This is a genomic window from Yersinia sp. 22-579, from assembly GCF_030433455.1.
Lineage (GTDB): Bacteria > Pseudomonadota > Gammaproteobacteria > Enterobacterales > Enterobacteriaceae > Yersinia > Yersinia enterocolitica.
This window is the reverse complement of record NZ_JAUJTZ010000001.1, coordinates 1-54,483: the sequence shown is the minus strand read 5'-3', so window position 1 is coordinate 54,483 and position 54,483 is coordinate 1. Positions and strand designations below refer to the sequence as shown.

Below are 54,483 nucleotides of genomic sequence, written 5' to 3'. Positions count from 1 at the left end.
TGCAGCAGCGCGTTGCTTTTCTGCTACGTACGGCAGCATAGCTAAACCATAACGTTCTTGTTCCAATTCGCCGTAAGTGACCATTGTCTGATAGCGATATACCTGACGGTTTTCCCAACCTGGAGTTACTTGGTTCCCGCCCTGTTCACTGTAGTCATCATAGGCCACAACGTCGCCAGATTGCTCAACGCGCTGGATCATTAATGTATCTTGAGCCCACGCGCCTTTTTTCTTCTCGCCCAGAATATCGACAGCCTTTTGCTTGGCGAAGATAGTACGGACGATTTCAGGATCAATGAATGAAGAAACGATTGCCGGAATACCGCCGTTAGGTGGCATACCTGGCTGGACATCAGCATCCATTGCAAATTTAGTTACTGAGGATGGCAAGAAAATGCCACGCGATTCGGCTTCCGCTTTAAAGGCTGCGAAATCGGCCTGAGTCAGTTGAGGCATTATGCTTTGCTCCATGTAGAGATAATCAGTAAATCACCAATAGCGGCAGGGCTGGCGACATACCAGTCGGTTTCTACTGCGCCAGAGATTGTTGCACCAGCCGCGCCAGTTGCCAGCAGACCTGTAGCAAGAACTGCAAACACCTTCTGCCCGACTGTCGCTACAGTTGTAGAGATAGCCCAGAAGTCGCCGCCCACAATTACTGATGCTTCACGGCCTGCTGAAATAGTCATGCTATTGCTTTGCAGATAACCGATAGTGGCATTGGCATTGTTTTGTACGAAACCAACGGGCTTTCCAGTGCCAGTGTTATCCAGTCGTAACGGGTTGGTGGCATTACGCCATGCGAACCGCGCCATGATTAAGCCATTAACACCGGCCTGGAATGCACCAGGGCCACCTGCTGCCGCGATGATTGGAGACGTTGATGCTGGCTGACCTGCCTGCCCAACACCGGAGTAAAGTTCTACTTCCTTTTGAAATGACATATTATTTCCCCTCGAAGAAGTTTTTAACGGTAGTGCGAGAATCGTGACTAATTGGCGCAGAGTCATTTGCCATCGCAGGGCGGGAATAAGCCTTGAATACGGACTGAAGTGCGGCAGATGGCAATGTTGCGTGGTCTGTGCATCCCATTTGCTTCAGAGCTGTACGGTAAACCTCGTCTGCACTGTCGCAGGCCAGATCACCAACAACAGGACGAACATCACGTTCAGCCTGACGCAAGGCTGCAAAACGGGCTTCAACGCGGGTTTCAACGCCTTTAATTGCTGAGTCCATGGCTAATTTACTGTCGTTTGCCATTTTCTCTTTATCGGCCTTATCAGCTTCGTCTTTGGCTAACTTGTCTTTCTCAGCCTGTTCCGCTTCATCCTTCGCAAGCTTTTCCTTTTCTTCTTCCGTCATCTCGTCCTTAGCTGTTTTTGGGTCTTTGTCATCATCTTTAATAATTTCTTCGACCTTTTTTTCAACTTCTTCTGGGTTGGCGTCATTAGCCAGGAAAGGCAAAATCTTCGCCATAAGTTCTTTTGCTTTTGACATCAGTTTGAGTCCTGTAGGTAGTGAGTCATATACAAATACATCCGGGCCAGCCCGGCCACTTGGCACGATTGCCACATGGTTACAAACGATGTCACGCATAACGCCATCGTATGGTTCGCCCTCGTACTCACCCGGCGTCATGTCGAGCCGATAACGGTATGAGGATGAGATTTCACGCTGCTGCTTGTTCTCTACGCCGATAATGGAATTCACATCCCAAATAACGAGAGAGTTTTTCAAATAACCATTTTCGAACACGGCGTTGCTGCCAGTAGCTCCAATGATTGATTCTTTCGGTGGGTTTAATATGGAAACGGCAATATGCGTATTAAGCAGCGGTTTGTTGTTGAACGTTTCAACTGCGAGTTCCAATTCTTTCGGGTCACGCAGCAGGCGATAGGCTTTATCTGGATCTAAGCCATTTTCTTCCCAATTAGGTATCTCTTTGCCGTAGTAGACGCAGACGTTAGCCTTACTGATTGGCGTCAACTCAACATGAAGCATCCCGTCAACGTCATAGCGGCGAACGCTCGCCTTATCGAAGGCAAACTTCACATCTTTCATGTTCTTTCCTGTTTTTCAGGCAATAAAAAAGGCCACCGAAGTGACCTGTTTGTGATTGTTTTTCAGCTACTGAGATGATGCTTTTGCTTCTTGAAGAATAGTTACCGCTCGGGAGCGCCAATCTTCAAAATCAAAATCAGGGTTATTACGTTCAATGGCGGAAAGGAAAAAATCTCCGTTTTGGATCAACTCATCGAGAAGGGTGATCAGCTCATCTTTTGCTTTATCACTCATAATAACCTCGCCTAATAGGCTATTCTATGTGGCTAGTACTTTCTTTAGCATGGAGTTTATGTTTTTTTGATATAGCCTGACCATCTCTTCACCATGATCATCATCTCCAAGCCCATTCTCTTCTAAATACCCCCTAAAATGCGCGAGAGCAACACGAAGTGTAGCAACTTCATGACTTTCTAATTCAATTATCATCCAACCCCCCTAATTACTCTCACCAATTCAGAATGGTAACACAGGCTTCCACGTACACCCGCAATTCGGCTCTTCTCCCGGCAACACATACTGCCCCTTGTCACCGATTGGTAACCCCTTATCGAGGTCGAACTCCTGCCCGTTAGCATGAACGTGCTTCTTGCGAGGTTCGCTACCGCCGCCACTGTGCAACCAGATGCCACGCTTAATCCCTGCCGCTTGTTGCCTTGCGTTGGATAGTGCGCTGGTAGCCTTGCGTACTTGGTCACGCGCAATGAACTCAGCACGCCGCCTAGTGATGCCATGACGCTTCCCGAAGTTAGCCTCAATCTCATCGGCTAAACCTTTGCGGTCACCACCCTTGGCTACCGATCGAAACACCATCGATTCCACCTCAGTGAAATACTTCTCAGGGATGGAGCGGATTAACGCCACATTTTCTGAAATGATAGCCTCTCGCTTTTCGAGCACAGCCTCAGTCCACTGCATGTTAATTGTCAGTGAGTCTTTACGGGCAGCAGCAAGTAATGAGCGGTCAACAGCCTCGCCAGTCTTGTTTGTCACTGATTCGGCAGTAGGTAGCGCCATCTTAATGAAGCGCTCTACCCATTTCTTAGACAGAGCACGCAAAGCACTACGCAATAATTGAACCGGGTTGGCATCCATCGCCAGTGGGTTATCTTCAAATATCGGGACGATTTGCTTCTTAACATCGTCATTCATTTCCCTGATAACAGCCAGTAACTCTCTGCGATACCAAATGATATTACCGGCGTTATAGTTGACCGCCCGAAGGCTTTTACTCTTCTTCGGTTTCCGGTTCATAGTCGCCCTTCAGGTTTTCGAATCCTGCACCTTCAATGCTTTTCAGTGCGTCTCGCGCCTCTTCAGAGTTAATCAGCATGCTATCAGCAGCAGCAACCACTGTGTCAACGCGAGTCTTGTTGGTGTTAGCGCGGTCATCATCACTGATTTCATCAAGCGGTTTAAACTCGAAGTAGATGTCGGGCTTCAGTTCGCCAAACTCTGAAAGCTGAATAATCTTGAAGATGTTCTCAATGGCTCTGCGATAGTCCAATTCTTGCGAGCCGGATATCGTTTCGTGCCATGTTTCAATCTCAGCATCACCACTGGCATTCAAACCTGCTGGGGCGTTACCGAACATCTTCAGGTTTGTCGTGCGAGATGGTATGCAGAGTTGCTCTTGATAGTTCGATAGGATGTTTGACAGCTCACTAAGAGATGTCTGCTGATGGGTTAGCTCTTCAGTTGTGTCGTGCACCCAAAGCCCGAAGTTGTCTTGATACTTTATGAACAGCTTAACGCGCTTATCGAACTCGCCGGGCTCCTGTAGCCGAGCATCCATGTCGGTTTTCAATCCACGCATGCGCAATGTCTTGAGGATTTTAATAACGTTCTTTTTAGCATCACGCCAGTCGACAACGTAATCTTCCATCAACTGCGTTAGAGACAGTCCACCAAAGTTATAGGATGGCTTAAGAATGTCAGGAACCGGGCGGCTAACGATATCGATGAACCGAGACTCATGCACTGTATCGCCCATTACGAACCATGCTTGAGGTTTGTAGAAATCCGGTCTCAGCGGCTTGCTTGAGTTGTACATCGCCGGATAAACCCAGTTTGGGTCTATACACCGGAATCCTTTCAGTGATCCCTTGGTTATCTTGCGCGGGTCAAGAAATAGCGGTTTCGCATTCTCTATATCGTCAGCGCCAACATCGATAAAGATGTGTGCTACACCATATTCGGAATCCTGCCTTACTGCTTCGTGAATCAAGCGCTTGATGTCGTATTTAGTCAGGGCCTGATCCATCAGGTCGATATCAGGGTCGCCCTCTTTAGTGCTCTTCACCTCAATCCAGTTACGCGTCATCTCATCAGCCATGATGGTATGCATATTCGCATACTCAACCTGCTGAGACATTGCCGCCAAAATCGGGTAGCCACGAAAACCAGAATATTCACCACCAATCGACATGCTGTTGATGACATCGTAAGGCGTGGAGTCCATCGCTAGAGCAGATTCTTTTTTGCCTTCTGGAATAACACCTGGTAGCGGTTCGTAACGCTTAAACTGAGCAAATGGATTCTCGTCATTCGCAGCGGACGCAGCATCAAGATGCGCATTTGTAATCTTCGTCAGTTCCCGCCGAGGTGCTTGCACGGCCTGAGCTGTTCGCACAGCCTTCTTTCTTGTCATTGCAGTATCTCGTCAGGAATGATGAATGGTTTGTGTGTTGGGGCGAATGCCATGATCAGCGAGTCAGCCATGTTGGGAGACGGTATGCCGCGCTTCTTCATGTCCTTTTTGCTCTCAACCTTCACGCGTCCGTTGTTGTCGTAGTCAACCCATGGGCGGGACAGCTCAGCCTTGAGGTACTCAAGCTGTTTAATGCTGGAACTTAGGCTGATTAGTTGGTCATCTGAGAATTGTTTAATGAATTCTTTGTCGTTCGGGTTGGCTTGCAGATGCTTAACTACTCGCCATGTATTGAAGAAGCGATCGCGCACCCCCCACCACGCCTGAGCCTTGATGTTGGAAAACATGTCTTTGTTCGTCTTTCCATCAGCATATTTTGTGTCCGGCTTGAACACAGCAGCACCGGCATTGAATCCGCTGGACGGTATCGCACAGACGCGCTTCAGGTGAGCTTTCACACCCGCACCCACACCAATAGAGTCATAGACAATTTCGCTTGCTGAGATGCTTTCTGCGTAGTTCTTGACACGGTCAGACGAGGTGATCACGTCGCCTTTGTGCCATTGCTGGCAATCCAGTACTACAGAGCCATGAGCCAGCGTTGTTGCATTACTGTCTTCACCCTCATCAGCAACGTCGAACCCGACGCGCTTCCGGCCTGATGCTGTGAACCCGATGAGCTTGTGAGCGTCTACAGCGGCAGCAATCCACGATGGCTTAATGATTGCCATGTCGCTATCCGCAACCGGCTCGCCTTCCCATATATGCAGGTAAAGGTCGTAGTCCTTACGCTTGCATTCCTCCATCTCTAAGCGGAGGACTTCAGGAAAGTGTGGGTTATCGCTGTGGTTGACTGTCAGCAGGCATATGTCATCAGGTGGTGAAATAACGAAGCGCTGATGCGTATCGTCAAGAATGTTCTTTGGGTTATAGCTCACCCATATTTCAGATCCTGGTTTGCGAATGGTGGGAATAAGTACGTCCCATGAACCTTTTGATACTGCCTCTGCCTCTTCAATCCAACAGATATCCACCCCCTCAAGGGATTTAATCTTAGTCGGGTTGTTTTTGATGCCGTAGAACATGAACTCACTATTAGTAATCAGGTGCCGGATGCTATTTCTCTGCACCTCGAACTCCCCCTGATACCCTTCCCTGTTGATGGTGTCATCCAACAAACGGAGTACAGAGTCACTGATACTGTTTTGTAGTTCGCGGGCGCAGAGAAAGCGATAGCAGCCCCGACGAGATATCTCTACGAGTAATCGTGCAATCGTCCAGCTTTTCCCTGACCCGCGCCCGCCTTTGCCACTTTGTACCGTGACGGCTTCACGAACGGTTTAAATATTGGATTAATCGCTGTCATCGTCGAATAGCTCAGTGAGGGATTTATTCAGGTTGAGGCCAATCATGCCAGCATGCTCAGTTTTCACATTTACTTTAAATGCCTGCACAGATATATGTTCGCCTACCAATTTTAATGCAGCCGCCGCGCCCTTGGCGTCAAAGCCGAAAATGGTTTTTCCATCTTCGTCGGTTATCTCTTCGCCACGACGGTCAGTAATTGGCTCTACTTCTTGCATGCAGCGTTCGTGAAGTTTTACCGCTTGTCTCAGGACGTAGTCGGCATCAATTCCCACTCGGCTATTTCTTTCCGCTGCTAATTCGCTCACTCGCTGTTGAACCATAACATTTGATAACAGGCGACTTGATTGCACCTGAGCGGTCTTTTCGCTGTAACCCGCCCTGATTGCTGCCTGTGTGGCATTGAGGTCTTTCAGGTACTCACGGGCAAACAGCTCTTGTTTGTCGGTGAGCTTTGCCATTGTTATTCCTTAGCTTGTAATCTCAACTTCAATTAGCTCTTTGGTTCGGCTTAACACCTCGGAAATGAATACAGCTTTTGTATCTTCATTTATTGGATCTCCAGCCATTTCGCGCTCTACTTGCAAGGCAATATCCAGCATTTGGTCTTTAGTTGGAGCTATCATCCTTACGTTTACAGTTAAATTATCCATTTTCAGCACATCCCACTTTTCACTCTCGGAGGATTTCTAACCCGACGAGATATTGTTCTTTAAACGATAATGCCAGCAGCACGTAATGACGTTAGCAATGCATTAAGTTGAGTGCCTGCGCTTGTGCCGTCTGCGGCTACTGTGCAGTTGGCTACCGTTGCGGCTTTCTTTACACCGCCAAGCACTGTTGCTGTGGCGGCTGGGAGGACATAAGAATCGCCTGAAGTGGCTACTTGCACAGTCTTTCCAGATTGGTGAATCACATTAGTCGTCATGGGGATTCCTTTATGGTGTTTTATGTCTGTAATGATTGAGAGCCGTTGTGAAAGTGGCTCTCAATTTGTCTTTATTATCAACGGGCTCATTTTTGAGCCGGTCATGCGGCCTGATTATTCAACTGCCACGATGCCCACAGGCCAGCGATCCACTGAATACCCTTCGGTGTGAATTTAGCCTGGGTAAATGCATGCCCGTTGTTAAGGTTCTCACCTGTCTTGACCGTGAATCGGCCTGCATCAATATGCGGAGCGCGAGGCGTCATCTTCCCACCAAGAACGTACATAACATTTTGGGCTATCAGGAAAGATCTGAACTCTGGCTCTTTCGCCTTCAGTAGCTTGCAAGCCTCACGGAAGCCAAATGAACCGGATGCATTGACGTAGTTATCAACGAAATCAATCTTTGGAGCGGCAATAGCCAATTTGTTTTCTAATTGAGCTTTCTGTTCGGCGAGGTCAGCAGCTAAGCGCAATGCCTCAGGAAGTGTTTGAGGTATTGATGGGCTATGCATCACGTTTAACTTTGCCAGCACAGAACGACGAACCGCCTTAGACTCGCGCATGCCAACTAGCATCATTTGATCCATGCTCAGCGTGGTGTAGTAGGTCTTGTGCCCAGTCTTACCAACTACGAAATTTTCGTAGTTTAATTCTTCGTCGATTTCGTCATTTACCCTGGCGTGGAAGTCAACTGGCCGAACTGGGTTTTCCCCGGCTTCCCATCGAGATGGATTGATGATGTTGTTCAAAAAATCCAAACTGCTCATGGCTGGGGATTTGTTCGAAGAAAATACGGTTAATGAGGTTTTCATTTCGCTGATACCTTTTGGTGATAGAGCCTGTTCTCGTAGATATGGGCAGCCCAAGAGGGGTCAGCGAAAACCACTGTCCTATCTCAAGCTCTACCCCGAAAGGCTCTTGGTTGATTTGCGCACGAGAATGCGCGGAGATTTACTGCCAATAAAAAAGGCCCAGTCGTTAAACTGATCCTTCATGTTCTTTGTTCGCGGCTTTGCCACGTCTTCACAGAGTTGCTGCACCACTTACGGCTTACCCGTCAGCAAGAATGGCCCAGTGAAACAGGCGATCACCTCCATCGAGAGAAGCTATCTATTCCTTGTCGGGGGGAATTCTTTCTTTAGTTTGGAATAAGCTGACTCAAATCCTATCTGCTCACGCCAGTATCTGAATCTCTGCCAATTGATATGCCAAGCTGGATACCAGGACATTATTTGCTCTCAATGTGTGATTGCTCGATTTGCCGAATGCTCGCCTTATCTGCGTTGCACTGATCTATCACCGTCAACAAGGTGTCATTCAGCAATAGGCTGTTACCCCAAGTTAATATCTCGGGTATCTCTGGGGGTATGCAGTCAGAAAGTAAGCTTGTTGGTATCGGTACCTGTGGCACCCGAACGTATTTGATTTGCGTGTTTCCGCAGGAGGTCAGCAGCGGCAGCAGGAACAGGCTTATTAGTACAATCGTCGCCTTTAATCGCTTCTCGAATGTAAACAACACGAGCCTCACCCGCCTGAGCAATTTTCTGTTTGTCATTCTCGTTGGCCTTGGCGATATCGTTGATGATGTTAACCATGCGTACCTGGTTATTGAGAATGAACCTGGCCTCGTCGCGTTCTTTGGCTATTGCGTCAGCCTTGTCGTGCCACTCGTCAGCTTCGTTGTAGAAGTGAAGCGACAAGCCAGCCAGAATGATGAGCAGTAGCGCCGGTAGATAGGTGAATATGTTCTTTATCCCGCTAAACATAATTCCCTCTCAATCTCGCGTCGGTTCTGTAATCCCTTCCACGGCTTGCCACCGGCATATGTCCAGCGGCGTAACTCATCGCAAGCGCCTTTGATGTTGCCTGTATTGAGCTTTTTAAGCAGAGTGGATTTAGTGAATGCGCCCTGACCGACGTTATAGGCAAATGAATATAAGGCGGCTTTCTGATATTTGCTCAGGGGGACTTTTACTGCTGTATCGACAGTGCGCTGTACTGGTGCCAGGTCTTTCTGCAATAAAGAATCGCACTCAGCATCTGAATATTTTTTGTTGGGGATGATGTCTTTACCAGTGTGACCATCGCAGACCGTCAGCACGCCAACAACATCGTGGTAAGCCACATACTTGCGGCCCTCTAACCCATCGTCACCACCAAGCAATGCCCCAGCAATTGCCAATGCCCCGGCAGCAGATGCGCCAATTATCTTATTCCTCAGCGCTGGTGACATTTTCAGCTCCAGACTTAGGGTTAAACCTCAACTTGAATTCCTTGTCCTTGTAGTACCAGTTCAGAGCGAACGTACCTACAGCACAAGCCATACCAATAAGAACAGCCCAGTCATTTAAGGACATCGCTCCAAACCCCATCAAAAGCCCACCGAAGAATTTCGCGATACCGCTTGAGTATTTTTCCATTTTCATAACCCACCCCCATTTGGGGAATTATCTTCCCGCCGTTGGTCGGGTTCGTATGCTGTTGTGTAGGGAATAGCTCCCGTCGTAGTCATTCGAAAGTGTGAGGGTGTTTTCAGTGATTGACTGTTTTGACGGGAGCTAAATAAAAAAGGCCACCAAATTGGCAGCCTTAAAAGTTGGTGTGTGGAGCTGAGGGTATTAGCCTCGCACGTTTCGTCCTGTAACTTTTCAGAGTTCCACATTCGGCTGGATACTGTTTCACAACGATTGGATTAACCAATCCAGTACCCATGCGAATGTAGAAATGAAAAAGCCCCGGCGATTAACAGGGGCTTTTTTGTACTTGCGGCACCAACTTAAGACAGATACGGCACCTTACCCTTTAATAGTGGCTCATTGGCTCACTGATGTCAACACGTTCTATGCTACTTTCTTTATTTTACCGACACGTTTGCGACTGATGAAGGCATGTTGCATTGGTTGGTATAGCATCCACACCGCCGCAGCCAATATTTCATCCACTTCACGGCGGCACGTTATCAGTGACGGTTTTTTCATCCGATCCCCACCTCTCGTTGACATCTTGCGGGGTTTTGCAGTCTCGAAGTAGTACGATGCAATTGCTCGCTTGGATGCCCCATGAGAGTAATAACTTATCAGAATGCCAAGGGCCTTTGTGTCAATGCGCATAACGGAATCTACGACCTGAGAAATCAACATTCCGTCATCGTCATTGCACATCGGCCTTGATGGGCTGCCCTGCGGTTCTACTGTCGCCATGTACTGCGCTATAACGCTGCTCATGCGCTTCTCTAACCTTCCTGAGTAAACCCATGCGCCCCACAGTTCAAGCCAGCCATTAATCCAGTCATGCTGTTCTTTGGTTAGTTTTAACTGAGTTACATTCATGCTGACTCCAGTTCAGTAATGGATATTGATAGCCTTCCACCCTTTTCAATCGGCTGCCGCCTAACCCTGAAATCATCTATCTGCTCGTCGTCCTGCATAAATTCTGCATGCACCAGCGAATCAAAGACGGCCTTTTGCAGGTTGTCTAAGTCACGGCGGCGGCGGTCTGGTACGTGTGCTGATATTGATATTTTGAGTCGTGCGGAGGTGTTGATATCGAGGTTTAGCTGTTTGATGGTATCGATTACTGCTTGTCGGTATTTGGTGCCTTTCTCGCTGATGTAGTGCCTTCCCCTCGAGTGTCGCCAGTAGGTGTTAATACTGGGCGGCCAGGGTAGGTCTATGTGATATTCGGTCATATCTTCACCTTATTCTCCGACAGCAGAATTGCCTGCGTTCTCACCATTCCCTCCAGGTGAGCCAAGTGTGCACTCTCGACATCCATGATGTGTGTGCGACGGTCTATTTCGTCATGACACGCAGAGCAGCACCATGCGCCGAACAGGTCAGGCGGCTTGATTCCGGTACCGCATATTCCCGATAGCCGGTAGTGGGCCAGCACCACAGTTTCGTTATTACCGTTGCAGATACCAGGCAGCCTAACTTGGCACTCGCGGCCTTTAGCCTCTTTGCGTAAGTTCGCCATCTCTTTTCTCCTTCGCTGCTTTATCAATGCATTTCTGATGAGCGTAGGTTTCACCCTTGTTAAGCATCAGGAAGCAGAAGATACATATTGATTGGGGGAGTTCAGGCATGGCTATTCCCCCTGAATTTGGATCATCGTCAGCTCACGCCCAGCCCCAAACACTGCACCAGTGTCGATGTAGAGTTGGTTTTTAAACTGGCTGGCTTTATTCATTGGCGTGTGGCCGAATATGAATTGCTTGGCCCCGGCGATTTCCTCCCCCTCACCATCAATTGCGTAACTCACGCGCTCACGGTTCCAAATAACATGCTGTTCACTGACTGGCTTGCCGAAGTGGTAACTATCAGATGGGTAATCAGCGTGGGCTATTACGTATTTTCCAGAGTCTGTGGTGACTTCGATAATTAACGGGAGATTGGCGGCCTGCTTAATCAGACTGGTGGCCAGTAGTTTTTCGTCAGTATCGAGCTGGAAGTACCAAATACCGCCGTTTGCCAGCCAGTGTGAGTATTCTTCGCTGGCCAGTGCATCAATCGCCATCTGCTCATGGTTGCCACGAACGGCACGAAACCAAGGCTGTGTTATCAGGTCGAGGCATTCGACGTTCTGCTCACCGCGGTCAATCAGGTCACCTACGGATATCAGTAAGTCTTTGCTTTCATCGAAATCAACTGAGAGTAATTTTTCATTGAGCATGTCCAGGCAGCCGTGAATATCACCAACGACAAATATTCGTCGGTAGTCGGCACCGTTAATCTTTTGGTAAATATCAGGCATTCTTTCTACTCCTGAGTCTTAGCCAGCGTTTAGCTAATAACGGATAGATAGCGTCATATGTGGGTATTTCGCTGGCGGGGATTGGGGGTTTAGGCTTGGTTCGAGAGGTCTTGCGGAATATCAGGTTATCTATGGCTATCTGGGTTGGGCTTCGTTGTCGGCTCATTCATGTCGCCTTCCTGATTTGCACAGGAAAATCCAATAGGGCCATGTGATGCCAATGCAAAATGCCCTTACATACCCCGAAACTGTTTCTTTACTGCCTTGAATGTCATGAGCCCATTCAGATACAACGCCAGCCATCCAGAAATAAGTTGCGACTAATATCAGAGTAATCATGCTGCCCTCCCGAAATAATCATTGGCGTAGCGAACCTCACGCAGCTTCACGCCACTTCCGACCGCCCACGCTGTGCTGTACTCAATCAGGCTAGTCATGCGCTTAATGCCCATCTTGGCGGTTGATTCTCTAATGTTGCAGAATTCACCTTCAAGACCAGGTACCACTTCCGCGCCCATGCCGGTTGCCATTGCGTGGCCCGACACGAATAACGTTTTCCACTGAACCAGATTGCGCTCTTTCTCCATCCACAAAGCCTGTTTAGCAACGTCGCCACACAGAGCGTGGAACATGCTGTTTTGTAGTAGGGAGCGGTCAAAGTCGGTGATGCGGATTGTTATGGGGTGGTGGTCATCAAGGGGGAGTTGGTTTATTGCTGCTATCAGGTTTCGTCTTACTTGCTCGTTTCGTAGAAAGAATATTTGTTTATCCACTTGTCACCTCTTGATTAAACTATGACTCCTCGCTCCATCAAGGCGATGTCATAGTCATCGACTATAGATGCGAACCTTTCCGCAGAGCCTTCTGTTGCGCACACTGATGTGTAATTCCCCCGACCGGTAGCTCTGGCCCTGGCAACCTGCAACATCATTTTCTTTCTGCGAGCCTCAAGAGATTCTCGGCGTGCTTGTAGCTCACTCGTTGCCAGGTATCCATACTTTTTGCACAACATAACAACCTGTGGGCTTGCTTCATCGGCTCTAGGAACAACATGCTTAGCGACTCCATCACCAACTGCTTGGGATGCACTATTTTCTTTTTTCCTCGCAAATAACCAAATGCTGTGTCCAAGGGTATTTCCTGAAACCTCGTAATAATTATTGCCAGTTATGTGATTTACCTTTTCTTCAATGAGCCCATATTGAAGAAATGAAGATGTATTCTCACTGCAAAACAAAGATGTCAATACTTCAACTCCACGGCTGTTTGTGTAGGCATCGATTATTTTCATCCCATTCCCAATGTCGTGCATTCCGTTTTCGAAAAGACCATAAATAAATTTCCGTAGAATGGAATCTGGAATTGATTTCAAATCACCGGCATACATTTCGTCTTTTCTTAGATTAGAGATAATGTTGTCCATCATTCACTCTCCGGCGCGGCGGCTAGCTGCCTGATTATTAATTTAATATCCTCAATCCTGTCATCATCAGCTGAGTCAATCGTGTCAATTCTGTCCAGCATCACCAATGCTGCATTGGCAGGGTCGCTGCTTGTCCAACCTTCCGGCATCTCCAGAGAGTTCAACTGTGGGGCGAGATAGACAGGGATATCACCTGCACCGCCCTCAGGCCAAATATCAGCATCAGAACCGGAGCGAAGATAATCCAAATGGTTTTGCTCCAAATAACCAACAGGCTCAGCCCTCTTTGCAGCTAACGCGATTCGGGCTAGGGAAAGTAATACTCGAGGGCTTACAGGAAACTCATCGCTGGTTGGCGTGTTGTGAATCTCCTGCTGGCAGGTACTTATAATTTCTTCAATCTCTTCTACAGTGAAACTATCTAAATCTTTATTCATCACGCAATTCCCCCAATCATTTTTGCAAGCTCAAATGCCTTTGGCCCTGTGGCGATGAATTTCCCAACTTCTACCATGCTGTCGCAAATCATATCTACGCCATGAGCGGATAGGGCTGGTTTTATTGCCTTGAATTTTTCGAAGTCACCAGGGTTAATTATGAAGGCATCCGCCACGTCTTTTGGCATATACATCATTTTTTCTCTCATTCACTCTCTCCCTTGATTCGAATACCGGCAGTGCGGAGGCGGCTAGCTAACGCTTTAACTCCGTCATCAAATCCCCCGTAATATGGCAAGTCATCATCTTGGATAAGCCCGGTTCCACATATATTCTTCGGCAGCTCCACTTCGATGCTTTCACGGCTGGCTTTCCACCAATGCCACCAACCATTTAACGGGTGCATGATGTTCATGCTGTCGAATGCATGGTCGTAGCCATCGCCTTTTCGAGCTAACTCAATAATTGAGGTTGGAAGACAGAGAGCTTTACCGGCTTCGTATTCAAATTGTTTTCGTGACTCTTCCCGCGATTTAGTCATGTCCATCATGATTTCCTCGCTGCATTCAGTTTTGCTTTGATTTCAGCAATGTGATCCAAAGCTTTTTCGTTGCTAACCGGAATGTGAAGTTTCTGGATTTGCGCTACTGGCGCGAGTATTGGTTCGCCCGCTTCGATTTTTTTCGACATGGTGCTCAGCTCTTTGACACAGCGCTTTCTAAGCTCTAGCTCGCTCAGCCCTAACCCTTTTTGCTCAGAGTTAAGCTTCGTTACCATCCAGTAACATGCTGGAGTGGCCCATGGGTAAGCCTCGGCGCTATCATAGAGATCACGCTTAGCGCTGAACTTCATCACCATGTCGTAAAGCTCATCTTCATCAGGCAGCCCAGCGGCGCGGGTGGCGCCCTGCTTACACCATGCAATGAATTGACCGGGTGACGGGAGGAACGGCGTAGCCTGCTGACGGGCGATCTTCATTCCAGCGTTAACTTGGTCGATACTGGTAATTCCGTTTTCGATAAATGCCAAAACCCACTGGCGGCGAAGCTCATTCAGGTCGCTTTGGTCTTTGATGCTGGTCATCAGCGCTGGAAATGCAGCCTTCAACTGGCGAAATAGCTCGTTGAATATCTGCGCGGCCTGCTCTGGCACCTGCTGCTTTGGCTTATCAGCGGCGTACATCTGCTGCAATGATTGACCATCACGGTTCTGGATGGCTGTGACGACATTTCTCATACCGATACCCCGTTTATCCAGTCAGTGTTATCAAAATCAATAACAGGCTTACCAGTGGCGGTGCCTGATTGCTGCTTCTTGCGCTTGATGTCCAGCTTGTCCCACTTCTCGCGTAGCGTTGACGGGCAAAGCACGTTGCCACACCAGAAGCTATCCTGCGTGGCCCATTTGAAGAGAACACACATGTCTCGGTGATTCCTTCCATCCCGTTCACGCATCAACCGGATGCTATTGGCCCAGCCAGCAAAAGACGGCTTCTTAGCATCGGGGGCAATCATCAGCACGGCGCTGAACATCCACTCAGCCGCTCTAAGGTCATCAGCAGTCCCCCAATTTTTACCGCTTTGGATTGCAGCATCAGGACGAACTACAGGAAGCTTCTTAGGTGGGGTGTCAGGGGATTCGTTAGAATTCTCTGACGTAAAGGGTTTTATATTATTGTTATTACCTTCTTGTTCATGATGTGCGGGTTTAAGTGCGGCGTTATGTGCGGCACCACCCTCTAAAGCCGCGCCGTTACTGGCTTCACCATGTGCGGGTTTAAGTGCGGCGTTATGTGCGGGCAAATTGTCTATTTTTTCGGCATATTCAGCGTAATTTAGGATAGTTATTACCGTCCCTTTTCGCTTCTCACCTCCCGTTGCAATCATCCCTTCTTTGACGAAAAAGGAGAGCATCCTGCCCACCGCATCACGGCTTGTTGGCTTACCTTCCCTGTCGCACAGAGATAGCCCTAAATCAGCCGCTGTCGTGACCAGTTGACCGGCTTGAAGATTCCATTGGTGACCTTTGAAATTCGCCGTGAATGGCTTTCTGGCGGCATCCAGTAAAAGGTTATCCCACAGTGTTCGCAGGAAAACGTCTTTGGCCCAAGGTTTCTTCTTGATGCTTCGGTACAACGGGACATAACCAAGCTTCTGGTTCTCCATCCTGTTGCTCCTGCGCTCACGTTCGGCGCTTAAGTCATAGAATTTGGCCGTATTCATTTGGCCTCCATGCGCTCAAACTCAATTACCCATACCCATGGGTTAGCCTGCCAACTTTTCGGATTATCAGCCCCATAAATAGACTGCCAGAGGGAGCCGAATACATACCTAGCTGGTGAATGCTCATTAGCTGATACACCTTCAGCCAGTGCGTCCTGCTCACTGATATCATTCAACCGCTCAACACGAATGCCGGTGATCAGCAAGTTGATGCGGGATGCCCAGCGCGGCATGTGGATTGATGGACGCCATGAACCCTCATACTTCATGTTTGAGGTGTCAGGCTTCCAATAGGCTGAATCAGGGATTGAATACAGCCCATAATCACCATGTTTTTGCTCGCAACTAGCCTTGTATATGCGAGCGGCCGCTTGCTCATCACCTTTGACCATGTTGTCTTGCCAATCGACACAAACACCATCCTCGTTGCCAAGAAGAGCAAATGTCTCGCGAACCCATAGCTGATCGCCGGGCTTACCGAGTGGGCACGGAAAGTAACTGCTTTCACCTAAATTTCCATACCACTGAAAATTGAAGTCATCGTTATGCCGAACATGGACAGTTTCAAGATCCTGCCCGGCTGGCTGGTTCCCCATAATCCGGCGAGTCTGCGTCTTGCGACCACTGAGAATGGCGTTGACCATCTCCGAGTTGAAAAGTATTGGCTTCTCGTTCATAATTACCCCTGTGAATTGATCCAGTTAAAAGTTCATAGTGATTTGTTCAGAGTCCCCACCTTGCCGTGGGGATTTTTGCTTTTGAGGATTCAGCAACAACCGCATCATTCGAAGTGTCGTTGCTATCTCCCTTGCTTCATTTCCTGCTATTGCCAGAATGTTTTCAGGCTTCTCAATCTCGGCAAACTCCAGCAGCCGGCAGAACTTGCTCAACATGCTGTCCTTGCCTGATATCCAGCGGCTTATCTGGCACCGGTCAACACCTACGTGCTTAGCGGCTTCCAGTTGGCCCTTGCTGCTGATGCCATTCATAACCTGTACTTCCAATTCAATTGCGTTAGTGCGTTTCTGTGCACGTTCCATTGCGTACTCTTCCCTTGTTAGATGTTGTTACGTGACAAAGCTGTGAGCTTGTCACTTTGGTAGCCCCAGACTTTCCGGGGTGAGGTCAGTAGTGTTAAAGAGCGGTAGTGCTTAAGCTGCTTTTTGTGTCTTGGGTGGGAAAACGTCATCCAGCCCTACTGCTGCGCCAGATGAGTTAAGAATCTCAACAAACTGACGGCAAAGATTAATGTCCATTCCTCGGCGACCAGTCTCGTAGTGACCAATTGCTCCAGGTGTGCATCCAGCTAGCTCTGCTAGTTCGGATTGTGTTAATCCAATGCGCTCGCGAAAAATTCGCAGATTATTCATGGGAACCTCCTTTCAAGATAAAAGTATACGTATTGTATTCTTGATAAGCAAGAGATGTATACATATTGTGTCTCGAATAGAGCTATACAGAACGTATAATCAAGGAATGAAAATGAAATGGTTCGATGTTGCAAAAATCCGGATGAAAGAATCTGGAATAACTCAGGAAACTCTCGCTGAACATCTAGGAATAACTAAAGGTGCGGTGAGTCATTGGCTTAATGATCGGCGAAAACCTGACATTGAAGAGATAGCAAAAATAATGGACATTCTTGGGATGACTGAATTTGTCGTTAACCCAGATGGAACTATTTCTGAAAAAGGTGGGGTTACACGTAGCGTTAGCTATGTTGGCAAAAAAGAGGTTAAAGGTAGTTATCCTTTAATTAGCTGGGTTAGTGCTGGGTGTTGGCTAGAAGCGGTTGAGCCTTACAGAAAGGATGATATTGACGTATGGCCTGAGACCACTGTAGATGCAAGTGATTCATCATTCTGGCTCAGGGTCAAGGGTGACTCAATGACTTCACCAAATGGCTTCACCGTGCCAGAGGGGATGATTATCCTGGTTGACCCAGAGAAGGAAGCTATTAGCGGAAAGTTGGTTGTAGCTAAGTTAGAAAATGAGAACGAGGCTACATTCAAACAGTACATGACTGACGCAGGCCGCAAGTATCTGAAGGCATTAAACCCACATCACCCGCCGACCATTATTAATGGGAACTGTAAGATCATTGGCGTTGTGGTTGATATCAAGTGGGAACACATACCCTAACCCACTGCTAGCCCATAAAATGATAGTTATCTCTGCACTCACTTTGGCTTCTAATTATTACGGCTAGATTAAATGATTAACCAATTGAAAACAGACATTAAAATAATAAGGAAAACACATGCCCCAAGAGAAAGAAATTGGGAATATGGAACTAGCATCAAAAGTTACGATGAAACTTTTAATATCTTATTTTGAGAAAACTCAATCTAAAGATCCTGAGTTCCTATGTCCAGTTTGTCAGCATCAGTCCTTTACTATCCCAATATCATCATCAAACGAAGGGTTACCACTTACAGTAACTTTCCCCATTCCCAATTTTGATGGAAAAGGTATATGGAACTACATGATAATATGTGATAAATGTTCACATACAATGTTTTTTAATACATGGAAAGTAGTGCAAGCCCTCAAGGATTCAGGGGAAATATGAATATTGGTTGCTTTGATGATTTTATTTGGGGGAGTGAAGTAACCCCAAAACAACAATCCGTTATCGATCCGCTCCGTGCTATAATTGAGAATCATAATGGCGACCAAATGTTCATTGCAAAGGAGGTTGACATGTCAATTAATACGAGCGCCCCTTTAACTCTGGGCTGGGCTGTAGGATTATGTGTGGCGACTGTAATTTCAGTTCTAGTCGCCGCATGTGGTACATATGCATTTTTACAAAGCGACATTACCTCCCTTAGAACTGAGATAGGAAGCGTAAGAGACTCAGCTGGAGCTGATAATAGTTCGTTAAGATCAGACATGAAGTTAGATTTCAATAGAACAAATGATAAGCTTGATAAAATCAGCGCGACCATTACTGAAGTGCGAGTTAATCAAGCAAAAAAAGATTAAATAAAACCATTTTTACTTATAACCCGGCCCCGCTGCCGGGTTTTTTGTGCCTGTAATCTGACAATCTCACCAGCCTACCCGCTTTAAACACTACACACCTCACACTTTTCACGCCTGATAGCCAGGTGCGAAGGGTCTCGTCTGAATTATTTTTGAATTAAATTACCTTAAAAATCACTACATTATGTATTCACGATGGAAATGGTATACAAAACGTATTGCACCATATGAATACAATATGTATATTTACCCCATCGAAACGAAATCTCGATGCGGCAGACAGGAACTACTCGCCGCGCCAGTCAGGACGACAGGCTGCTCATTAACAAAGCGGGGAACGAAAGCAGAGATGCTCATCAATCCTCGTGACGGATTTCTCCCGGATAGTCTGGGAGACCAAAGAGAAGTTGGCTTTGCACCTTAGTAGCTCAGGAGAGCGAGTAAGACCAGTGAGTCGGCAAGGGAATTCGAACCGCACGTAGAACACGACGTGTATCAGAGATGGCAACAACCACGGCAGATGCATCTCTCGAGTGTCATAGGCAAATAGACTGGGTAAGAGTGCAAGGCTAGTGGACTTACCACTACCCATGAATCCGTGGGTTTTGGCAAGACTACTAATTGAGGGCATTAAAATGACAATGAAATACTCGACAGTAAAATGCACCAAATCCACTAATACGGCTAATTTTGCAGAGGGTAAATCTTATCGTATGTTCCACGCTTCGCACGACGACGTTATAGAAACAACAGACGGTCGAGCATTTGGCATTACCGCTCAGCTTGAACACGCTACATCACACGGAAACTTCCAATTCCAACTGGTTGGAGAATACAACAGAGATGAGTGATTTTACCGTTGCCCTTATACGTGAGGGCTTTGGTAAGACCACCGGAGGTAGTCATGGTAGCGATCACAATCAAGCCAACCAAAGAGAATTCAAAGACACGCAAATTTAAGCGTACAGGTGAATTCTTCGCGGCGAAGGATGCCAACCGAGTGCTGGCAAGCCGAATTGAAGCAGCGTTCACAAAGCTCTCTGAGGGCTGCACATCGAGGGTATACAAAGCAACGATGCCTATTCCAATTCGCAGCACAGAGCGACCAAGCGCGGACAACATATGTTTGCCGGAAGTCGCTAAGTTTGCAGCAGGCTTCCGTAACATTCGTGAAGATTGCTATCACGTTATTAAGTAGGCCCACCACATAGTTAAGGGGTAAGAGAATGGAACTTAATAAATTACTTCAAGAAGTTCAGTCCATAAATCACCGACTAGACCGAGTTAATCATGTCATTAGCCAGCGAGAAAAGTACGGACTTGAATTAGTTATAGCCATAGGAAACAACATTTCAATTAATGCCACGGCAGACATCGACTTTCTTTATGAAGCATTGCTAACTCAGCGTGAAGTTCTAACCGAAAGAAAGGAAAAACTAAGCGAAGCAGTTGAGGTTGCGCAAAAAGTTGTAGCGGGATTATTAGCAGAGTAGCAGTTGGGTCACTTAGGTGGCCTTTTTTATTGGCGGGTAAATTAGGAATGAATGATGAGTAAGACCTGCGAAAACTGCGGTTGTGCCAAGCGAAATGGATTATGTACCAACTGCCAAGAAGAGGCATATATCGCATATTACCAAGCTCCAGAAATGGAGTTTTCCAAAGAGTTTATGGAAAAGGCCAATCAGCAATTGCATGAGCAACCCCAGTGACCTTACCCATGCCCTTCCTGTGAGGGCATCTGCAAGATATCTATCAACAAAACTCTTACCTCACATTTTATCAGCTTAGGCTATGACGGGATGTGAAGGTTATTTGCAAAGCAGAACCTGACTGCGAACGTTAACAGGGGCGCTAGAGGATACGACCATGTGACCGCTACTGAGTGACCTTACCACTGGCTCTTATTTAGGGGCATTTGGCAAGACCACTAGATGAGGTGATGTATGACAGATGAAATTAAAACAGGCGGCCCAGCGTTTCCGCAGTCAGGTGCAATTAGCGGTGCTGGTGATGTATGGATGTCGTCGGAGTTAGGCGGTGCAGGGCTTACAGTGCACGATTACTTTTCAGCTAAAGCGATGGCGGCAATTATATCTAATCCGTCATTAATCGACGACTTAGGCGAGCGAAGTGTTGGCTGGGTTGTTGGTCACTCTAGAGCGGTGGCAGACGCAATGATTAAGGCGAGAGGGTGAGATATGAACGACTCTGGTAGCAAGAGTTATTACGACGATATTCCAGTTACCAAGATTAACCCCAAGCAGAACGGTTAACCCCACCCACACCAATCCCCAGAGTAAATAACTGACCATCGTCGGTGTTTTGCTGTGGGCTAAACATAGGAAATGAGCATGGCAGACGAAAACACCGGCTTGGTGGTAATCGACATTAAGCCAGAGCAGGCACCGACGCTGTATGTAGCTGGCGGCCTTGATAGCTTTCTTGAATACATTCGTGAAATGACGCGTGAAGTGCCAGATGTCACAACAAAGAAGGGCCGCGACCGCATTGGCTCTATAGCCAGAATGATTGGCTCAAGCAAAAAAGCTGTAGAAGAGCCGGGGCGCGATTACCTGCGCAGCTTAAAAGACCCCATAAAACCAGCAGAAAAGGAACTCAAGCGATTTGTTGATGAATGTGATGACATTCGTGATGCATTTCTTAAACCCCGCATTGAGTGGGAAGCTGAACAAGAGAGACTTGCAGCAGAATCGGCCTGTGCAGCCATGTGGCAGGAAGCCCATGAAATGGACGCCAGCATTACAGCAGAGCGATTGGTCAAGAAAGAGTCTGACCACGAAATGGCCCTTCTGATGAATGACGCTTTCGACCGTGACGCCAAAGAGAAAGCTGATGAAGTTGAACGTCTGCGCAAGGCCCATGAAGAATTCATTGCTCAACAGGCAGCAGAGAAAGCAACCCGCGATGCAGAAGAGAAAGCCCGACAGGAGGTTGCGGCAGCGGAACAACGTGAACGTGATGCAAAACTGGCTCAGGAACGAGCTGAACAGACCGCCAAGGATGCCGTAGCCAAAGCCGAACGTGACGCCAAGGAATTAGCTGAACGTGTCGAGCGCGAGAAGCAGGACGCTATCGCAGCCGAGAAACTTAAAGCACAGCAGGAAGCTGAGCGAGTTCAACGTGAAGCCAAGCAGAAAGAAGATGCTCGGCTAGCTGAAGAGAAACGCATTGCTGATGAGGCGGCAAGAAAAGCGGCAGACAAAGCCCACCAAGCCGAAGTTAACAACGCGGCCATTGCCGTACTAACCGACGCCGGAATTGACGCTGAGCACGCAAAGGCGTGCGTTATCGCCATCATCAAGAATCAAGTTGCTCAGTCATTTTTGAATCAGCAACCACCTATCCAAATTAACTACTAATCAAAAGGTATCCCTATGCAATACGCCATTGCAGGGTATCCCGCATCGGGATGCTCTACTAACTATTTGACCAAAATCCAGCATTCACCAGCCTACCGCCTCACATCAGCAAGCTTCACTCCCCCGCCACGGAAAGGTATCTGGGAGAAAATTATTGAAGCGCTAACTCGGAGGATTGAGCCATGACTAAAAGAGAGCTCAAGTGGTGGCATAACCACTGGTTGGTTTGCGCGAAGTCCTGTCGTAAAGCTGGAAGCAGGCGCTCAGCAGCTAATTATCTTACCTGCGCAGCCGCCAAGCGTCGTATTTACCAAATGGATGCGTCGGTATCAATCGAGCTTATGGAGGCGGCATGACAGAAGAACAGTTCAAAGAGCTAATTATCACAAGGCGTGAATCGTTAAAGAGTATGGACACTCTGGCCTTTGTTAAAAATGAATTGGAGTGCGGTCGTGTATCGGCTGAACAACTGGCAATCATTGCACTGGACGCGATGGGGATTAAAGGCGAATTGGTTGATCAAGTAAGGGAATCGGCAGCCAAAAAGCGTAAATCATTTATGGAGGTGATTTGTGGGTACCGCAACATTAATCCTTGGTGAATCTGGTACAGGGAAATCTACCAGCTTGCGCAATCTCAACCCTGATGATTGCCTGCTTATTCAGGTCGTAAGGAAGCGGCTACCGTTCAAATCAACTAACTGGCAGCCATGGGATGGCGCGAAGAAGACAGGGAGTGTTATCCCAACACATGACTGGTCACTGATTAAGGCCGTCATTAATGGTGCGACAAAGTACGGGAAGAAAATAGTCATCATTGATGACTTTCAGTATGTGATGTGCACCGAATTCATGGAGACAGTGAACGATAAGGGATTTGATAAGTTTGCGAAAATGGGACTTCACATGTGGGAAATAATCAAAGCGGCACAGGATGCGCCGGATGATCTGAGAATTTACTTCATGGCTCACACCGAGGAAACAAACCTTGGGCGCGTCAAAATGAAAACCATCGGGAAAATGTTGGATGAGAAAGTAACGGTCGAAGGAATGTTCACCATCGTTCTGAGAACCACCGTTCACGATGGACAATACTTTTTCACCACTCAAAACAACGGTTACGACACCGTTAAATCACCGATGGGCCTCTTCGAAACCAACGAAATTGAAAATGACCTTCTGACTGTAGATCGGGATATTTGCGATTACTACGGCATCAATAATGTTCACCAAATTAAAGGAAACGCGGCATGAGCAATGTAACTTTCGTCTATGACCAGGATTCAGGTTTATCAGCAGGATTAAGCGGTTTCATCAATGAGTCTGGGGCTTATATCTTCACCATCTCAGAAGCTAAATATGTGATCAGTTCTGGCGGTGCTAAATCAATTGAGTTCTCCGTGGAAACTGATGATGGACGCAAGGCCAACTACCTGAATGTTTATACCGTCAAGAAAGACGGAAGCCCCAATACGCATGGCGTAAACATGATAAATGCGATGATGGGTTGCTCTGGCGTTAAGCAACTCACCATCATTAAAAATGAGGCTGGTGTTGATGTAGCCCCTGAGTTTGTAGGCCGCAAATTGGGTTTGGTACTGCAAAAAACGCTGAAAACAAAAGATGATGGCCGTGAGACTTACAACTTTGATATTCGCATTCCGTACTTTGCACAAAGCCAGAGAACGCTGCAAGAGCATGTAACTAACGCCCCAGCCGAAACAATAGCGAAGATGCTCACCACCCTGAAGGACAAGGATGAGCGTAAGCAAGTAAACAGCGCTCCAACTCACTCAGGAAATTATCAGGGTGATGATCAATTCTTTTCCGAAGACCCACGTTTCTAAGTTCGCACCTCCCAACAGGTAACCACCATGCAGCCAGAACAAATACTGGCCTGCCTCCGCGCCCACCCAGATGCATATATAACCTCATTCCACCGGTCAATTGGCAGCGTGGGTGGCGGGAGCTATTTATCTGGTGGTGCCACTGGCGGGTGTACGTTGAATTATAAGGACTCATTCTACAAAGGGTTAGGTGAAGGATTTGAGACAGTATCGATACACATCGGCCTGACGTATGTGAGAAACATGCGTCATTTGCTCACGGAAGAGCGGTGGGAGATTAAAGGGATATCGGCTCAGGGAACGATATACCGACTCAAGCCAGAGTTTATGCCAACCAACCCAATGCCGTTCTGCTCAACTCAGGAAGAGTTGTTAGCGCGGCGCCAGGAATGCCTACGACTGCTTTCGTCAGCCTAATTCCCCACCCCCATTACCGGCAGTCAATCTGCTGAGGAATAGTTATGTCTGAAAATACTGATAAAGAATTAAAGCCATGCCCATTCTGCGGCTCAAAGCAAATTGAGGCCTTCGCTCAATACGAAGAAGACTGCCCCGACCGTTCAGCTATCGTGCGTTGTCACGGATGCGACGCTCAGAGCGCTCAAATGATTGGTAAAGATAAAATTGCCATGGCCTCACGCGCTTGGAATAAGCGCACATCCTGAGAGATGAGTTATATGACGAAAGAATACTTTGTTATAAGCGTGAATCACACCACTCGTCATAACCGCTACATAATTTTGTGGGCAGAAAATGACGCGGGACATTGCGGAAGAATAGAGGCAGCTGGACGCTACTCAGAGGACAGAATTTTATCCCACCTTCGTTATTACAATTCTGGTTGTGACACGGTAGCTGTTCCATGTGAGGTGTTAGAGCGGCTTGCTGAGCCTGTAGAGAAAAAGTTTTTCGATACTGAAGGCGGCAAATGGGTAATTAATTGCCGGAAAAATTGGCTTGAGATTCTAAAGCACACAATCTGCAAACCACAGCATAAACCAGAACCTGAATACAAAGGCTCACGCCGTAAGCAGGAGGCATGATGAATAACATCGAAGAATTGAACATTGAATACTTAAAAATCAATGCTCGATCATTGGCAAATGGAGTGGCTGCGATTAGTTCTAAGTGGGCGGGTGAAACAATATTAGCACTGATAGCCCAACTGGAAGCGGCACAGCTAGATGCAACGCGCTGGAGAGCTTTGTTGAGCAGCCCAGCAATTCGCATTCTTGGTCATGCTGGCTTACAGGACGATAAGCCAATAGACGGACACTACTGTCACTTTGGCATGGAAATTTGGAGCCACCACGAGCCGTATTACGATAACAAAAAGGCTGGAGAACTGATCACCCGTTATGCGGATAACATGATTGCAGCCGGTTTCACGGTCAAGGAGGATGCCACCCCCATCGTTATCGTCCCTGCGCCCGCTGGAGTGATAATGCGCCCTCAGTCTGAGAAGCCGCTAGAACGCTGCGCCGCTGGGCGTGATGGCGAATGTCACCATAAGGACTGTCCTCAACTGAGAGACAACGAGCCAATGGCTACAGGACGTCATTGCCCTATCGATAACTGGGATGATGAGTGATGCAGAAATTCAAATGCCGTCGCTGCCGGAAGACTCACGCTAAAGATGAGTTGGTAGGGAAGCGAAATAAAAGCGGCTGGACTGATAATTGCTGCCCCAATTGTGGTTGCAAAACATTCACGTTGGTAGAGGGGGAGTGATGGCAAAGCGTAACGCATTTGTGCGCGTTCAATTTAGAGGCATATACACGGAAAATCTCGTTCACATATCCAATGATGGCGCAAGGTCTGACTACGCAACCTTGTGCGGATTATCTGGCAACGATGACGAGCAACAAGAACAGCCAGCTAAAAGTGGTGACAAGGTTAACTGTCCGGCATGTTTCGCTATTTGGGAGTGCGTCAGACACTACCGAAAATCTGATTTTTGTAAGCCGTTGGTAGAGGGGAATGCAGATGCTGAGTGAAGAGCCGGTACGAATTCGTCGCGATTGGAATGTTGCAGTCGTGGACTGTTGTGATTTTTGTAGCCATTCGAAAATTACCGTTCCGCACGCTGATGGTGGGCGTATTTGTGCTTCATGTTGTGATTCTGAGTTTTTATCAAGTTGGCAGAACTACGCGAGAAGTCTTGCCACTGAGGTGCTATCACTGCGTGAGCAACTTGCAGAATTGAAAGCGTTGGAGCCGATTGGTCAGATTGTGTTGAGTGATTATGATTCTGACGGAACACGAACGGCGCGAGTGGTTTGCCTACACAACCAAGCTGATTGGGATAACTTTCAAGACGGAACCTTGTTATTCACAGCAGCTAAGCCAGCTTGTAGCCAAATGGCAAAAGGCCGCCTAAGCGACCTTTCTATATAGGGAGGGGGATTCGAACCCCCGAACCGGAAAACCGGTCGTCTCAGTATCAATGAGGTGCCATCAACCACTCGGCCATCCCTCCGTTCCGTCACTGATTTCTCAGGGACTTCAGCATATTAATAATTTTCGCACATGTGTCAATTGCTTTATTTGGATTTCCTATAAACTATCACATAACAAATAGGTAGGAGGAAACCATGAGCTACAATCTCGCTGATATACCGCAAGACGACAAAGACAAGATGGCTGTGGACTTAGCCGCCAGCGGCGTTGCATTCAAAGAGCGCTACAACATGCCGGTTATCCCTGCTCAGATAGAGGAACAGCAGCCAACGCATTTACGTGAGTATTTTCGCGACCGAGTGAAGCACTATAGGGAAGTAGGTAGAACGATGGGTAAAATGGAATATACCCCGCCAGAAAGAAAGTAAGCACACCATCTCAATGAGCCTCGCTAAATGCGGGGTTTTTTATTGCCTAAAAACGGACTCACAGAAACGGATTTCACTATCTGGAGTATCCCCTATGCGAGTAACTATCTCAGCGCCGGACCCCGGCTGCGTTGAATTTGCCACACGCGCATTAAATGCATTTATCAAAGGCCGTGGAAATGGTGAGTTTCCCAATCCGAGCGGCGCAATAAGTAATTCATTCTTTGGCGCTGAATGCACTGAAAAGCCTAACGGTAATTATTCGATTAAATGCTGGCGCATTCCAACAAAGTTAGCGGAGGCCGCGTAATGGACGATATCAGCGAACTAATTCTGACCGTTGCCCGGGCAACGGATGATGGCCGCGACCACAAAGACTGCTACCTGTGGGATATGCGAATAAAGCAGCGGCTACGAACCGGCGATAAATCAAAGAGACCGGTGCCGCAGCAAGTTGTCACCCCAATGCCAGTTAAAACGGTGAAGTCAGTGAAGGCGAAAGTGAAAAAAATAATGGAGGCGGCATGAGTGGATATCAGCTCATCTATTGTGACCCACCCTGGCAATACGGAAACAAGGCCAGCAACGGCGCAGCAGTTAATCACTACCGCACGATGTCACTCACCGATTTAAAACGCCTTCCAGTTTGGTCTCTCGCAGCGCCCGATGCAGTTATCGCCATGTGGTACACCGGCAATTTCAACGACGAAGCAAAGCAACTCGCTGAAGCTTGGGGTTTCCAGGTGCGCACGATGAAGGGTTTCACTTGGGTGAAGCTGAATCAACTGGCAGAGGATCATATCAACAAAGCGCTGGCAGCCGGTGAGGTTAACGACTTTTACGACTTTCTCACCCTACTCAATACCCAATCACGGATGAATGGCGGCAACTACACCAGGGCCAATACGGAGGATGTGCTGATTGCAGTGCGCGGTAATGGCCTTGAGCGGCTTAACGCCAGTATCAAACAAGTTGTGTACTCACCATTGGGCGAGCATAGCGAAAAGCCGTGGGAGGTGCGCCACCGGCTGGAATTACTGTATGGCGATGTGAAACGCATTGAGTTGTTTTCAAGGAAGGATTTGGAGGGGTGGGATACCTGGGGCAATGAGTGCGATCAATCAATCAAATTAATACCTGGCAGTTCGGAGGCAGCATGAAGAGAAAAATATCAGACGGTACCTGGTTCTTTATCGTCATCATCGCATGGGCGGTGCTGGCAACAATTTATACAATTGAGACTGAGGCTGTTAGGGGGATGTTCGGATGATGGCTATGAAAATTGATTTCGCTAAGTGGAAAGTTGAAGAGTTACCGCCAGGGGTTACGTGCTCATTCTGCCAAAAGCCTGAAAGCGAGGTTCGTGTCATCACTGGCCCCGCGGTAAACATCTGTAATGAGTGCGTTAGCCTATGTAATGAGATTCTTGACGAAGAAGAATTAGCCCGCAAGAACGCGGCAATAACTGATATCGTTAGTATTCAATCCGCATTGCCTGATAGCTATCAACCAGAAGATGTTGCCGCTGCTATCTATGATGCTGGGTACCGGAAACCAAAGGAGTGATACGTGACTCCTGAAGAGAGACAGAACGCGCTACAATCCACCGCCAGAATGTGTAACAACGAAATTAAAACCACCCTCGCCGCTCTGCCGGATAACACCAATAAAGACTCCATCACCCGCCCTATCATCCTGCGCCATTACGAGAAGATAAAGCCACTTGGCTACAAGCTGGCTTGGCTTCTTTTCGCTATTGGCGTGCTGAATGGTCAGTTTAAGTGGAATAGGTGATGGGATTGATAAAGAGATAAGAGGCCAGATATGACAATCAATAAAGAGTCACTTAGCCCTGACTCGCTAGTAGACATGAAATTTATTACTGCGGACACCGGTATGACGTCTAAATGGTTTTATGATCTGATTAAGCGAGGGGCATTCCCAAAGCAAATTAAGCTTGGACGAATGTCTCGTTGGAAGTATTCTGATTATCTTGCGTGGAAATCGAACCTGGGAATCGAACCACGGAAAGCAGCATGAAAAACGAATTGGGGGTGTTATTGGGGGTATCCATATAGCACCACAATTAAAAACCCTTTTAAATAGCACCTCTCAGGCGTTTTAGTGAAGTCAGTCGGGGACACCATCATTGCTTCTTACTCCCGCCTTTCTCCTGAAAATTCTTATCCCTCCTGTTGACTTATTTTGCTGAAAGTATACTTTTCAGGACATGAAGAAAATTCTTATTATTGTTCCTGACGGCGGCATGCTGTTCGAGTCTGCCGGTATTGCAGACATTCTGATGCAGGCTAACCAGTTGCATACGGAAGGCCTGGATCGCCCTCGTTATCATGTTGGCATTGCAACAACCCAGCCGCATCAGGTGATCCACGGCCAGTCCGGGTTAAACTTGCTTGCCGATCATCGCCTTCATGAGCTGGATCCCCGTGAGCCGTTCGACACCATACTCATTACTGGCCGCGGTCAGAATGAGCAGGAAGGCACTGCCATTGTCGACTGGCTGCACCTCGCCGCACCGCATGCACGCCGTATTGCCTCCATTTGCGGCGGCGCGATGTTGTTGGCGCAGGCCGGATTACTTAATGGAAGACGAGCAACAACCCACTGGAAATTGCTGGAAACCATGCAATCGGCATTTCCTGAGGTGAAGGTCGAAGGTGGGCCGCTGTATATTCAAGATGGGCCTATCTGGACATCCGGTGGCGTCAGCTCCGGTTTTGATCTGACACTGGCACTGGTTGAGGAAGATTACGGTTTTAGCCTTGCCCGCGATGTCGCACAGGATTTAGTGATGTATCTTCGCCGCCCCGGCGGTCAATTACAGTTTAGTCGCTACGATCTGCGGAAAAACAGCGGTTCTGGCCCGATAAGCGATCTACAGTCATGGATCCTGGAAAACATTACCGCCGACCTCTGCGTTGAAAATCTGGCAGAAAAAGTGGCAATGAGTCCGCGCAATTTCACTCGCGTTTTTACCCGTGAAACCGGCGCATCTCCGGCGCGCTATGTTGCCGAAGCTCGCCTCGCTGCCGCACGGCAACGGCTGGAACAAACTACTGATATGCTGGACGAAATTGCCGCGCAAACGGGTTTCGGCAGCAGTATCAATCTGCGTCGCATGTTTGAAAAACAGCTGAACCTGACTCCGGGGGAATACCGCCAGCGCTTTCATTGTCGCAAAATGGCGTAAAGTGATCCTTTTTTGTCATTTACGCCAAACTGCTCTGGGCCTAAAGTCACTCCTAAGACAACACATAAGGAGTTCATCATGGTCAAGGTCGGTATTAATGGTTTCGGGAGAATCGGGCGCAACGTATTACGCGCAGCACTGGGCAATCCGGATATTCAGATTGTGGCAATCAACGATCTGACAGACAGCAAAACGCTGGCTCATTTGCTGAAATACGACTCTCTACTGGGTACGCTGGCATGTTCAGTAGATGCAGCCGATGGGCAACTGAATGTCGATGGTCGACCCATCGTGGTATTCAGTGAACGCGATCCGGCCCGTATCCCTTGGCGGGATGTGGACGTGGATATCGTTATTGAGGCGACGGGTTTCTTCACCGAACGCGAAAAAGCAGCGGTGCATATTCACAGTGGCGGTGCAAAACGCGTCATCATCTCGGCACCGGGCAAAAATGACGATTTAACCGTAGTGATGGGCGTAAACCATCAGCTGTACAACCCGCAAAAACACTTTGTGGTCAGTAATGGTAGCTGCACGACCAACGGTCTGGCTCCTGCCGCACAAGTGCTGCACCAACATTTTGGTATCAAGCACGGTCTTATGAATACCACGCACGCATATACTAACAGTCAGGTATTGCACGACCAGCCCGAACAAGACTTACGCGGTGCACGAGCGGCAGCGCTTTCGATTGTGCCTTACTCCAGTGGTGCCGCCAAAGCGTTAGGCAAAGTGATCCCCGAACTTGATGGCCGGCTGACAGGCTACTCGCTGCGGGTACCCGTTCCGGTGGTGTCGATTGTCGATCTCACGGTAACGCTTGAGCGTGATGTCACTGTGCAGCAAGTCAACGATGCATTCCGCCAGGCGGCAGCTTCCGGGCCGTTGCAGGGTATTCTGGGTTATAGCGACGAACCCTTGGTTTCGAGCGATTATCAGGGCGATCCGCGTTCATCTATTATTGATGGATTATCGACACTGGTTATCGGCGGAAATATGGTCAAAATCCTCGCTTGGTATGATAACGAATGGGGATTCTCAAATCGCCTTGTCGATCTGGCATTAATGATGAACCAGCGCGAACTATAATCAATGCAGCTCTCGAACACCCGATTTTATCGGGTGTTTACATGGCTCTACCGGCACACACTGTTCTGAACAGGTAAAAAACTCACAAAAAATAGCAAATTAGGGAGTAACTGAATGATAGTTATTTTTATCTTACGCCGTCGTGCTTAAATTGAATATAAAGCCCCATTAAGTTATTTACATTATATTTCCTGTAAATTTTCATTCGGTGGGCACTGGCTGTTTTATGACTAATATTCAATAAATCCGCGATATCAGCATTAGATATCCCGGTTAAAATAAGATGCATAACTTCCTTTTCCCTTGGTGTTAACGGACAGTCACCTTTTAATTGACTACTGATTTTTAAGTCACGCTTCTTTACCCGGCGATCCAATACAAAATCTTCCAGCATGCGTTTCAATAGTTCTAATGGGGCATTTTTGTATAAAAAAACTGTGGGTATCTTTCGCATTTCGCCGAGAGAATTTAAGGCATTCTGTTCTTTGATAAATAAGAATACATTAGATTTTTTAGCTTTGTTACTAATCAGACTAAAAATATAAAGCAAATCTAATTTATTGAGGTTGTCAGCATCAAGAATTATTCGCGCATTATCTACTTGCGAGATTGATTCATAAAAATCTGACAATGAATAACAGATGGTAATTGAAACATCAGACTTGTTACTTTGATTGTTAAAAATCTCAGTTATTATTTCATTAAAAAAATATCTAATTAGATCATATTTGCTGAATATTATTATATTAGACATGCATTAGCTCAATTGTTGAATTTTAAATATGGCAATACACCGAGCAATGTATTATTACAGCTCAAAGAGTGGTGTTGATGGCAAAAAATAGTGGCTCTGTTGAACAGCTCAAATGCGGGTTTTATATCCATTTGAGCTGTTGCTAAACATTATCTACAGCAATAAGCGGGTTGCGGGCAGTTAATTAAATGTCACCAGCATTTCCGCCGATGCGGTTACATTGCCAATGGGTAAACTGGTGCCACCAGAACACAAACGCCAGGTCACCTGATTATTGATAACTTTGGTCGCTTCAGTCGCCAGAATATTGCCTATTTTGACCACTGAATTATCAAAAGGCAGCCCGCTGGTGCCAGTACATACGCCACTACCCGTCACGCCATTATTGATTTCACCGGTGATATAGCCGCCACCTTGCGCCAGCGCCAAACGGGTCGGTTGATTTTCGTATAAACCGGTTAATGCTCTGAATTGCAGATTAATATTGGCATTGATTCGGTCAGATGCTTGCGAACAAGCCGTGGTTATGGCAGAAGAATAAGTCGCTAACTCGGCCCCCGCCTGCGTCAAACGCTCAACGCTACCAAAATTAATCATGGTGGGTGTTGAGACGGTACATTCCAATGTAGAGATACGTAATGTGATACTTGGCGGTAAAATAGTGACGCCCTTATCTCCAGAAGAAACATTAGAAAAACTACCAAAATACATTGCCGGTATAATGGCCTCACTGCTTACTTGGGTCCCGTCTGCGACTAATACCCATGACCCTGCAAGTTGGGCGATTCGCTCACCATCAGGCTTATAAAAGGTATGGCTCCCGAAAAATGATGGCGGTAAGCACCACTCTAATCCACTCGGACTGTACACCGTCATACCGCTGGCTACCTTACCCTTAGTCTCGGGTAAACCAATGGTCCCGGTGATACTATCAGGCGTTCCATCGTATAGTACAAAACTCACGGTCCCACTCGCCCGAGGAACTAATCCCACGCCCAGCGCTATCTGTAATGCCTTATAACCACCAATATTGGTAATCATGGCGGCACTCCTCGCACAGCCCCCAAATACATTGCTTATGCTTAACAAACCGTAAGCTGGCACCAATGTCGGGTTATTCAGTGGCCCAGATAATGTTTCATTGAAAGGCAGCCCTTCCCAAATAATACCGCTGCCCTTACCAATAGTTATGGTCTCGGCCCTGACCGACTGAACTATGGCTATTAAAACGAGCAATAGCGTTAGCAGGTATAAATACCCTTTTTGATATAAGTCGCCAATCTTTGGTTTTTGGGCGTTTATTATTACTGTATTCATTTGATCATATTCCGTGCTGTTTTCAGTGACTGATGATGTCAGGCGCATATTTATGCTCCCTCACAGCGAGCGGTCACTGTGCGTATTGGGTTATTGGCTGATGGCGCTTCAACTTTATTTAGATTAAATACCGCCCGGCACTGTTGTTCGGCACTGCTGCCCCACTTCACTTTAAGCTGGCCTTTCTCCGGTAATCCGCTCAGATACACTTGCCCGTTATCGCCGACAATACCGGTGTTGGTTTCGCCATCGCTGGCGTTATCAACTGTCACCAACGCCCCGAAAGGCAGTGGTTGATGGCCTTGCTGCAAGGTGACCAGCGCCTGATAACCGACGCGGGTGGCAAAGTTCGCCATCACCACCGCCCCTTTGGTCGGATAGACATTCAAACTGGAGTGCGTGATATCGACATCGTCCGGCAAGGTGGTCGGGTTCAAACTAATGCTGTTATTTTGGTAATTCGACAAGTAAGGCACCACCGCATAGCCGCGGCTATCAGTACGCACATTGCCGTTCATCACACTCACGCCACCCGCACCCGGCGCACTCACAATCGCTGCCGAATTGCCCAACATCTGGCTGAGTGTCACGCCGCCCGGATGGACTACTACCGCACCATTGCCGCCCATGTTTAATGAGCGCGATTGGCTGCCATAGCTGTAACCCATATTGGCCATGCCTTTGCTGCCCTGATAACCGGCATTCAATGTACTGCTGCTCGGAGCATTGCCATTGGACCAGCCTTGCATCGCGCTATAAGAGAGACGATCATCCAACGCGCTGCCGCTAATACCGGCCTGCTGCTGTACCTGTCCCTGATTATTGTGGGTCATCTGGTAACGGGCATAACTGCGGCTGGCCGACTGAGCCTGGCTAAACAGGTTCAACGGAACTTGCATATTCAGTGCCAATTGGCGATCTTCCGGCCAGTTGCCCTCGCCTTTGACCCGATTAATGCTGTAAGCCATCCCATAACTCACGCCACGGTAGCTGCCGTTATAGCCCGCCGATACCGTATTCATTACCTTGTCATTACCCCAAAAGTCATTGCGTTGTAATGACAAATAGGTTGAACCCCATGACCCCAGTTGCTGATTAAGCTGCACCTGGAAATTAGAGCGCTGTCGCTCCAGCGCCCACGGCACCTGCCCTTCACTGAGCTGATAGCCCTGACTGTTAAAATCGGAAAAACTGTAATAATGGCGGGTGGAATAGCGATAAGCCGCCAGATCTATCGAGGTGCCAGTTTCCAGCAAACTCTTGGCATAACGAATCCGGTAAGAGCTACCTTGTTGGCGGCCATCTTGACCAGCCAACGTGGTGCTTGAAGTGGTGATATCCGCCGACAGCGCACCGAAACTCCCCAGTGACACACCGCTACCGGCGACCATAGAGGCATAGTCCTGTGCTACCAACCCGCCGCCATATAAGGTGACGTCGTAAGGCAGGCCATAGATTAAGGTGCCGAGCACAAAGTCGGATTCTTTCGAACTGGTGGTGATCCCGCCGTTGTAGCGCCCGGTAGTGAGCTCATATTTGAGGCTACCGGGGCGGCGCATCACTGGCAGAGAGGACAGCGCCACTGTTTGGGTACGAACGGTGCCATCAGTTTCGGTGATGGTTACCGTCAGGTCACCGCCCTGCCCAGTTTGGAACAGGTCATTGATACGAAAAGGTCCCGGTGCCACAAAGGTCTGATACACCACATTACCGTTCTGGCTGACAGTCACCCGGGCGTTACTTTGCGCAATTCCGGAGATGACCGGCGCAAAGCCGCGCAGGCTAATCGGCAGCATATCGTCACTGGAATTCAGCTTGACGCCACGGAACGGAATACTGTCAAAAACATCATTTTCAGTATTGCTTTCCCCCACCAATATTTCTGAACGCAGAGCGGCGATATCCCGTTGCAGATAAGTGTTGGAAAACTGGGTCTGCTGGTTGCTCTGGCTGTCAATATTGCCACCACGACTCTCGTTGTAGGTGTAAGTCATATCACTGCGCAGTCGCCACGCCTGCCAGTTCAACCCACCGCGCACGCTGGCAAACAGGTTGGTTTGAACTGTATTCCCGCCGTCGTATTGGCCATCCTGCCAGTTGCGCCCGCCATTGGCGCTGTAATTAAACAACAGGGCCGGAACGCCCTGATCCCATAAGGCGGGATCAACTGCACCTTGGCTATTAGCCTGCATCGCTATCTGTGGAAAGCTGAGCTCCAGCCGTTGTTGTGGAAAATCAAACCGGACGCGTGCCTCGGGGATCAGCTCATTGATATTGTCGATGGCAACATCCGGCGGCAACCCAACAAAAGCGGGCAACGCCTGAGTATTTACCCCCATCTCATGTAGAAATGCGGGGGTTAACTCCGGCGCCACTTTCCCTTGTTTATCGGCTTTAAACATCAACTGGTGCTGGCCTAAATCCACCTGATTAACAAACAATGTCACCAGGTAACTGCCCGCAGGGATCTGGCCTGCGGTCTCAAAAGCACTCAAGTCCGTGGTGGCAGATTGCCCGCCGGTCAGCGCCAGCAAACCAGGGTCAAAGTAATCCCGCGCGCTCGCAGGCGTCGTTGCTGTCAGGAAAGCAACGCCGACCAACGAGGGCAGTATTGTTAATTCAGCGTGGCGGATTTTCATTTTTCTTCTATCCATTACAAAGTCAGGCCATTACGAAAGTCAGAGGTCATATCAAAGGACTACAAATTTTGATGCTTGAAAGGCGTATCCCAACCATCTTCATCAATTAACTGCCAGCTCACCTTGCCGGTAGCGCCTTCTGGCAAGCGGTACTGGCGCTGCCCTTTAGGCGGAACCATCAAGCGAAGCTGGGCTTTATCCATTTCGCTCGCCCCGACGTGAAGCCGGGAAAAAGTCAGCCAGTAAGGTGTCGGATTTTCTGCAATCAGCACATTGCCTTCGCGGCGAAAACTCAGTTGTGACGCCACATCGGCCACCGCGCGTTTAGCCAGCCCTTCAGGCCGATAGAAGACTTTCATATTGCTCACCACGGTGAGTGCCATCTGCCCGGCTTGCGCATCTTTGTTAGTCTCTTGCTGTGCAGGGATGGCTTTCATCGAGATAAAAAATACTGATTCGCGATCGGTCGGTAGCGGCTCACCGTTACGCCGGATACGCAATGTCAGCTCACTGTTCGCTTCCAGCCGTGCCAGTGGTGGTGTGACGATAAAGGGCATCGCCCCCTGATCTGTATTCGTCATATTCACATCACCGGTAACCGGATCGACGGGTTGTATCCAGGACTGCATTAAGTACGGCGCGGCACTTTTGTTATAGGCCGTCAGGCTGACGCCTTTTTTCTCGGTCTCAGGATAGATAACCCGCAACACGTAAAACGAAATCCCCGGCTTATTGGGGGCCGTCTGGGCTGCCGCAAAGCCAGAAAAAAGAGTGAATAAACACAGCCCAAAAGCAATGAGGTGTTTGGGAAAGACAAAACTCATGATGTTTCCTTGATTGACGACACCGCCTGCTGACACTCAGTCGATAGCCCACCGAAATCATTGATGGTTTGCCATTTAGCTTGTGTCACGGGCGCGGAGACTGAATAAGTCGCAGTGCTCATCGGGGCCACCATTGAGGGTTGGTTATCCAAATCAATAGTGGTGTGATTCAGCACCAGTTGCCCCAGCGTCTGGTAGTAAGGTGTTGGATTGTTCACGCGCACGCCTTGAGCTGTCGCGTTGAACTCCAGGCCACAAGCGGCGGCATCTTGAGAAACAGCCAGACCCGTTGGGCGATAAAACAGCTTAATCATAAAGCGCAGCCCCATAGAGACCTGGTTGCTGGCGCTGTTCTGTTCTGTTTGTGCCGGAATACCCACTACCGAGAGGTAAAACAGCGACTCGCGATCAGTGGGCAGGCCCGCGGTATCCTGCGGCAAAATACGCAGTAACTGGCGGTTATCAGCGCGCAATGGGAAAAGCGGCGGCGTGATAACAAAAGGAGCGGATGCCGTGTCATCAAGATTACGTTGCACCCGACTCTGAATAAGATAGGTTTGGTTATCACTGTTTTTGACGGTCAGCGTCTGGGCTTTGTCCGTCGCCAAAAACACCATGCGCGTCTGGCTCAGGCTGATACCGCCCACATTGGCTGCAATGGTATTTTCAGTTGCCAGCAGCAGTAGCAAAAATACGCTGATTCTGGCTGGCAAGGAGGCGCGAACCGGTAGCATAGTGACCTCAGCGATAAACAAGATTAAAGAGCACCCGGGCGTTCAATTCACCAGGTTGTAAATTGCTGCACTCTGCACCGTTGCCGCAGGTCACACCGGCATAAAACGTGATGCTCTGGTTAACTGGATTTACCCCTGTGGCTGCCAGTGGGATATCGTCACCATTCTTGACTTCGAGTTGATTGTAATTAGGGGTTGTCTCAGTTTTTACCAACATCACGCCCATACCACTGGCGACAGAATCACTGCTACGAAACAGCCACTTACCGCTCTGAACCATCCCTTCACCACTGACATTCACCGCTGGCGTAAAACTGGGATGAGTGCCGCTACAGGCTTGCACATTCAGAGTGAAAGGCTCGGCTCTCACCAACGCATTAGCGGTAAGTTGAGCTTGAGCAATCGGGCCCAGTGACAGGACGCTTTTATTCAGGCTCAAGGTGCAAGTCCCCGGATTCAGTACCGCCGAGAAATTGAGCGTCACCGCCGATGCCGGGGCAGCCAATAGCCCTTGCAGCCCGAGGGCGATGGCCAATAAAGAGAGGTTACGGCAGAGTCTGATTGAAGACATTAATGCCCCCTTCGTCATTGATCGTCTGCCACTGAACCTTGCCGGTGGTGACTGAACTTGGGTAGGTATGATGACTAAATGGCGCAATCATCAATGCCGCAGGGCTATCCAGTTTGGCGGCCTGATCACCTATTTTAAGGCTGGCGAAACTGACAAAATACGGTGAATTGTTGCTCACTTTAATACCGTCTTTCACCCGGGAGAATTGCAAATCCCGCTGTGCCGCGGCGGATGACGATGGCAATCCTGACGGGCGGTAAAACAACTTGATAATATTGCCGACGCCAAATTGTACTGTTCCACTGACGCCTGCACGTTGATTACCCGACTCGGGCATGGTGCTGGCAGGAATTGCGCTGGCATGAAAAAAGAATACTGACTCGTGGTTATTTGGCGCATTTACGTTTTGAGCCACGATACGAATTTGGTTAGTGCTGCCCGCTTCCAGACGAAATAGCGGTGGTGTAACCGAAAACGGTGCCGGTTCATATTTATGCTGCATACGGCTTATGCCGGTTTGCACCAGATAAGGTGTTGCAGCCAGGGTATTACGAACCGTCACACTAATACTGGGGGCACCCTGAGGATAAATCAGCCGGGTGGCGTTGATACCAAATCCTTCCGCCTGTGCCGCGAAAGACGAGGCAAATAAGGACAGCATCAAGGAAAAAAGCGGGAAGAAACGGGGCATTCTACGGCTCCTGTGGGCTAAAAAAAGCGGGCAATAATGCCCGCTTGCGAACAGAGATAAATCAGTTGTAGGCGAAGCTGAACAAGATAGGAGCGCTAACAGCGCCAATATCTGCTGCTGTTGCAGAAGTTGAAGCCAGACCCGCTTGTAAGCTCAGAGTCTTGGTATTGAAATCGCCTGCCGCAGGTGTAGAACCAGCGGTTGCAACGATCAGTTTGTCATTGTTGCTGATAAAGGCAGTTGGAGTAGCGACCTTGCTCAGCATGATGCCGGTGTTGGTGCCGGTGGTGTTAAACATGTTCGGGTTACCACCCAGTGTCTGACCGGTTACGACCAGGCCGGCAGTATCACCAGCAACCAATGGATCCTGACAGTTGTTCAGGCCAACAGTGAAAGGCTTAACGCTGGCGGCAATTGGTGTGGCGACAGAAGTAAACTCGCTGCGTGTGTAGTTACCCAGGTCCAGATTATTGGTAGACAGGCTGACGTCACAGGTGGCAGCAACCACGTTGGCAGTGATAGTCATCTGGGCGTTAGAAGCCGCCTGAGCACCACCAGTAGCAGCCAGTAACAACAATGCAGCCGGAGCCAGAGTTAATAAATTCTTACGCATGATATTTCCTTATTTAATTGGTGTATCCGATTACTCGGAATTAGGTGTTATAAAAGTCATAGGCAAATAAAACCATAAATTGGCTTATTACCAATGTGTCAGCATGCAACACTTACTTATTCCTCAGACATAGTTAATGCATGAATGAGGACTTCTTCTTTTCTTGATAATATTTTATGAGTTAATACGTCTGAGCTCTTTGATTACTCAAAGAGTCATCAATATAAATATAATCAAAATAAACGATGAGTTATGCTCCAACTCAACTTACTGATGGCAAAGAATAATAGTTTTAATATTAAGGTTGTATAGATGTAGAAAAACTATATTTATCCGTACTCCTTAAGAACGCAATGTCATGTAGTCATAAAAGTCATGCAGCCATAAAAACTATTGAAATGACTATACTCGATTTTTTTATCTGGTAAATACAGCGTGAGCGGGCGATTGGACTAACAAATCAAAAACATACCACACTTTACTCTGGGAATGTGATGATATCGGACAATTTTAGTCTGACTATTTATTTATTGCAGGATTTTAAATTCAATTAACAAGTTAATCCCAGATAAAAAGACTTAATAAAAAAAATTTAAAAATCCTTAAAATCATACATTAATGTAGGAACAATCTAACAATTAACTATTATTTTAAATAAAATGTAACTGTAAAGTTATATAACAAATATATTTCACCTATCGCTATGATTTGTATTTATTAATTTAAATACAGTCAATTAATATACATATATGTAAAGTTAGGTAAAACGAATATATAACATAAGTTATTGTTTTAATTGACATTAAAATAATAAGACAACAATAAATAAAACGTAGCATTCTCTATCACCGTTTTAGTCTTTCATTCAATGCAGCTATCGCACGCTCCCTAAGTCAGCACGCGATTGCCTTTCCCACACTCAGTTCGACGTCGGTTCTTACGGCGATAAACATAATACTGACAACCCTACTGCGGCATGACACTCCGGGGAATGCCAACCGAATAATGTAGAATACGGTTCATTGCAATGTAAGAAATTCATGATTTAAATCACTTTATTAGGATTATTATTAAACAAATAGACTACCGCTTCTCCATCACAAACGATGAACCGTAATTAGAATCTCATTTAACGAGATATTAATCATAATCAATTCCAGTTTGTACGATATTTCCTACGGGTTTTATAGGTTAATTCTTGGGTATTTTTTATATTATAAAAACGCATTGAAAATGACTTTTTCACGGGCATAATGCGCTGCATTATTTTATTCAGCCGTTTATCTGCCCCAACAGGGCAAATAAGGATATTCCCTGTGCTGCGTTCCCACTATTTAACATTAATAGCTGGCATATTGTTGCCTGCGGTAGCTATTCCATTTGCAAGTAATAGCGCGGAATTAGCCCCCGCGCAGCAAAGTATTCATCAGCAGGAACGGCAACGGGCACTGGAAGAGCGTCTGGCACCAACCACACCAGATGTGCGCTTATCTGCGCCGTCAGCATCCGTTGGTCGCATCACTTTCCCGGCAGAGAAACCCTGTTTTGTCATTGAACGCGTCACGGTTAGTGGAACTGAACCATTGCCCCGCTGGTTGCCATTGCAACGACTCGCCGATCAAGCGCAAAACCAGTGTTTGGGGGCCAAGGGGATTAACCTGCTGATGAGCCAATTACAAAATCGGCTAATTGATCATGGTTATGTCACTACCCGTGTTCTGGCTCCGCAGCAGGATTTGAACAGCGGTACTCTGGCACTACAAGTGGTACCCGGCAAGATACGTCAGGTGACGCTGACTCCAAACAGTGACCACCATGTCACACTATTTAGTGCTTTCCCCGCACGCCCCGGTAACTTGTTGGATTTACGTGATATCGAACAAGGACTGGAAAACCTACAGCGCGTCCCCACCGTGCAAGCCAGTATGGAATTGATCCCCGGCTCCGCACCCGGTGAGACCGACATCGCCCTGAACTGGCAGCAGAGCAAAATGTGGCGGCTGGCAGCCTCATTGGATGACTCCGGCACCCGCAGCACCGGCCGCTATCAAGGTGGCGCGACACTGTTTCTGGATAACCCTTTATCCCTGAGTGACCTGTTTTATGTCTCGGCTGGCGGTTCAATAAAAAATCGCGGCGATAAAGGTACCAATAACCTAACCGGCCATTACTCGCTGCCTTTCGGTTACTGGACCGCAGGTATTACCGCCAGTAGCTATGACTATCATCAGACGGTGGCAGGGCTGAATGGCGACTACAGCTATCGGGGAGAAAGTGAGAATGTGACACTGCAACTCAGCCGTCTGCTGCACCGCAACGCCAACCAGAAAACCACTTTTACCTACGATGTGCTGACCCGCTCGTCAAAAAACTACATCAATGATACCGAAGTGGAAGTACAGCGCCGTCGCACCTCCGCCTGGCGTATTGGGCTGGAACATCGCCACTTTATTTCGCAAGCCACACTGGATGCCGCTATCAGCTATCAGCGCGGCACCCGTTGGTTTGGTGCGATGCCCGCGCAGGAAGAGTATGTCGGGGAAGGTACCGCCCTGAGTAAAATTCTGCGCTTGAATGCGCAACTGGATATTCCTTTTGCCGTCTTGACGCAAAAGTTTCACTACAACCTGCAATACCAGCGTCAAAGCACTAACACGCCGCTGACGCCACAGGATCAGTTCTCTATCGGTGGCCGCTGGTCAGTGCGTGGTTTTGATGGCGAGCGCACGCTGAATGCTGACCGGGGCTGGACAGTGCGCAATGATCTCGGCTGGTACACCCCGCTGCCTGGGCATGAGCTGTATGTCGGTGTTGACTATGGCGAGGTCGGGGGACCCAGCGCCGCTTATCTACTGGGCCAGCATTTGGCGGGCGGTGCCATTGGTGTGCGCGGCAATATTCTGAATACCCGCTACGACCTGTTTGCGGGCAAACCACTCTCTAAACCCGACGGATTCAAAACCGACTCGGTGACTCTGGGCTTTAACCTGAACTGGCAATACTGATGCGTCCGATTAACGCTTTACTCTGGGATGAGTTATGAATAAGAACCTGTACCGTATCGTTTTCAACAAAGCGCGTGGCATGTTGATGGTGGTGGCTGATATCGCCGCCTCTGGTCGGGCCACATCATCGCCGTCATCAGGTATTGGGCATACGCAAAACCGCCGTATCAGTGCGCTATCATCGCTGCGTTTTAGCCTGTTACTGGCCTTAAGTTGCGTCTCATTATCCGCTCAGGCCAATATTGTTGCCGATGCCAGTGCACCGGGGAATCAGCAGCCAACCATTATCAGCAGCGCTAACGGCACGCCACAGGTGAATATCCAGGCGCCCAGCAGTGGTGGCGTTTCACGTAACGTTTACAGCCAATTTGATGTCGATAATCGTGGCGTGATCCTCAATAACGGACAGGGTGTCAATCAGACGCAACTCGGCGGTTTTATCAGCGGTAACCCGTCGCTGGCACGCGGTGAAGCCAGTATTATCCTCAATGAAATCAACAGCCGTGACCCCAGCAGACTCAACGGTTATATCGAGGTGGCCGGGCGCAAAGCGCAGGTGGTTATCGCCAACCCGTCGGGCATTACCTGCGAAGGCTGCGGTTTTATTAATGCCAACCGCGCGACCTTAACGACCGGTCAGGCGCAGCTCAATAACGGCCAACTTACTGGCTACGATGTGGATCGGGGTGAGATTGTTATTCAGGGTAAAGGCCTGGATAGCAGCCGCCAGGATCATACTGATCTGATCGCCCGTTCCGTTAAAGTCAATGCTGGTCTCTGGGCCAATGACCTAAAAGTCACCACCGGGCGCAATCAGATTGATGCCGCACATCAAAATATAAATGCCAAAGCCGCCGATGGCAGCCCGCACCCGACAGTGGCGGTGGATGTTGCCAATTTGGGCGGCATGTATGCGGGTAAAATTCGCCTGATTGGGACTGAAAGCGGTGTCGGTGTGCGTAACGCGGGCGAGATAGGCGCTTCAGCGGGCGATATTACTATCACGGCTGATGGCATGCTGATCAACAGCGGCCAGATCAATAGTGCGACACAGCTGGCGGTGAAGACTTCCGCCGATATTGATAACTCAGGGGTGCTCTACGCCAGTGGTGATACCCAACTCACTACGGCGGGTAAGCTCAGTAACAGTGGCACCATTGCCGCCGCGGGGGATACCGTTCTGCGCGCGGCTGAGGTAAACAGTAACCGCGATTCTCTCTTAGGTGCGGGTGTCAAATCCGACAACAGCAGTGTTACCAGCGGCACTCTTAGCATTGAAGCCAACGGGCAGCTAATCGCTCAAGGGAAAAATGTCAGTGGTACGGCGCAGAATCTCAACGCGCACAGTATCGATCTGAGTGGCAGTCAAACACAGAGCCGTGATATCTCTTTGACCTCACAAGGTGGGCCAATTGATCTCAGCGGAGCCAGATTATCCGCCAGCCAGAATCTTTCTGCCTCAACCGCCTCACAACTACGTACCGACAATGCCAATCTGGTTGCCGGGCAAGTGACACTCGACGCGCAAGCACTCTCCAATGTCGGGGGGGTGATAGCTCAAACGGGAACCACAGATTTCAATCTGAATCTGCCGGGTAACATTGATAACCGTGATGGCAAAATCCTCTCTGGTGGCAAACTCTCGTTGCAAGCCGAAACGCTGAACAGCAATGGCAACAGTTTGCTCGGCGCCGGAGTGCAGAGCGATGGCAAGCTGGCTCAGAGTGGTGAACTGAATATCGCCACGCGTCAGGCATTGATTGCCCAAGGGCAAAATGTGGCTGCGGGTGCCATGACGTTATCTGGCAGCCGTGTTGACCTCACCGGTAGCCAAACTCAGGCTGGCAATATCACTATCACGGCCCGCGACGGCGATATTTCTACGCAAGACGCGACAGTGCTCACTCCCGGAACCCTTGCGATCACCGCCGCAGCAAACTCGAAACAAACCCTGAATAACAGTGGCGGTAAATTGCATGCCGATAATATCCAGCTCAATCTCGCCAAACTTGATAGCAGCAAAGGGGAAATTGCAGCAGCGACCGATATGTGGATACGCCTGCAAAGTGATTTCACTCATCAGGCTGGCGCACGGCTCACGGCGGGGCGTGATCTGGCCTTTACCACCAGCGGCGCACTGACTAATCAGTACAAACTGGAAGCCGGACGAGATATGCAACTGACGGCGCTCAGTATCAGCAACACCAATACTGATAACAGCAGCGCCCTACTGGCCGGTCGGGATTTGTCATTGAACACTAATAGCCTGTTTAACAGCGGGACTCTGTATGCCGCCGGTGTTGGGCAATTTACGATTAACGGAAACGCCGAAAATCGGGGTGAGATCTACACCGAACAACAATTGACGTTAGCCTCTGCGGGCAATCTGGCTAACAGCGGTGTGATACAAACCCGCGGGGATATGCAGATATCCACAGAGGGCTATCTCAACAATAGCGGCACCCTGTATAGCGCGGGTGACCAAATGGCGCTATCCACCGGCGGAGACCTAACCAATAAGGGCAGCCTGTATGCCGCCAGGGGCAATTTGCACCTATTGACCAAAGCTAATTTGGATAACAGTGGTAGCCTCTATGGCGCGGGGAACAGCGAGTTAACCGTGCATGGCAATGCGGCTAACTCCGGCTCCGTTTATACCCAAGGCGCACTACAGTGGCAGTCTGACGGGAGTGTCGCTAACAGTGGTTCCATTGCCGCACTTGGCAACCTCCAACTGAAAGCCAACGACTTACTCAGTAGCAATCCCTCCATGATAGCAGCGGGTTTGACAGCAAATGGTAGCCGAGCCAACAACAGTGATTTGACTATCACCACAGAGCACACCTTGATTGCTCAAGGGCAGAATATCGCTACGGGTACATTAGCGCTGTCAGGTAGCCAACTTGATTTAACCGCTAGCCAGACTCAGGCTAATGCCATCACTCTCGCGGCCAAATCGGGCGATATCACCTTAACTGAAGCCGTGGTTAAAGCCGCGACGCAGTTGTCGGCAGGGACAACCACCCTACTACGTACTGATAAAGCCAGCCTGATTGCTGATCAGATAACTCTCACCGCGCAATCACTCTCTAACTTCGGCGGTGTCATCGCACAAACCGGCATCACGGATTTCAATCTCAATCTGGCTGGTTATCTGGATAACCGCGCAGGCACCCTGCTCTCTAAAGGCAACGTGGCGGTGCAGGCACAGCGCCTTGATAGCAACAGCACCAGCCTGTTGGGGGCTGGGATACAGAGTGATGGCCGCCTGACTGATGCGGGTAACCTGGCGGTAACCACTCATCAGGATTTGATCGCACAAGGTCAAACCCTCGCGGTCGGGGCCATGACGTTAACCGGTAGTCGGGTGAGTCTTGCCGACAGCCACACGCAAGCCCGCGAGATGAATATTATTGCCAACAGTGGTGATGTCAGCACACAGCGCGCCAACATCATCTCTCTTGGCTCGCTGACAATTACTGCGGGCGCAAATGCAGCCCAAAAACTCAATAACCAAGGCGGCGCACTGGCGGCGAATAATATCTCGTTGAATCTTGGTCAGTTTGATGGCAGCGCAGGTAAAGTCAGTGCCAGTCAGGATCTGACTATTGGTTTACTGAGTGATTTCAACAATCTGGCAGGTTCCACCCTCCAGGCTGGACGAGACTTAACCTTTACCACTCAGGGTACCTTAACCAATAGTGGGCAGTTGTTGGCAGGCCGAAAACTCAGTACCGACTCCACCACCTTGTTCAACAGTGGCAGCATTATTGGGGCTGAAGCCACACTCAAAGCGCGAGATCGCATCACTAACTCCGGCCCTAAAGCCCTTATCGGCGCAACAGATGAAAATGGCACATTAACCTTGCTGGCACCGGTGCTTGAGAACAGTGATACCGTCACCAACACAGACAGCGCCCCGACCACCACCATTTTAGGTATGGGCAAGGTCATTCTGGCGGGTGGGCAAGATAATGGCGGGAATTATCAGACGGCGGCTCAAATTCTCAATATTTCTGGTCTGATTGAATCAGGCAAAGATCTGCTGGTTTACGCCAGCAAGCTGACTAATAGCCGTCATATCTTAACCGCCAATAGCAATTTCGTGGCGGCAGGTACAGTGAGTGGGACGGGCTACTGGACGGCGGAAAACCCCGACATCCCAGGCGGGCGCTATGCTGAGCCACCTCATGGCGGCTCCATGAACAGCGATTATATTGGCACAAACTATACCTCGACTACCGCCAAAAACAGCATCGATAAGATAAGCCCTGAAGCTCAGTTATTAGCGGGTGGTAACTTAATGCCGCATGTCAGTACGCTGGAAAACTTCTGGAGTAAAGTGAGTGCGCAAGGTGAGATGAACCTCTCGGGTGTTACGCTGAACCAAGATGGTTGGGGAAATGCACAGCGGCTAATCGAAAGAACCACCTCCAGCGGTGAGTGGCGCTACCGCACCTATAAAGGCAATTTGTGGGGTACCGGTTGGGGGCCAGAGGTCAAAGAACATACGACTAACCAATACGCCTCCAGTCTTACCGCGAAAACCATTAGTGGCAGTGGGACGACGATTAACAATGGGGCAAACTCCGGTGCAATCTCTCCACCAAACAATCGTGACAATATCGGCAAAGACATTGCTGTTGAATTTAACGGTATTTCGCTGACACTTCCCAGCGGTGGGCTGTATCAACTCAGTACAGACAAAGGTCACTACGCGCCAAACCCGGAAGGTGATCTCTCGCTTGGCAGTATCAATAACCCGTCCGCCAACCTGGATCGCACCGGCCTCACCGCTCCTGATCGCGCGGTAAGTGGCGGCTACCTGATAGAAACCAACCCTGCGTTTGCCAATCTGAATAACTGGAAAGGGTCGGATTATTATCTCCAGCAGTTAAATAACGATCCTTCTTTCATCCATAAACGTCTGGGGGATAACGCCTATGAGCAGCGTCTGGTGCGCGATCAGGTGCTGGCATTAACCGGTCAAACGGTTGCCAGTGATTACCGTAGTGCACAAGAGCAGTTCGAACAGCTATTTGCCGCCGGAATTGAATACAGTAAGGCATTTAATATTGCTCTTGGTAGCCACCTCAGTGCCGAGCAGATGGCGGCATTAACCAGTAATATCGTGCTGATGGAAACCCGTGAAATCGCTGGCGAAACCGTATTGGTGCCAGTGGTCTATCTGGCGGGGGTGAAGCCGGGTGATCTACAGGCCAACGGTGCGTTGATTGCGGCCAATAATATCGAACTCACCGATGTTCAGGGTTTAAGTAATCAGGGGGCCATCAAAGCCACCAATGATCTGCGCATTAGCATGGCAAAAGATATCACCCTGACCAGCAATGGCGGCCTGCTTCAGGCGGGCAATAAACTGCAACTCAGTACGTTGAACAGTGATATCGACCTGACCGGTGCGCGGCTAAACACGACTAACCTGCAACTGGATAGCGGGCGCGATTTAATCCTGCGCACCGACACTGAACAACTTAGTAGCAGCAATGGCTCAGTGCTGCGCAATCAAACCCTGCTGGGGCCGCTGGCAAGTATCAATGTCAGTAACAACGCAGTGATTAATACCGAACGCGACTTTATCCTGCAAGGCGCGAGCATGAGTGTCGGTAAAGATCTTCAGGTCAATACCGGCGGCGACTGGCTCCTCAATACCGTCGAGCGTAGTGACCAGATAAGTGCGGATTATGGTTATGGACACGCCACCAGCGAACACATTCGCCATCTGGGTAGCGAGGTGAATGTCGGTGGTGCGTTGACCGCTAAGGTCGACAATCTGACCGCCGTGGGGGCAAACATCAATGCCGACACCATTGATGTGCAGGCGCAAAATATCAACCTCAGTGCAGCGACCGACAGCCTACAGGTCACCGGTAAAGCCTCCACCAAACGCCATAGTGACTCAGTCGATCTCTATGATGAAACCCTGCTCGGCAGCCAGTTGAATGCCAAGAGCGATATCAATTTACAGGCAGCAAAAGACATTACCCTCGGTGCCAGCGCGGTGCAAACCGATGGCGCGTTGAAGCTAGCGGCGGGTGGCGATGTCACCGTCACCACCCAGACCGAACAGCATGATGAGCAGCGCATTCATACCGGTAAGAAAAAAGGTCTGGCATCGACCACCACTACCCACACCGAAGATAACCGGAGCCAGACACTAGCGGTCGGCTCAATGCTTTCGGCGGGTTCCATCGATGTCAGCGGTAAAAATATCGCCGTCACCGGCAGCAACCTGGTGGCCGATAACGATGTTAACCTGCGGGCGAAAGAAGATATCACCGTCAGCACCGCGCAGCAGAGCGAGAGCGAGTCTCACCTGTATGAGCAGAAAAAATCGGGCCTGATGAGCACCGGCGGGATTGGTGTCACGATTGGGAGTAATAGTCAGAAAACCACCGACACCGGCAAATCCATCTCCAACGTGGGCAGCACGGTGGGCAGTGTGCTGGGCAATGTCAGTATGACCGCCGGTGAAGACCTGACGGTGAAAGGCTCTGACGTGTTATCCGGTAAAGACATCAATCTGACCGGTAAGAACGTCAATATTGTGGCAGCAGAAAATCAAAGTACCCAGACCCATATCGTCGAACAAAAACAGAGTGGTCTGACATTGGCACTGTCCGGCACAGTAGGCAGTGCCGTTAACACAGCGGTGACCACCGCCAAAGCCGCCAGTGAGGAAAGCAACGGTCGCCTGGCGGCATTGCAAGGCGTCAAAGCGGCATTGAGTGGTGTTCAGGCGGTACAAGGTGGGCAGATGGCAGAATTGAATGCCAGTGACCAAAATGCTATTGGCATTAGCCTGTCTTATGGCAGCCAGTCATCAAAATCAGAACAAACCGTCAATCAAACTACCCATCAGGGCAGCACACTGACCGCCGGTAATAACCTGAATATCACCGCCACTGGGAGCGGCGTGAAAGGGGCGGATGGCGATATCGTGGTGCACGGCAGCCAGTTACAGGCGGGTAAAGACGCCAGCCTGACCGCCAGTCGCGATGTGATTTTGCAATCCACCCAAGAGACCCAAACGCTGGATGGCAGTAATAAAAGCAGTGGCGGTTCATTGGGGATAGGAATAGGTGCCGGTCAGGGCGGCTGGGGCATTAATATATCCGCCAGTCTGAACAAGGGCAAAGGCAGCGAAAGCGGCAACGGCTTGACTCATACTGAAACGACGGTCAATGCCGGTAACCAACTCAACATCACCAGTGGCCGCGATACGGTATTGCAAGGTGCACAGGTCAGCGGTGAAACCGTCAAGGCCGATGTGGGCCGTGACCTGCTGCTGCAAAGTCAGCAAGACAGTGACCGTTATGATTCTAAGCAACAAGACGCCAGTGTCGGTGGCAGCTTCAATTTCGGTTCCATGACCGGCAGTGCCAGCATCAATGCCAGCCGCGACAAAATGCACAGCAACTTTGACTCGGTGCAGGAACAGACCGGCATCTTCGCAGGCAAAGGTGGTTTTGATATCACCGTCGGCGAACATACCCAGCTTGATGGGGCGGTGATTGCATCTACCGCAACAGCCGATAAAAACACACTGGATACTGGCACACTGGGCTTCAGTAACATCGGGAATAAAGCCGATTTCAAAGTTGAACATCAGAGTGTAGGTATCAGTACCGGCGGTAATATCGGCGGTCAGTTTGTCGGCAACATGGCCAACGGCTTACTGGTTGGAGCCAACAATGAAGGCCACGCCGACAGCACCACTCATGCGGCGGTCTCGGATGGCACTATCACGGTTCGCGATACCGATAAACAACAGCAAAATGTCGCTGACCTGAGCCGTGACGTCGAACACGCCAACAACGCCCTCTCCCCTATCTTCGATAAAGAGAAAGAACAGAACCGCCTGCGCGAAGCACAACTGATTGGCGAGATTGGCAGTCAGGTTAGTGACGTTATTCGCACACAGGGTGATATCAACGGCCTGAAGGCAGCAAAAGAAAAACTCGGCCCATTGAAGGAAAATGCCACCGAGAAAGACCGTGCCGAGTATATGGAAAAACTGCGCAACTCGGATGTCTACAAAGACGAAATGAAGAAAAACGGCACCGGCAGCGCCCTGCAACAAGGCGTTCAGGCCGCAACCGCCGCCATACAGGGCCTGGCCGGTGGCGATATGGCAAAAGCCCTGGCGGGTGCCAGTGCGCCGTATCTGGCGGAAGTGATTCACAATATGACCACCGATACCAACGGCAAAGTCAACGTCGAAGCCAACCTGATGGCACATGCAGTACTGGGTGCCGTGATGGCTCAGGTGAACGGCAACAGTGCACTGGCGGGTGCATCGGGGGCGGTGATGGGTGAGTATATCGCCCAGCAGATGTACCCTGGCATCAACCGTGAAGACCTAACCGAAGAGCAGCGACAAACCATCAGTGCACTGGGTACACTAGCCTCAGGGTTGGCCGGTGGTCTAGCCGGCGGCAGCACCGCTGACGCAGTTGCCGGGGCGCAAGCTGGGAAGAATGCTCTGGAGAATAACTATCTGAGCAATCAACAGCGCTCAGATAGAGATAAAGAGTTTGATGCCTGTAAAGGTCGCGAGTTCTGTCAATTGCAAGTGGGTGCCAAATGGGATGCTATCAGCATGGGCCAAGATGTTGCTTATGCTGCGGGAATGATGGTTGGTGTTCCTCAAGGGCTTTACGACTCAGTCGAAAGTTTATCGAAATCCATCAGTGATCCTGTTGCGGCTTATGATGCAATCAAGCAACTGATAGCGAGCGATGACATTTTTAGCACGATGTCGGATGCGGTTAAGCAAAGCTATATTGATCGCATCAACCTGATGGAGTCGGAGTATCAGAAAGCTGGCGCAAGTGGTGCGTACAATGCCGGTGTTGAAGCCGGTAAACTTGTGTCTGATCTGATTGGTGCTGTTGCAGGTGGCGTTGGGGTTGCAAAAGTGGGTACAGCACTCACAGAGAAAATTGCAGCGAAAGTGGTTGGCAAAATTGAATCACCAAACCTTAAAACACCATCTGGTAATCCTAACAGTTCAAGTGCTGTTACCGATGTTGAGGCTGGCGGGTATTCTTACTATGACCAATTCAAAAATGCTAATGGGGGATGGGATTGGCCTAAGAATTTGGGATTTGAAGGTGATCCTGTCAAAACTACAATCCCAGTAGGTACTCGTTTGGATAGATATGGGGAGCCTAATGGTTCTTTCCTTGCACCGAAAGGGACACCTTACGAACAACGTGCCCTTGCGCCGGGCGCTAAAGCTGAAAAATATTATGAGTATGAGGTAATAAAACCCTTACCTGCTATACGAGGAGAAATTGCTCCTGCTTTTGGTCAGCTAGGTGGAGGTGTCCAAATATTACCTAATATGCAAGAGCGAGTGAATGTTGACTGGCTGGTGAAAAATGGATATCTACGGGAGATAAAGTAATATGCTGCTCTCTTTTTCTGAGATACAAAAAAAAGTCAACGATCTAGGGAAAATTGTGGGGATTCCTGAGAGTGATTTGCACATTTTCTCATCATCGCCAGGCGATGGTAGGCCACATATTTCCTATGATGGTGGGTTGTACAATTATATATATGCAGAGAGGGGGGTAGAATTTTTTAGAAAAACAACGAGTTCAAAAGATGAGCTGTTTTATTGGATTATGTCTGACTTTATTTATAAAGTTGCCTTTCAATATGAACTGGAAAATCGTGTTGAGAACAGAGATGGGCGGCGAATTGCATTTAATAAAGCACTTGATCTTATGGGGAGGATTAGTGATGAGTGGAGATTAAAGGCTCAGCATGAAATTGATGATATCCTCACTAAAAATCCGTATACAGATACTCTTAAATTAAAGTAATAAAATCCCGGCCAACTGGCCGGGATCTTTGCTTTTAAGCCCTAAATCCCCCAACTTCCCGCCGCCACAACCGAATAATACCAGGCGCGGCGGTAACATCAACTTGTTCAGAGCTGGTGATACTGGAGCGTTAAATAGCTTCTGATGCGGGTTTAAATAAAAGTACTATCACAGCGTCTTCGGAAGTGTTGTTACAGAAAGTCGGGAGTGGTCAACAGGTTGGGAATGTTGCCATCAGAATTCCAGGTTCAAAAGAGAGAATTAATTACGGTCAAGTGATCAGGAATTATATCGACCCACAAACTGGGATCTCTACGCCGACAACCAAAGGTATTGTTCACTATGGTAAGAATAGTGTTCATATTGTTCCAGCAAGACCATGAAAAGTATAAGTAAGGAGCTATTTTTAATGATTGGTGCTGATTTATCTAACTATTTAAAGCTATCCCTACAAAGGGCGTTACTTGGTAATGTAACCCCTAATATTAGATGTGTAGCTGTTATTTTAGACGCCAAGAATATCCAGCTATCTTTTTATTATGATGGGGAATTTACTGATTGTGATGAAGAATTAGCATCAGAAGTTGAGACGGAAATCATTGCTGATTTTGATGACGACTTTATTATTAGCACTCATCTGGAACGACTTGACTATCCTAAGCCAATCAAAATCAACAATGGTTATTGTGTCTATTTAAGAAAAGAATAATGTTGTAAGATCCCGGCTTCCGAGCCGGGATCTTACTTTTAAATTTCAGCCCTGATAACCAGACACCCATTCTCAGTCTTAACACTCACCAGCTGACCGGTACTAAATCCCAACGGTTCAGTCGCATTAAGGCGTCATCAGGTAATGCTACTATGCCCAACGGTATCTTGCAGCGTATCAGAAGTAATTACCCTGCCTATTGGTGTATAACTGTAGGTTGTCCGAAATGTGTCATGAAAGAGTACAAGGTTTTGGCTGCCGTATAACATGAAGTCTCCCTTATGCCGTGTTTCAGGGCTGATCGGATTGGTGGGTAAAGCATGGGGTAAGTCAGCGAATTTCTCATTCCCGTTAAGCTCCTGCATTGTCAGAGTCGGCGGAAGTTGTTTAATAAATGCTTTCGTTGTCGGATTATCCTCAAGCTCAACCTCATAACTCTGCTGATTGATGATTATCTTAATTGTCATCAGGTTCTCTTGGTCTGGTTGGGCAGAGTCATCAGCATGCACTGAAAACATGCAATTTGCAGCCAGGCACAATGACAAAAATAACTTTTTTTTCAATCTAACTCTCCCGCAAATTTGCCGCACCTGTAAAGATGCGGCTTTTATCATTACTTCAAATTAGCTTTGAAGAATGCTATCAGCTTCTCAAAAGGAATCAGGTCAGTGCGGTCATACAGATCGACATGACCAGCTCTAGGAACGACATACAACTCCTTCGATTGACCCGCGCGTTTGTAGGCATCTTCGCTAAATTCTTTCGAATGCGCCTAGTCGCCAGTGATAAACAACATAGGGCGCGGTGAAATCGTTTCAATATCGTTGAACGGATAGAAATTCATAAATTTACCGATGCTGCTTAACAGAGGCTTGGTGGTCAGATCTTCTTTCTCTCCTTGCGGGGTATACCCGCCGCGTTCGGTACGGTAGAAGTCGAAGAACTCGCGCTGAATAGCAGGTATTGAGTCATCCAGCTTGTTTACGGTACCCGGTATATACGCTTTCACTGAGCCTTTAAATTCTGCAAATCGCTGTTCGATAGCTGATTGAATCAAGGCCTTACGCTGATCTGGCGTCTGGGAATGATTCAGACCATGGCGGAATGCAGCTCCCATGTCGTACATACTTACAGTGGCAATCGCCTTCATACGTGGATCAATTTTAGCCGCGCTGATAACAAAGCTTCCGCTGCCACAGATTCCCAGCATGCCGATATTCTCAGGATCAACATAAGGCTGCGTACTGAGGTAATCGACTGCTGCGCTGAAGTCGTCAGAATAAATTTCCGGTGAAATCAAATGACCCGGCTTGCCTTCACTTTCCCCCCAGAAGGATAGGTCAATCGCCTGTGTCACAAACCCCTGCTCCGCCAGTTTTTGCGCACAGGACTTTATCAGCAATATGGGCGGGGGCGTCCCTATCGTGGGAGGCAATAGTGGTGATGCCAGTTCCACCACTCATGCGGCTATTTCAGATGGCACTATCACGGTTCGCGATACTGATAAACAACAGCAAATGTCGCTGACCTGAGCCGCGACGTCGAACACGCCAACAACGCCCTCTCCCCTATCTTCGATAAAGAGAAAGAGC

Annotated in this window: 69 protein-coding genes, 1 tRNA gene and 1 pseudogene (1 of these 71 only partly in view); 30 read left to right on the top strand and 41 right to left on the bottom strand. The window is 48.6% G+C overall.

Features of this window, described 5'->3' with window-relative positions; all coding sequences use genetic code 11:
• The 30 genes from QSV56_RS00350 to QSV56_RS00205 all read right to left on the bottom strand — a co-directional run.
• Nucleotides 1-456, bottom strand: partial view of a hypothetical protein gene (locus QSV56_RS00350; RefSeq protein WP_301210140.1) — the beginning only. The gene continues 570 nt to the left of window position 1, outside the view; only the first 456 of its 1,026 coding nucleotides appear in the window; it begins with the start codon at nucleotides 454-456; its stop codon lies beyond the left edge, outside the window.
• Nucleotides 456-944, bottom strand: a complete 489-nt coding sequence (locus QSV56_RS00345) for a hypothetical protein (protein WP_301210138.1) — start codon at nucleotides 942-944, stop codon at nucleotides 456-458. Before QSV56_RS00345 ends, QSV56_RS00350 begins: the two co-directional genes overlap by 1 nt.
• Before the next feature lies 1 nt (nucleotide 945).
• Nucleotides 946-2,061 (bottom strand): DUF2213 domain-containing protein, encoded by a 1,116-nt coding sequence (locus QSV56_RS00340; protein WP_301210136.1) that lies wholly within the window; start codon nucleotides 2,059-2,061, stop codon nucleotides 946-948.
• 66 nt (nucleotides 2,062-2,127) lie between these two features.
• Nucleotides 2,128-2,295 (bottom strand): hypothetical protein, encoded by a 168-nt coding sequence (locus QSV56_RS00335; protein ID WP_263697766.1) that lies wholly within the window; start codon nucleotides 2,293-2,295, stop codon nucleotides 2,128-2,130.
• Between the two features lie 24 nt (nucleotides 2,296-2,319).
• Nucleotides 2,320-2,490 carry a hypothetical protein gene (locus tag QSV56_RS00330; protein WP_263797315.1) on the bottom strand — a complete coding sequence of 57 codons (171 nt, stop codon included), beginning with the start codon at nucleotides 2,488-2,490 and terminating at the stop codon, nucleotides 2,320-2,322.
• 27 nt (nucleotides 2,491-2,517) lie between these two features.
• A complete protein-coding gene (locus QSV56_RS00325) occupies nucleotides 2,518-3,315 on the bottom strand; it encodes a phage minor head protein (RefSeq protein WP_301210129.1) in 798 nt (265 codons plus the stop codon).
• Nucleotides 3,290-4,711: a DUF1073 domain-containing protein gene (locus QSV56_RS00320; RefSeq protein WP_301210127.1), complete on the bottom strand. Its 1,422-nt coding sequence runs from the start codon at nucleotides 4,709-4,711 to the stop codon at nucleotides 3,290-3,292. The genes QSV56_RS00325 and QSV56_RS00320 overlap by 26 nt, the downstream gene beginning before the upstream one ends.
• Nucleotides 4,708-5,964 (bottom strand): PBSX family phage terminase large subunit, encoded by a 1,257-nt coding sequence (locus QSV56_RS00315; RefSeq protein ID WP_301210546.1) that lies wholly within the window; start codon nucleotides 5,962-5,964, stop codon nucleotides 4,708-4,710. Before QSV56_RS00315 ends, QSV56_RS00320 begins: the two co-directional genes overlap by 4 nt.
• Before the next feature lie 99 nt (nucleotides 5,965-6,063).
• A complete protein-coding gene (locus QSV56_RS00310; protein ID WP_289818079.1) occupies nucleotides 6,064-6,537 on the bottom strand; it encodes a terminase small subunit in 474 nt (157 codons plus the stop codon).
• A gap of 9 nt (nucleotides 6,538-6,546) precedes the next feature.
• Nucleotides 6,547-6,729: a hypothetical protein gene (locus QSV56_RS00305; protein ID WP_147658966.1), complete on the bottom strand. Its 183-nt coding sequence runs from the start codon at nucleotides 6,727-6,729 to the stop codon at nucleotides 6,547-6,549.
• Between the two features lie 59 nt (nucleotides 6,730-6,788).
• Complete coding sequence (locus tag QSV56_RS00300) at nucleotides 6,789-7,004, bottom strand: head fiber protein (RefSeq protein ID WP_301210120.1); 216 nt, start codon at nucleotides 7,002-7,004, stop codon at nucleotides 6,789-6,791.
• Nucleotides 7,005-7,105: 101 nt separating this feature from the next.
• On the bottom strand, nucleotides 7,106-7,819 hold the full coding sequence (locus QSV56_RS00295) for a phage antirepressor KilAC domain-containing protein (protein WP_301210118.1): 714 nt from the start codon (nucleotides 7,817-7,819) through the stop codon (nucleotides 7,106-7,108).
• Between the two features lie 561 nt (nucleotides 7,820-8,380).
• Nucleotides 8,381-8,773, bottom strand: coding sequence for a hypothetical protein (locus tag QSV56_RS00290; RefSeq protein WP_050919417.1), 393 nt, complete (start codon nucleotides 8,771-8,773; stop codon nucleotides 8,381-8,383).
• Complete coding sequence (locus tag QSV56_RS00285; protein WP_301210114.1) at nucleotides 8,758-9,240, bottom strand: lysozyme; 483 nt, start codon at nucleotides 9,238-9,240, stop codon at nucleotides 8,758-8,760. The genes QSV56_RS00290 and QSV56_RS00285 overlap by 16 nt, the downstream gene beginning before the upstream one ends.
• The gene (locus QSV56_RS00280) at nucleotides 9,218-9,433 is read right to left on the bottom strand and encodes a phage holin family protein (RefSeq protein WP_050127248.1); all 216 of its coding nucleotides are present in this window, start codon (nucleotides 9,431-9,433) and stop codon (nucleotides 9,218-9,220) included. The genes QSV56_RS00285 and QSV56_RS00280 overlap by 23 nt, the downstream gene beginning before the upstream one ends.
• 414 nt (nucleotides 9,434-9,847) lie before the next feature.
• Nucleotides 9,848-10,336: an antiterminator Q family protein gene (locus QSV56_RS00275; protein ID WP_057627562.1), complete on the bottom strand. Its 489-nt coding sequence runs from the start codon at nucleotides 10,334-10,336 to the stop codon at nucleotides 9,848-9,850.
• The gene (locus QSV56_RS00270; protein ID WP_301210109.1) at nucleotides 10,333-10,695 is read right to left on the bottom strand and encodes a RusA family crossover junction endodeoxyribonuclease; all 363 of its coding nucleotides are present in this window, start codon (nucleotides 10,693-10,695) and stop codon (nucleotides 10,333-10,335) included. The genes QSV56_RS00275 and QSV56_RS00270 overlap by 4 nt, the downstream gene beginning before the upstream one ends.
• The gene (locus tag QSV56_RS00265) at nucleotides 10,692-10,982 is read right to left on the bottom strand and encodes a DUF1364 domain-containing protein (RefSeq protein ID WP_050134042.1); all 291 of its coding nucleotides are present in this window, start codon (nucleotides 10,980-10,982) and stop codon (nucleotides 10,692-10,694) included. Before QSV56_RS00265 ends, QSV56_RS00270 begins: the two co-directional genes overlap by 4 nt.
• A gap of 111 nt (nucleotides 10,983-11,093) precedes the next feature.
• Nucleotides 11,094-11,750: a metallophosphoesterase gene (locus tag QSV56_RS00260; protein ID WP_301210544.1), complete on the bottom strand. Its 657-nt coding sequence runs from the start codon at nucleotides 11,748-11,750 to the stop codon at nucleotides 11,094-11,096.
• A gap of 1 nt (nucleotide 11,751) precedes the next feature.
• Nucleotides 11,752-11,925, bottom strand: coding sequence for a NinE family protein (locus QSV56_RS00255; RefSeq protein WP_147658587.1), 174 nt, complete (start codon nucleotides 11,923-11,925; stop codon nucleotides 11,752-11,754).
• Between the two features lie 169 nt (nucleotides 11,926-12,094).
• The gene (locus tag QSV56_RS00250) at nucleotides 12,095-12,532 is read right to left on the bottom strand and encodes a recombination protein NinB (RefSeq protein WP_301210102.1); all 438 of its coding nucleotides are present in this window, start codon (nucleotides 12,530-12,532) and stop codon (nucleotides 12,095-12,097) included.
• A gap of 14 nt (nucleotides 12,533-12,546) precedes the next feature.
• A complete protein-coding gene (locus QSV56_RS00245) occupies nucleotides 12,547-13,185 on the bottom strand; it encodes a hypothetical protein (protein WP_301210100.1) in 639 nt (212 codons plus the stop codon).
• The gene (locus tag QSV56_RS00240; RefSeq protein ID WP_301210098.1) at nucleotides 13,182-13,619 is read right to left on the bottom strand and encodes a hypothetical protein; all 438 of its coding nucleotides are present in this window, start codon (nucleotides 13,617-13,619) and stop codon (nucleotides 13,182-13,184) included. The genes QSV56_RS00245 and QSV56_RS00240 overlap by 4 nt, the downstream gene beginning before the upstream one ends.
• Nucleotides 13,619-13,828, bottom strand: a complete 210-nt coding sequence (locus QSV56_RS00235; protein ID WP_301210096.1) for a hypothetical protein — start codon at nucleotides 13,826-13,828, stop codon at nucleotides 13,619-13,621. Before QSV56_RS00235 ends, QSV56_RS00240 begins: the two co-directional genes overlap by 1 nt.
• Entirely contained in the window at nucleotides 13,825-14,166 is a 342-nt protein-coding gene (locus tag QSV56_RS00230; RefSeq protein ID WP_301210094.1) for a hypothetical protein, read from the bottom strand. Before QSV56_RS00230 ends, QSV56_RS00235 begins: the two co-directional genes overlap by 4 nt.
• Nucleotides 14,166-14,855 (bottom strand): replication protein P, encoded by a 690-nt coding sequence (locus QSV56_RS00225; protein WP_301210092.1) that lies wholly within the window; start codon nucleotides 14,853-14,855, stop codon nucleotides 14,166-14,168. Before QSV56_RS00225 ends, QSV56_RS00230 begins: the two co-directional genes overlap by 1 nt.
• The gene (locus tag QSV56_RS00220; RefSeq protein ID WP_301210542.1) at nucleotides 14,852-15,784 is read right to left on the bottom strand and encodes a replication protein; all 933 of its coding nucleotides are present in this window, start codon (nucleotides 15,782-15,784) and stop codon (nucleotides 14,852-14,854) included. Before QSV56_RS00220 ends, QSV56_RS00225 begins: the two co-directional genes overlap by 4 nt.
• A gap of 53 nt (nucleotides 15,785-15,837) precedes the next feature.
• Nucleotides 15,838-16,518: a hypothetical protein gene (locus QSV56_RS00215; RefSeq protein WP_301210090.1), complete on the bottom strand. Its 681-nt coding sequence runs from the start codon at nucleotides 16,516-16,518 to the stop codon at nucleotides 15,838-15,840.
• 24 nt (nucleotides 16,519-16,542) lie between these two features.
• The gene (locus QSV56_RS00210; protein ID WP_301210088.1) at nucleotides 16,543-16,881 is read right to left on the bottom strand and encodes a CII family transcriptional regulator; all 339 of its coding nucleotides are present in this window, start codon (nucleotides 16,879-16,881) and stop codon (nucleotides 16,543-16,545) included.
• Between the two features lie 111 nt (nucleotides 16,882-16,992).
• Entirely contained in the window at nucleotides 16,993-17,211 is a 219-nt protein-coding gene (locus tag QSV56_RS00205) for a helix-turn-helix transcriptional regulator (RefSeq protein WP_049556488.1), read from the bottom strand.
• A gap of 106 nt (nucleotides 17,212-17,317) precedes the next feature.
• Between QSV56_RS00205 and QSV56_RS00200 the strand changes: the two genes are divergently transcribed.
• The 16 genes from QSV56_RS00200 (at nucleotide 17,318) to QSV56_RS00125 (ending at nucleotide 26,452) form a co-directional block, all read left to right on the top strand.
• Nucleotides 17,318-17,983 carry a LexA family transcriptional regulator gene (locus QSV56_RS00200; protein ID WP_050144664.1) on the top strand — a complete coding sequence of 222 codons (666 nt, stop codon included), beginning with the start codon at nucleotides 17,318-17,320 and terminating at the stop codon, nucleotides 17,981-17,983.
• 118 nt (nucleotides 17,984-18,101) lie between these two features.
• Complete coding sequence (locus tag QSV56_RS00195; RefSeq protein WP_301210082.1) at nucleotides 18,102-18,413, top strand: hypothetical protein; 312 nt, start codon at nucleotides 18,102-18,104, stop codon at nucleotides 18,411-18,413.
• Nucleotides 18,410-18,829, top strand: a complete 420-nt coding sequence (locus QSV56_RS00190; RefSeq protein ID WP_301210080.1) for a hypothetical protein — start codon at nucleotides 18,410-18,412, stop codon at nucleotides 18,827-18,829. Before QSV56_RS00195 ends, QSV56_RS00190 begins: the two co-directional genes overlap by 4 nt.
• A 904-nt stretch (nucleotides 18,830-19,733) precedes the next feature.
• Nucleotides 19,734-20,027 (top strand): hypothetical protein, encoded by a 294-nt coding sequence (locus QSV56_RS00185; protein WP_301210079.1) that lies wholly within the window; start codon nucleotides 19,734-19,736, stop codon nucleotides 20,025-20,027.
• 28 nt (nucleotides 20,028-20,055) lie between these two features.
• Nucleotides 20,056-20,322 (top strand): hypothetical protein, encoded by a 267-nt coding sequence (locus QSV56_RS00180; RefSeq protein ID WP_050130527.1) that lies wholly within the window; start codon nucleotides 20,056-20,058, stop codon nucleotides 20,320-20,322.
• A gap of 54 nt (nucleotides 20,323-20,376) precedes the next feature.
• Complete coding sequence (locus QSV56_RS00175) at nucleotides 20,377-20,538, top strand: hypothetical protein (RefSeq protein WP_301210077.1); 162 nt, start codon at nucleotides 20,377-20,379, stop codon at nucleotides 20,536-20,538.
• A 234-nt stretch (nucleotides 20,539-20,772) separates the two neighbouring features.
• Entirely contained in the window at nucleotides 20,773-21,024 is a 252-nt protein-coding gene (locus QSV56_RS00170; RefSeq protein ID WP_301210075.1) for a hypothetical protein, read from the top strand.
• A gap of 156 nt (nucleotides 21,025-21,180) precedes the next feature.
• Nucleotides 21,181-22,209 (top strand): hypothetical protein, encoded by a 1,029-nt coding sequence (locus QSV56_RS00165; RefSeq protein WP_301210073.1) that lies wholly within the window; start codon nucleotides 21,181-21,183, stop codon nucleotides 22,207-22,209.
• A 352-nt stretch (nucleotides 22,210-22,561) separates the two neighbouring features.
• Entirely contained in the window at nucleotides 22,562-22,810 is a 249-nt protein-coding gene (locus tag QSV56_RS00160; RefSeq protein ID WP_049610676.1) for a hypothetical protein, read from the top strand.
• Nucleotides 22,782-23,462, top strand: coding sequence for an AAA family ATPase (locus tag QSV56_RS00155; RefSeq protein WP_145503998.1), 681 nt, complete (start codon nucleotides 22,782-22,784; stop codon nucleotides 23,460-23,462). Before QSV56_RS00160 ends, QSV56_RS00155 begins: the two co-directional genes overlap by 29 nt.
• A complete protein-coding gene (locus QSV56_RS00150; RefSeq protein ID WP_301210069.1) occupies nucleotides 23,459-24,055 on the top strand; it encodes a DUF669 domain-containing protein in 597 nt (198 codons plus the stop codon). Before QSV56_RS00155 ends, QSV56_RS00150 begins: the two co-directional genes overlap by 4 nt.
• 27 nt (nucleotides 24,056-24,082) lie before the next feature.
• Nucleotides 24,083-24,472, top strand: a complete 390-nt coding sequence (locus tag QSV56_RS00145) for a hypothetical protein (RefSeq protein ID WP_233116956.1) — start codon at nucleotides 24,083-24,085, stop codon at nucleotides 24,470-24,472.
• A gap of 44 nt (nucleotides 24,473-24,516) precedes the next feature.
• Entirely contained in the window at nucleotides 24,517-24,720 is a 204-nt protein-coding gene (locus QSV56_RS00140) for a Lar family restriction alleviation protein (protein ID WP_050322433.1), read from the top strand.
• Nucleotides 24,721-24,732: 12 nt separating this feature from the next.
• On the top strand, nucleotides 24,733-25,098 hold the full coding sequence (locus QSV56_RS00135) for a hypothetical protein (RefSeq protein ID WP_301210060.1): 366 nt from the start codon (nucleotides 24,733-24,735) through the stop codon (nucleotides 25,096-25,098).
• Nucleotides 25,098-25,646: a hypothetical protein gene (locus QSV56_RS00130; protein WP_301210058.1), complete on the top strand. Its 549-nt coding sequence runs from the start codon at nucleotides 25,098-25,100 to the stop codon at nucleotides 25,644-25,646. Before QSV56_RS00135 ends, QSV56_RS00130 begins: the two co-directional genes overlap by 1 nt.
• A 395-nt stretch (nucleotides 25,647-26,041) precedes the next feature.
• Nucleotides 26,042-26,452: a hypothetical protein gene (locus QSV56_RS00125; RefSeq protein WP_301210056.1), complete on the top strand. Its 411-nt coding sequence runs from the start codon at nucleotides 26,042-26,044 to the stop codon at nucleotides 26,450-26,452.
• Here QSV56_RS00125 and QSV56_RS00120 read toward each other — a convergent pair.
• Nucleotides 26,448-26,534 (bottom strand) — tRNA-Ile (locus tag QSV56_RS00120). The genes QSV56_RS00125 and QSV56_RS00120 overlap by 5 nt on opposite strands.
• A gap of 115 nt (nucleotides 26,535-26,649) precedes the next feature.
• Here QSV56_RS00120 and QSV56_RS00115 point away from each other — a divergent pair.
• The 9 genes from QSV56_RS00115 to gap all read left to right on the top strand — a co-directional run bounded on the left by QSV56_RS00115 (nucleotide 26,650) and on the right by gap (nucleotide 31,183).
• Entirely contained in the window at nucleotides 26,650-26,883 is a 234-nt protein-coding gene (locus QSV56_RS00115; RefSeq protein WP_301210054.1) for a DNA polymerase III subunit theta, read from the top strand.
• Between the two features lie 94 nt (nucleotides 26,884-26,977).
• A complete protein-coding gene (locus QSV56_RS00110; protein ID WP_050537038.1) occupies nucleotides 26,978-27,193 on the top strand; it encodes a hypothetical protein in 216 nt (71 codons plus the stop codon).
• Nucleotides 27,193-27,411 carry a hypothetical protein gene (locus QSV56_RS00105; protein WP_301210050.1) on the top strand — a complete coding sequence of 73 codons (219 nt, stop codon included), beginning with the start codon at nucleotides 27,193-27,195 and terminating at the stop codon, nucleotides 27,409-27,411. Before QSV56_RS00110 ends, QSV56_RS00105 begins: the two co-directional genes overlap by 1 nt.
• Nucleotides 27,408-28,043 (top strand): MT-A70 family methyltransferase, encoded by a 636-nt coding sequence (locus QSV56_RS00100; protein ID WP_145569181.1) that lies wholly within the window; start codon nucleotides 27,408-27,410, stop codon nucleotides 28,041-28,043. Before QSV56_RS00105 ends, QSV56_RS00100 begins: the two co-directional genes overlap by 4 nt.
• A 106-nt stretch (nucleotides 28,044-28,149) precedes the next feature.
• Complete coding sequence (locus tag QSV56_RS21910; protein ID WP_367317233.1) at nucleotides 28,150-28,449, top strand: ClpX C4-type zinc finger protein; 300 nt, start codon at nucleotides 28,150-28,152, stop codon at nucleotides 28,447-28,449.
• A 3-nt stretch (nucleotides 28,450-28,452) separates the two neighbouring features.
• Complete coding sequence (locus QSV56_RS00090) at nucleotides 28,453-28,677, top strand: hypothetical protein (protein ID WP_080357786.1); 225 nt, start codon at nucleotides 28,453-28,455, stop codon at nucleotides 28,675-28,677.
• Nucleotides 28,678-28,707: 30 nt separating this feature from the next.
• Nucleotides 28,708-28,923 (top strand): AlpA family transcriptional regulator, encoded by a 216-nt coding sequence (locus QSV56_RS00085; protein ID WP_145551615.1) that lies wholly within the window; start codon nucleotides 28,708-28,710, stop codon nucleotides 28,921-28,923.
• 190 nt (nucleotides 28,924-29,113) lie between these two features.
• Complete coding sequence (locus QSV56_RS00080; protein ID WP_046050544.1) at nucleotides 29,114-30,094, top strand: GlxA family transcriptional regulator; 981 nt, start codon at nucleotides 29,114-29,116, stop codon at nucleotides 30,092-30,094.
• Between the two features lie 78 nt (nucleotides 30,095-30,172).
• Nucleotides 30,173-31,183 (top strand): type I glyceraldehyde-3-phosphate dehydrogenase, encoded by a 1,011-nt coding sequence (gap, locus tag QSV56_RS00075; RefSeq protein WP_046050543.1) that lies wholly within the window; start codon nucleotides 30,173-30,175, stop codon nucleotides 31,181-31,183.
• Nucleotides 31,184-31,310: 127 nt separating this feature from the next.
• Here the strand turns inward: gap and QSV56_RS00070 are convergent, their stop codons facing one another.
• From QSV56_RS00070 to QSV56_RS00035, 8 genes are all read right to left on the bottom strand, one after another.
• On the bottom strand, nucleotides 31,311-31,937 hold the full coding sequence (locus QSV56_RS00070) for a response regulator transcription factor (protein WP_046050542.1): 627 nt from the start codon (nucleotides 31,935-31,937) through the stop codon (nucleotides 31,311-31,313).
• 180 nt (nucleotides 31,938-32,117) lie between these two features.
• Nucleotides 32,118-32,978, bottom strand: a complete 861-nt coding sequence (locus QSV56_RS00065; RefSeq protein ID WP_301210040.1) for a hypothetical protein — start codon at nucleotides 32,976-32,978, stop codon at nucleotides 32,118-32,120.
• A 326-nt stretch (nucleotides 32,979-33,304) separates the two neighbouring features.
• Nucleotides 33,305-35,893 (bottom strand): fimbria/pilus outer membrane usher protein, encoded by a 2,589-nt coding sequence (locus tag QSV56_RS00060; RefSeq protein WP_050335518.1) that lies wholly within the window; start codon nucleotides 35,891-35,893, stop codon nucleotides 33,305-33,307.
• 59 nt (nucleotides 35,894-35,952) lie between these two features.
• The gene (locus tag QSV56_RS00055; protein WP_046050539.1) at nucleotides 35,953-36,717 is read right to left on the bottom strand and encodes a molecular chaperone; all 765 of its coding nucleotides are present in this window, start codon (nucleotides 36,715-36,717) and stop codon (nucleotides 35,953-35,955) included.
• Entirely contained in the window at nucleotides 36,714-37,451 is a 738-nt protein-coding gene (locus QSV56_RS00050) for a molecular chaperone (RefSeq protein WP_046050538.1), read from the bottom strand. The genes QSV56_RS00055 and QSV56_RS00050 overlap by 4 nt, the downstream gene beginning before the upstream one ends.
• Nucleotides 37,452-37,458: 7 nt before the next feature.
• Nucleotides 37,459-38,022, bottom strand: coding sequence for a fimbrial protein (locus QSV56_RS00045; protein WP_046050537.1), 564 nt, complete (start codon nucleotides 38,020-38,022; stop codon nucleotides 37,459-37,461).
• Nucleotides 37,997-38,713, bottom strand: coding sequence for a molecular chaperone (locus QSV56_RS00040; protein ID WP_019083599.1), 717 nt, complete (start codon nucleotides 38,711-38,713; stop codon nucleotides 37,997-37,999). The genes QSV56_RS00045 and QSV56_RS00040 overlap by 26 nt, the downstream gene beginning before the upstream one ends.
• 61 nt (nucleotides 38,714-38,774) lie before the next feature.
• On the bottom strand, nucleotides 38,775-39,326 hold the full coding sequence (locus QSV56_RS00035) for a fimbrial protein (RefSeq protein ID WP_046050536.1): 552 nt from the start codon (nucleotides 39,324-39,326) through the stop codon (nucleotides 38,775-38,777).
• 1,316 nt (nucleotides 39,327-40,642) lie between these two features.
• On the opposite strand from QSV56_RS00035, the gene QSV56_RS00030 reads away from it, so the two are divergent.
• The 5 genes from QSV56_RS00030 (at nucleotide 40,643) to QSV56_RS00015 (ending at nucleotide 52,891) form a co-directional block, all read left to right on the top strand.
• On the top strand, nucleotides 40,643-42,331 hold the full coding sequence (locus QSV56_RS00030) for a ShlB/FhaC/HecB family hemolysin secretion/activation protein (protein WP_050298373.1): 1,689 nt from the start codon (nucleotides 40,643-40,645) through the stop codon (nucleotides 42,329-42,331).
• Between the two features lie 34 nt (nucleotides 42,332-42,365).
• Nucleotides 42,366-51,761 (top strand): hemagglutinin repeat-containing protein, encoded by a 9,396-nt coding sequence (locus QSV56_RS00025; RefSeq protein ID WP_301210028.1) that lies wholly within the window; start codon nucleotides 42,366-42,368, stop codon nucleotides 51,759-51,761.
• Nucleotide 51,762: 1 nt separating this feature from the next.
• The gene (locus QSV56_RS00020; RefSeq protein ID WP_050123202.1) at nucleotides 51,763-52,182 is read left to right on the top strand and encodes an Imm63 family immunity protein; all 420 of its coding nucleotides are present in this window, start codon (nucleotides 51,763-51,765) and stop codon (nucleotides 52,180-52,182) included.
• 134 nt (nucleotides 52,183-52,316) lie between these two features.
• Nucleotides 52,317-52,565: a polymorphic toxin type 50 domain-containing protein gene (locus QSV56_RS21905; protein ID WP_080356647.1), complete on the top strand. Its 249-nt coding sequence runs from the start codon at nucleotides 52,317-52,319 to the stop codon at nucleotides 52,563-52,565.
• Between the two features lie 26 nt (nucleotides 52,566-52,591).
• Nucleotides 52,592-52,891, top strand: a complete 300-nt coding sequence (locus QSV56_RS00015; protein ID WP_042568629.1) for a hypothetical protein — start codon at nucleotides 52,592-52,594, stop codon at nucleotides 52,889-52,891.
• Nucleotides 52,892-53,028: 137 nt separating this feature from the next.
• On the opposite strand, the gene QSV56_RS00010 is transcribed toward QSV56_RS00015, so the two are convergent.
• Both QSV56_RS00010 and QSV56_RS00005 read right to left on the bottom strand, forming a co-directional pair.
• Nucleotides 53,029-53,454 (bottom strand): cyclophilin-like fold protein, encoded by a 426-nt coding sequence (locus tag QSV56_RS00010; RefSeq protein ID WP_227747464.1) that lies wholly within the window; start codon nucleotides 53,452-53,454, stop codon nucleotides 53,029-53,031.
• A 50-nt stretch (nucleotides 53,455-53,504) separates the two neighbouring features.
• Nucleotides 53,505-54,275 (bottom strand): annotated as a pseudogene (locus tag QSV56_RS00005) (alpha/beta hydrolase); the annotation flags it as partial.
• Nucleotides 54,276-54,483 lie beyond the last annotated feature (208 nt).

What these genes read in the sequence shown, in the direction of transcription:
- QSV56_RS00045 (WP_046050537.1), bottom strand. Translation starts at nt 38,022, where the DNA reads ATGTCTTCAATCAGACTCTGCCGTAACCTCTCTTTATTGGCCATCGCC.
- QSV56_RS00220 (WP_301210542.1), bottom strand. Translation starts at nt 15,784, where the DNA reads ATGGAGAACCAGAAGCTTGGTTATGTCCCGTTGTACCGAAGCATCAAG.
- QSV56_RS00135 (WP_301210060.1), top strand. Translation starts at nt 24,733, where the DNA reads ATGACGAAAGAATACTTTGTTATAAGCGTGAATCACACCACTCGTCAT.
- QSV56_RS00290 (WP_050919417.1), bottom strand. Translation starts at nt 8,773, where the DNA reads ATGTTTAGCGGGATAAAGAACATATTCACCTATCTACCGGCGCTACTG.
- QSV56_RS00015 (WP_042568629.1), top strand. Translation starts at nt 52,592, where the DNA reads ATGATTGGTGCTGATTTATCTAACTATTTAAAGCTATCCCTACAAAGG.
- QSV56_RS00295 (WP_301210118.1), bottom strand. Translation starts at nt 7,819, where the DNA reads ATGAAAACCTCATTAACCGTATTTTCTTCGAACAAATCCCCAGCCATG.
- QSV56_RS00270 (WP_301210109.1), bottom strand. Translation starts at nt 10,695, where the DNA reads ATGACCGAATATCACATAGACCTACCCTGGCCGCCCAGTATTAACACC.
- QSV56_RS00065 (WP_301210040.1), bottom strand. Translation starts at nt 32,978, where the DNA reads ATGATTACCAATATTGGTGGTTATAAGGCATTACAGATAGCGCTGGGC.
- QSV56_RS00215 (WP_301210090.1), bottom strand. Translation starts at nt 16,518, where the DNA reads ATGAACGAGAAGCCAATACTTTTCAACTCGGAGATGGTCAACGCCATT.
- QSV56_RS00335 (WP_263697766.1), bottom strand. Translation starts at nt 2,295, where the DNA reads ATGAGTGATAAAGCAAAAGATGAGCTGATCACCCTTCTCGATGAGTTG.
- gap (WP_046050543.1), top strand. Translation starts at nt 30,173, where the DNA reads ATGGTCAAGGTCGGTATTAATGGTTTCGGGAGAATCGGGCGCAACGTA.
- QSV56_RS00165 (WP_301210073.1), top strand. Translation starts at nt 21,181, where the DNA reads ATGGCAGACGAAAACACCGGCTTGGTGGTAATCGACATTAAGCCAGAG.
- QSV56_RS00160 (WP_049610676.1), top strand. Translation starts at nt 22,562, where the DNA reads ATGACAGAAGAACAGTTCAAAGAGCTAATTATCACAAGGCGTGAATCG.
- QSV56_RS00025 (WP_301210028.1), top strand. Translation starts at nt 42,366, where the DNA reads ATGAATAAGAACCTGTACCGTATCGTTTTCAACAAAGCGCGTGGCATG.
- QSV56_RS00055 (WP_046050539.1), bottom strand. Translation starts at nt 36,717, where the DNA reads ATGAGTTTTGTCTTTCCCAAACACCTCATTGCTTTTGGGCTGTGTTTA.
- QSV56_RS00340 (WP_301210136.1), bottom strand. Translation starts at nt 2,061, where the DNA reads ATGAAAGATGTGAAGTTTGCCTTCGATAAGGCGAGCGTTCGCCGCTAT.
- QSV56_RS00325 (WP_301210129.1), bottom strand. Translation starts at nt 3,315, where the DNA reads ATGAACCGGAAACCGAAGAAGAGTAAAAGCCTTCGGGCGGTCAACTAT.
- QSV56_RS00240 (WP_301210098.1), bottom strand. Translation starts at nt 13,619, where the DNA reads ATGAATAAAGATTTAGATAGTTTCACTGTAGAAGAGATTGAAGAAATT.
- QSV56_RS00085 (WP_145551615.1), top strand. Translation starts at nt 28,708, where the DNA reads ATGACAATCAATAAAGAGTCACTTAGCCCTGACTCGCTAGTAGACATG.
- QSV56_RS00195 (WP_301210082.1), top strand. Translation starts at nt 18,102, where the DNA reads ATGCCCCAAGAGAAAGAAATTGGGAATATGGAACTAGCATCAAAAGTT.
- QSV56_RS00345 (WP_301210138.1), bottom strand. Translation starts at nt 944, where the DNA reads ATGTCATTTCAAAAGGAAGTAGAACTTTACTCCGGTGTTGGGCAGGCA.
- QSV56_RS00080 (WP_046050544.1), top strand. Translation starts at nt 29,114, where the DNA reads ATGAAGAAAATTCTTATTATTGTTCCTGACGGCGGCATGCTGTTCGAG.
- QSV56_RS00040 (WP_019083599.1), bottom strand. Translation starts at nt 38,713, where the DNA reads ATGCCCCGTTTCTTCCCGCTTTTTTCCTTGATGCTGTCCTTATTTGCC.
- QSV56_RS00320 (WP_301210127.1), bottom strand. Translation starts at nt 4,711, where the DNA reads ATGACAAGAAAGAAGGCTGTGCGAACAGCTCAGGCCGTGCAAGCACCT.
- QSV56_RS00115 (WP_301210054.1), top strand. Translation starts at nt 26,650, where the DNA reads ATGAGCTACAATCTCGCTGATATACCGCAAGACGACAAAGACAAGATG.
- QSV56_RS00035 (WP_046050536.1), bottom strand. Translation starts at nt 39,326, where the DNA reads ATGCGTAAGAATTTATTAACTCTGGCTCCGGCTGCATTGTTGTTACTG.
- QSV56_RS00275 (WP_057627562.1), bottom strand. Translation starts at nt 10,336, where the DNA reads ATGAATGTAACTCAGTTAAAACTAACCAAAGAACAGCATGACTGGATT.
- QSV56_RS00200 (WP_050144664.1), top strand. Translation starts at nt 17,318, where the DNA reads ATGAAAATGAAATGGTTCGATGTTGCAAAAATCCGGATGAAAGAATCT.
- QSV56_RS00150 (WP_301210069.1), top strand. Translation starts at nt 23,459, where the DNA reads ATGAGCAATGTAACTTTCGTCTATGACCAGGATTCAGGTTTATCAGCA.
- QSV56_RS00140 (WP_050322433.1), top strand. Translation starts at nt 24,517, where the DNA reads ATGTCTGAAAATACTGATAAAGAATTAAAGCCATGCCCATTCTGCGGC.
- QSV56_RS00205 (WP_049556488.1), bottom strand. Translation starts at nt 17,211, where the DNA reads ATGAATAATCTGCGAATTTTTCGCGAGCGCATTGGATTAACACAATCC.
- QSV56_RS00070 (WP_046050542.1), bottom strand. Translation starts at nt 31,937, where the DNA reads ATGTCTAATATAATAATATTCAGCAAATATGATCTAATTAGATATTTT.
- QSV56_RS00170 (WP_301210075.1), top strand. Translation starts at nt 20,773, where the DNA reads ATGACAGATGAAATTAAAACAGGCGGCCCAGCGTTTCCGCAGTCAGGT.
- QSV56_RS00185 (WP_301210079.1), top strand. Translation starts at nt 19,734, where the DNA reads ATGGTAGCGATCACAATCAAGCCAACCAAAGAGAATTCAAAGACACGC.
- QSV56_RS00280 (WP_050127248.1), bottom strand. Translation starts at nt 9,433, where the DNA reads ATGAAAATGGAAAAATACTCAAGCGGTATCGCGAAATTCTTCGGTGGG.
- QSV56_RS00210 (WP_301210088.1), bottom strand. Translation starts at nt 16,881, where the DNA reads ATGGAACGTGCACAGAAACGCACTAACGCAATTGAATTGGAAGTACAG.
- QSV56_RS00285 (WP_301210114.1), bottom strand. Translation starts at nt 9,240, where the DNA reads ATGTCACCAGCGCTGAGGAATAAGATAATTGGCGCATCTGCTGCCGGG.
- QSV56_RS00020 (WP_050123202.1), top strand. Translation starts at nt 51,763, where the DNA reads ATGCTGCTCTCTTTTTCTGAGATACAAAAAAAAGTCAACGATCTAGGG.
- QSV56_RS00100 (WP_145569181.1), top strand. Translation starts at nt 27,408, where the DNA reads ATGAGTGGATATCAGCTCATCTATTGTGACCCACCCTGGCAATACGGA.
- QSV56_RS00110 (WP_050537038.1), top strand. Translation starts at nt 26,978, where the DNA reads ATGCGAGTAACTATCTCAGCGCCGGACCCCGGCTGCGTTGAATTTGCC.
- QSV56_RS00105 (WP_301210050.1), top strand. Translation starts at nt 27,193, where the DNA reads ATGGACGATATCAGCGAACTAATTCTGACCGTTGCCCGGGCAACGGAT.
- QSV56_RS00235 (WP_301210096.1), bottom strand. Translation starts at nt 13,828, where the DNA reads ATGAGAGAAAAAATGATGTATATGCCAAAAGACGTGGCGGATGCCTTC.
- QSV56_RS00310 (WP_289818079.1), bottom strand. Translation starts at nt 6,537, where the DNA reads ATGGCAAAGCTCACCGACAAACAAGAGCTGTTTGCCCGTGAGTACCTG.
- QSV56_RS00255 (WP_147658587.1), bottom strand. Translation starts at nt 11,925, where the DNA reads ATGAGCCGACAACGAAGCCCAACCCAGATAGCCATAGATAACCTGATA.
- QSV56_RS00050 (WP_046050538.1), bottom strand. Translation starts at nt 37,451, where the DNA reads ATGCTACCGGTTCGCGCCTCCTTGCCAGCCAGAATCAGCGTATTTTTG.
- QSV56_RS00145 (WP_233116956.1), top strand. Translation starts at nt 24,083, where the DNA reads ATGCAGCCAGAACAAATACTGGCCTGCCTCCGCGCCCACCCAGATGCA.
- QSV56_RS00130 (WP_301210058.1), top strand. Translation starts at nt 25,098, where the DNA reads ATGAATAACATCGAAGAATTGAACATTGAATACTTAAAAATCAATGCT.
- QSV56_RS00230 (WP_301210094.1), bottom strand. Translation starts at nt 14,166, where the DNA reads ATGGACATGACTAAATCGCGGGAAGAGTCACGAAAACAATTTGAATAC.
- QSV56_RS00330 (WP_263797315.1), bottom strand. Translation starts at nt 2,490, where the DNA reads ATGATAATTGAATTAGAAAGTCATGAAGTTGCTACACTTCGTGTTGCT.
- QSV56_RS00305 (WP_147658966.1), bottom strand. Translation starts at nt 6,729, where the DNA reads ATGGATAATTTAACTGTAAACGTAAGGATGATAGCTCCAACTAAAGAC.
- QSV56_RS00190 (WP_301210080.1), top strand. Translation starts at nt 18,410, where the DNA reads ATGAATATTGGTTGCTTTGATGATTTTATTTGGGGGAGTGAAGTAACC.
- QSV56_RS21910 (WP_367317233.1), top strand. Translation starts at nt 28,150, where the DNA reads ATGATGGCTATGAAAATTGATTTCGCTAAGTGGAAAGTTGAAGAGTTA.
- QSV56_RS00300 (WP_301210120.1), bottom strand. Translation starts at nt 7,004, where the DNA reads ATGACGACTAATGTGATTCACCAATCTGGAAAGACTGTGCAAGTAGCC.
- QSV56_RS00180 (WP_050130527.1), top strand. Translation starts at nt 20,056, where the DNA reads ATGGAACTTAATAAATTACTTCAAGAAGTTCAGTCCATAAATCACCGA.
- QSV56_RS00265 (WP_050134042.1), bottom strand. Translation starts at nt 10,982, where the DNA reads ATGGCGAACTTACGCAAAGAGGCTAAAGGCCGCGAGTGCCAAGTTAGG.
- QSV56_RS00125 (WP_301210056.1), top strand. Translation starts at nt 26,042, where the DNA reads ATGCTGAGTGAAGAGCCGGTACGAATTCGTCGCGATTGGAATGTTGCA.
- QSV56_RS00060 (WP_050335518.1), bottom strand. Translation starts at nt 35,893, where the DNA reads ATGAAAATCCGCCACGCTGAATTAACAATACTGCCCTCGTTGGTCGGC.
- QSV56_RS00245 (WP_301210100.1), bottom strand. Translation starts at nt 13,185, where the DNA reads ATGATGGACAACATTATCTCTAATCTAAGAAAAGACGAAATGTATGCC.
- QSV56_RS00225 (WP_301210092.1), bottom strand. Translation starts at nt 14,855, where the DNA reads ATGAGAAATGTCGTCACAGCCATCCAGAACCGTGATGGTCAATCATTG.
- QSV56_RS00175 (WP_301210077.1), top strand. Translation starts at nt 20,377, where the DNA reads ATGAGTAAGACCTGCGAAAACTGCGGTTGTGCCAAGCGAAATGGATTA.